General features: G+C 72.4%; 51 protein-coding genes (1 of these 51 only partly in view). 21 read left to right on the top strand and 30 right to left on the bottom strand.

The annotated features are described in order from the left end of the window. From folB to dacB, 8 genes are all read right to left on the bottom strand, one after another. Nucleotides 1-304, bottom strand: the 5' portion of a protein-coding gene (folB, locus tag BV907_RS03505; RefSeq protein WP_077488274.1) for a dihydroneopterin aldolase. Its footprint begins 92 nt before the window's first position; 304 of the gene's 396 nt are visible here — the first part of the coding sequence; its start codon is at nt 302-304; its stop codon lies beyond the left edge, outside the window. A gap of 9 nt (nt 305-313) precedes the next feature. Next, a complete protein-coding gene (gene folP / locus BV907_RS03500; protein WP_077488411.1) occupies nt 314-1,219 on the bottom strand; it encodes a dihydropteroate synthase in 906 nt (301 codons plus the stop codon). Nucleotides 1,220-1,227: 8 nt separating this feature from the next. Next, entirely contained in the window at nt 1,228-1,842 is a 615-nt protein-coding gene (folE, locus tag BV907_RS03495; RefSeq protein WP_077488273.1) for a GTP cyclohydrolase I FolE, read from the bottom strand. A 44-nt stretch (nt 1,843-1,886) separates the two neighbouring features. Next, nucleotides 1,887-3,923, bottom strand: coding sequence for an ATP-dependent zinc metalloprotease FtsH (gene ftsH / locus BV907_RS03490; protein WP_077488272.1), 2,037 nt, complete (start codon nt 3,921-3,923; stop codon nt 1,887-1,889). A 146-nt stretch (nt 3,924-4,069) separates the two neighbouring features. After that, a complete protein-coding gene (gene hpt / locus BV907_RS03485; RefSeq protein WP_077488270.1) occupies nt 4,070-4,621 on the bottom strand; it encodes a hypoxanthine phosphoribosyltransferase in 552 nt (183 codons plus the stop codon). A gap of 47 nt (nt 4,622-4,668) precedes the next feature. Beyond that, nucleotides 4,669-5,808, bottom strand: coding sequence for a tRNA lysidine(34) synthetase TilS (tilS, locus tag BV907_RS03480; protein WP_077488410.1), 1,140 nt, complete (start codon nt 5,806-5,808; stop codon nt 4,669-4,671). A gap of 50 nt (nt 5,809-5,858) precedes the next feature. Beyond that, a complete protein-coding gene (locus BV907_RS03475; RefSeq protein ID WP_139346582.1) occupies nt 5,859-6,965 on the bottom strand; it encodes a zinc-dependent metalloprotease in 1,107 nt (368 codons plus the stop codon). 39 nt (nt 6,966-7,004) lie between these two features. Further along, nucleotides 7,005-8,615 carry a D-alanyl-D-alanine carboxypeptidase/D-alanyl-D-alanine endopeptidase gene (dacB, locus tag BV907_RS03470; RefSeq protein WP_077488268.1) on the bottom strand — a complete coding sequence of 537 codons (1,611 nt, stop codon included), beginning with the start codon at nt 8,613-8,615 and terminating at the stop codon, nt 7,005-7,007. A gap of 137 nt (nt 8,616-8,752) precedes the next feature. On the opposite strand from dacB, the gene BV907_RS03465 reads away from it, so the two are divergent. Both BV907_RS03465 and BV907_RS03460 read left to right on the top strand, forming a co-directional pair. Beyond that, entirely contained in the window at nt 8,753-9,241 is a 489-nt protein-coding gene (locus tag BV907_RS03465; protein ID WP_077488267.1) for an inorganic diphosphatase, read from the top strand. Nucleotides 9,242-9,391: 150 nt separating this feature from the next. Beyond that, nucleotides 9,392-10,006, top strand: coding sequence for a hypothetical protein (locus BV907_RS03460; RefSeq protein WP_077488265.1), 615 nt, complete (start codon nt 9,392-9,394; stop codon nt 10,004-10,006). Between the two features lie 57 nt (nt 10,007-10,063). Here the strand turns inward: BV907_RS03460 and BV907_RS03455 are convergent, their stop codons facing one another. The 3 genes from BV907_RS03455 to serS form a co-directional block, all read right to left on the bottom strand. After that, nucleotides 10,064-10,900 (bottom strand): HAD family hydrolase, encoded by an 837-nt coding sequence (locus BV907_RS03455; protein WP_077488263.1) that lies wholly within the window; start codon nt 10,898-10,900, stop codon nt 10,064-10,066. Between the two features lie 221 nt (nt 10,901-11,121). After that, nucleotides 11,122-12,159 carry a hypothetical protein gene (locus tag BV907_RS03450; RefSeq protein WP_077488262.1) on the bottom strand — a complete coding sequence of 346 codons (1,038 nt, stop codon included), beginning with the start codon at nt 12,157-12,159 and terminating at the stop codon, nt 11,122-11,124. Nucleotides 12,160-12,347: 188 nt separating this feature from the next. Continuing rightward, on the bottom strand, nt 12,348-13,634 hold the full coding sequence (gene serS, locus BV907_RS03445; protein WP_077488260.1) for a serine--tRNA ligase: 1,287 nt from the start codon (nt 13,632-13,634) through the stop codon (nt 12,348-12,350). A 46-nt stretch (nt 13,635-13,680) separates the two neighbouring features. Here serS and BV907_RS03440 point away from each other — a divergent pair, with 46 nt between their 5' ends. Next, nucleotides 13,681-14,730 carry a diacylglycerol kinase family protein gene (locus BV907_RS03440; protein ID WP_077488259.1) on the top strand — a complete coding sequence of 350 codons (1,050 nt, stop codon included), beginning with the start codon at nt 13,681-13,683 and terminating at the stop codon, nt 14,728-14,730. Nucleotides 14,731-14,745: 15 nt separating this feature from the next. Here the strand turns inward: BV907_RS03440 and pheA are convergent, their stop codons facing one another. Both pheA and BV907_RS03430 read right to left on the bottom strand, forming a co-directional pair. Continuing rightward, on the bottom strand, nt 14,746-15,699 hold the full coding sequence (gene pheA / locus BV907_RS03435) for a prephenate dehydratase (protein WP_077488258.1): 954 nt from the start codon (nt 15,697-15,699) through the stop codon (nt 14,746-14,748). A gap of 1 nt (nt 15,700) precedes the next feature. After that, nucleotides 15,701-16,027 (bottom strand): rhodanese-like domain-containing protein, encoded by a 327-nt coding sequence (locus tag BV907_RS03430; RefSeq protein WP_077488256.1) that lies wholly within the window; start codon nt 16,025-16,027, stop codon nt 15,701-15,703. Nucleotides 16,028-16,071: 44 nt separating this feature from the next. On the opposite strand from BV907_RS03430, the gene BV907_RS03425 reads away from it, so the two are divergent. Continuing rightward, nucleotides 16,072-17,610 (top strand): amidase, encoded by a 1,539-nt coding sequence (locus tag BV907_RS03425; protein WP_077488254.1) that lies wholly within the window; start codon nt 16,072-16,074, stop codon nt 17,608-17,610. On the opposite strand, the gene BV907_RS03420 is transcribed toward BV907_RS03425, so the two are convergent. Further along, complete coding sequence (locus BV907_RS03420; RefSeq protein ID WP_245827768.1) at nt 17,591-18,583, bottom strand: DUF4190 domain-containing protein; 993 nt, start codon at nt 18,581-18,583, stop codon at nt 17,591-17,593. The two genes, BV907_RS03425 and BV907_RS03420, sit on opposite strands and share 20 nt — an antisense overlap. Before the next feature lie 232 nt (nt 18,584-18,815). Between BV907_RS03420 and BV907_RS03415 the strand changes: the two genes are divergently transcribed. The 6 genes from BV907_RS03415 (at nt 18,816) to BV907_RS03390 (ending at nt 25,032) form a co-directional block, all read left to right on the top strand. Beyond that, on the top strand, nt 18,816-19,721 hold the full coding sequence (locus BV907_RS03415) for a DNA/RNA non-specific endonuclease (RefSeq protein ID WP_077488253.1): 906 nt from the start codon (nt 18,816-18,818) through the stop codon (nt 19,719-19,721). After that, nucleotides 19,708-20,967, top strand: a complete 1,260-nt coding sequence (locus BV907_RS03410) for a M4 family metallopeptidase (protein ID WP_245827767.1) — start codon at nt 19,708-19,710, stop codon at nt 20,965-20,967. The genes BV907_RS03415 and BV907_RS03410 overlap by 14 nt, the downstream gene beginning before the upstream one ends. A gap of 14 nt (nt 20,968-20,981) precedes the next feature. Next, complete coding sequence (locus BV907_RS03405) at nt 20,982-21,299, top strand: protealysin inhibitor emfourin (protein WP_077488252.1); 318 nt, start codon at nt 20,982-20,984, stop codon at nt 21,297-21,299. 82 nt (nt 21,300-21,381) lie between these two features. Then, nucleotides 21,382-23,037, top strand: coding sequence for a phosphoglucomutase (alpha-D-glucose-1,6-bisphosphate-dependent) (gene pgm, locus BV907_RS03400; protein ID WP_077488250.1), 1,656 nt, complete (start codon nt 21,382-21,384; stop codon nt 23,035-23,037). A gap of 169 nt (nt 23,038-23,206) precedes the next feature. Then, on the top strand, nt 23,207-23,662 hold the full coding sequence (locus BV907_RS03395; protein ID WP_077488248.1) for a MarR family winged helix-turn-helix transcriptional regulator: 456 nt from the start codon (nt 23,207-23,209) through the stop codon (nt 23,660-23,662). Further along, a complete protein-coding gene (locus BV907_RS03390; RefSeq protein WP_077488246.1) occupies nt 23,659-25,032 on the top strand; it encodes an MFS transporter in 1,374 nt (457 codons plus the stop codon). Before BV907_RS03395 ends, BV907_RS03390 begins: the two co-directional genes overlap by 4 nt. On the opposite strand, the gene BV907_RS03385 is transcribed toward BV907_RS03390, so the two are convergent. Next, nucleotides 25,005-25,610, bottom strand: coding sequence for a malonic semialdehyde reductase (locus BV907_RS03385; RefSeq protein ID WP_077488245.1), 606 nt, complete (start codon nt 25,608-25,610; stop codon nt 25,005-25,007). The two genes, BV907_RS03390 and BV907_RS03385, sit on opposite strands and share 28 nt — an antisense overlap. A 238-nt stretch (nt 25,611-25,848) precedes the next feature. Between BV907_RS03385 and BV907_RS03380 the strand changes: the two genes are divergently transcribed. Both BV907_RS03380 and idi read left to right on the top strand, forming a co-directional pair. Then, on the top strand, nt 25,849-27,162 hold the full coding sequence (locus BV907_RS03380) for a uracil-xanthine permease family protein (protein ID WP_077488244.1): 1,314 nt from the start codon (nt 25,849-25,851) through the stop codon (nt 27,160-27,162). 89 nt (nt 27,163-27,251) lie between these two features. Next, nucleotides 27,252-27,782, top strand: a complete 531-nt coding sequence (gene idi, locus BV907_RS03375; RefSeq protein ID WP_077488243.1) for an isopentenyl-diphosphate Delta-isomerase — start codon at nt 27,252-27,254, stop codon at nt 27,780-27,782. Between the two features lie 379 nt (nt 27,783-28,161). Here idi and BV907_RS03370 read toward each other — a convergent pair whose 3' ends face one another. Together BV907_RS03370 and BV907_RS03365 are read right to left on the bottom strand one after the other, a co-directional pair. Further along, on the bottom strand, nt 28,162-29,277 hold the full coding sequence (locus BV907_RS03370) for a glycerate kinase (RefSeq protein WP_077488241.1): 1,116 nt from the start codon (nt 29,275-29,277) through the stop codon (nt 28,162-28,164). Between the two features lie 52 nt (nt 29,278-29,329). Next, a complete protein-coding gene (locus tag BV907_RS03365) occupies nt 29,330-30,073 on the bottom strand; it encodes a glycerophosphodiester phosphodiesterase family protein (RefSeq protein ID WP_077488406.1) in 744 nt (247 codons plus the stop codon). A gap of 56 nt (nt 30,074-30,129) precedes the next feature. Here BV907_RS03365 and BV907_RS03360 point away from each other — a divergent pair, with 56 nt between their 5' ends. Beyond that, complete coding sequence (locus BV907_RS03360) at nt 30,130-30,615, top strand: NUDIX domain-containing protein (protein ID WP_077488240.1); 486 nt, start codon at nt 30,130-30,132, stop codon at nt 30,613-30,615. 23 nt (nt 30,616-30,638) lie between these two features. Here the strand turns inward: BV907_RS03360 and BV907_RS03355 are convergent, their stop codons facing one another. Together BV907_RS03355 and BV907_RS03350 are read right to left on the bottom strand one after the other, a co-directional pair. Beyond that, a complete protein-coding gene (locus BV907_RS03355) occupies nt 30,639-31,886 on the bottom strand; it encodes an amidohydrolase family protein (protein ID WP_077488239.1) in 1,248 nt (415 codons plus the stop codon). Nucleotides 31,887-31,974: 88 nt separating this feature from the next. Next, the gene (locus BV907_RS03350) at nt 31,975-33,459 is read right to left on the bottom strand and encodes a DUF3100 domain-containing protein (RefSeq protein ID WP_245827766.1); all 1,485 of its coding nucleotides are present in this window, start codon (nt 33,457-33,459) and stop codon (nt 31,975-31,977) included. Nucleotides 33,460-33,678: 219 nt separating this feature from the next. Between BV907_RS03350 and BV907_RS03345 the strand changes: the two genes are divergently transcribed. Together BV907_RS03345 and BV907_RS03340 are read left to right on the top strand one after the other, a co-directional pair. Then, nucleotides 33,679-35,160 carry a chlorohydrolase family protein gene (locus BV907_RS03345; RefSeq protein WP_077488238.1) on the top strand — a complete coding sequence of 494 codons (1,482 nt, stop codon included), beginning with the start codon at nt 33,679-33,681 and terminating at the stop codon, nt 35,158-35,160. Nucleotides 35,161-35,214: 54 nt separating this feature from the next. Further along, on the top strand, nt 35,215-36,498 hold the full coding sequence (locus BV907_RS03340) for an MFS transporter (protein WP_139346581.1): 1,284 nt from the start codon (nt 35,215-35,217) through the stop codon (nt 36,496-36,498). Nucleotides 36,499-36,698: 200 nt separating this feature from the next. On the opposite strand, the gene BV907_RS03335 is transcribed toward BV907_RS03340, so the two are convergent. The 3 genes from BV907_RS03335 to BV907_RS03325 form a co-directional block, all read right to left on the bottom strand. Beyond that, nucleotides 36,699-37,325, bottom strand: coding sequence for a hypothetical protein (locus BV907_RS03335; protein ID WP_077488235.1), 627 nt, complete (start codon nt 37,323-37,325; stop codon nt 36,699-36,701). 76 nt (nt 37,326-37,401) lie between these two features. Then, on the bottom strand, nt 37,402-38,058 hold the full coding sequence (locus tag BV907_RS03330; RefSeq protein ID WP_139346580.1) for a hypothetical protein: 657 nt from the start codon (nt 38,056-38,058) through the stop codon (nt 37,402-37,404). A gap of 219 nt (nt 38,059-38,277) precedes the next feature. Further along, on the bottom strand, nt 38,278-39,177 hold the full coding sequence (locus BV907_RS03325) for a hypothetical protein (protein ID WP_175637349.1): 900 nt from the start codon (nt 39,175-39,177) through the stop codon (nt 38,278-38,280). A gap of 256 nt (nt 39,178-39,433) precedes the next feature. Between BV907_RS03325 and BV907_RS18675 the strand changes: the two genes are divergently transcribed. Next, entirely contained in the window at nt 39,434-39,583 is a 150-nt protein-coding gene (locus tag BV907_RS18675; RefSeq protein ID WP_175637348.1) for a hypothetical protein, read from the top strand. Nucleotides 39,584-39,721: 138 nt separating this feature from the next. On the opposite strand, the gene BV907_RS03320 is transcribed toward BV907_RS18675, so the two are convergent. Genes BV907_RS03320 through BV907_RS03305 form a run of 4 tightly spaced genes read right to left on the bottom strand, consistent with a single transcriptional unit; the run spans nt 39,722 to nt 43,222 of the window. After that, complete coding sequence (locus BV907_RS03320) at nt 39,722-40,555, bottom strand: HAD family hydrolase (RefSeq protein ID WP_077488404.1); 834 nt, start codon at nt 40,553-40,555, stop codon at nt 39,722-39,724. Nucleotides 40,556-40,592: 37 nt separating this feature from the next. Next, nucleotides 40,593-41,120: a YbhB/YbcL family Raf kinase inhibitor-like protein gene (locus tag BV907_RS03315; protein ID WP_077488233.1), complete on the bottom strand. Its 528-nt coding sequence runs from the start codon at nt 41,118-41,120 to the stop codon at nt 40,593-40,595. After that, on the bottom strand, nt 41,117-42,109 hold the full coding sequence (locus BV907_RS03310; RefSeq protein ID WP_077488232.1) for a carbohydrate kinase family protein: 993 nt from the start codon (nt 42,107-42,109) through the stop codon (nt 41,117-41,119). The genes BV907_RS03315 and BV907_RS03310 overlap by 4 nt, the downstream gene beginning before the upstream one ends. Before the next feature lie 51 nt (nt 42,110-42,160). Beyond that, nucleotides 42,161-43,222: a LacI family DNA-binding transcriptional regulator gene (locus BV907_RS03305; RefSeq protein ID WP_077488230.1), complete on the bottom strand. Its 1,062-nt coding sequence runs from the start codon at nt 43,220-43,222 to the stop codon at nt 42,161-42,163. Nucleotides 43,223-43,360: 138 nt separating this feature from the next. Between BV907_RS03305 and BV907_RS03300 the strand changes: the two genes are divergently transcribed. Further along, nucleotides 43,361-44,806 carry a sugar porter family MFS transporter gene (locus BV907_RS03300; protein ID WP_077488228.1) on the top strand — a complete coding sequence of 482 codons (1,446 nt, stop codon included), beginning with the start codon at nt 43,361-43,363 and terminating at the stop codon, nt 44,804-44,806. 139 nt (nt 44,807-44,945) lie between these two features. Further along, nucleotides 44,946-45,533 carry a dihydrofolate reductase family protein gene (locus BV907_RS03295; protein ID WP_077488227.1) on the top strand — a complete coding sequence of 196 codons (588 nt, stop codon included), beginning with the start codon at nt 44,946-44,948 and terminating at the stop codon, nt 45,531-45,533. A gap of 46 nt (nt 45,534-45,579) precedes the next feature. On the opposite strand, the gene BV907_RS18670 is transcribed toward BV907_RS03295, so the two are convergent. Further along, complete coding sequence (locus BV907_RS18670) at nt 45,580-46,173, bottom strand: META domain-containing protein (protein ID WP_175637347.1); 594 nt, start codon at nt 46,171-46,173, stop codon at nt 45,580-45,582. Nucleotides 46,174-46,289: 116 nt separating this feature from the next. Further along, a complete protein-coding gene (locus tag BV907_RS03285) occupies nt 46,290-47,207 on the bottom strand; it encodes a S1C family serine protease (RefSeq protein WP_077488223.1) in 918 nt (305 codons plus the stop codon). Nucleotides 47,208-47,318: 111 nt separating this feature from the next. Between BV907_RS03285 and BV907_RS03280 the strand changes: the two genes are divergently transcribed. Further along, a complete protein-coding gene (locus BV907_RS03280; RefSeq protein ID WP_077488222.1) occupies nt 47,319-48,419 on the top strand; it encodes a GTP pyrophosphokinase in 1,101 nt (366 codons plus the stop codon). Between the two features lie 82 nt (nt 48,420-48,501). Further along, on the top strand, nt 48,502-48,960 hold the full coding sequence (locus BV907_RS03275) for a Dps family protein (RefSeq protein WP_077488221.1): 459 nt from the start codon (nt 48,502-48,504) through the stop codon (nt 48,958-48,960). A 148-nt stretch (nt 48,961-49,108) separates the two neighbouring features. Here BV907_RS03275 and putP read toward each other — a convergent pair whose 3' ends face one another. Next, nucleotides 49,109-50,632 carry a sodium/proline symporter PutP gene (gene putP / locus BV907_RS03270; RefSeq protein WP_077488220.1) on the bottom strand — a complete coding sequence of 508 codons (1,524 nt, stop codon included), beginning with the start codon at nt 50,630-50,632 and terminating at the stop codon, nt 49,109-49,111. Nucleotides 50,633-50,792: 160 nt separating this feature from the next. Beyond that, nucleotides 50,793-51,713: a LysR family transcriptional regulator gene (locus BV907_RS03265; RefSeq protein WP_077488218.1), complete on the bottom strand. Its 921-nt coding sequence runs from the start codon at nt 51,711-51,713 to the stop codon at nt 50,793-50,795. A 165-nt stretch (nt 51,714-51,878) separates the two neighbouring features. Between BV907_RS03265 and BV907_RS03260 the strand changes: the two genes are divergently transcribed. Then, a complete protein-coding gene (locus tag BV907_RS03260; RefSeq protein WP_077488216.1) occupies nt 51,879-55,736 on the top strand; it encodes a proline dehydrogenase family protein in 3,858 nt (1,285 codons plus the stop codon). Nucleotides 55,737-55,884 lie beyond the last annotated feature (148 nt).

Raw genomic sequence — 55,884 nt, 5'->3', positions numbered from 1 at the left:
CGACGGCCTCGACCGGGAACTCCGCGAGGACGGACTCGGCGAGGCGCACGGCGAGGGTCTCGATGAGGTCCACGGGCTCGCCGCTGACGATCTCGACGATCCGCTCGGCAACCTCCGCGTAGCTCGCGGTGCTGCCGATGTCGTCGGTGCCGGCCGCCGCGGAGAAGTCGGAGTGGAGGACGGCGTCGACGACGAACGGCTGGCCGTCGCGGCGCTCGAAGTCCAGCACCCCGTGGTGCCCGACGGCGCTCACGCCCGTGAGCGTGATGAGGTCCGGGCGCCGTCCCGGCGAACCGCTGCCCACCCGCGCTCCCTAGGCCTTCGCCCTGGCGGCGACCTTGACGGCGTCGAGGTTCGAGGCGACGTCGTGCACGCGCACGCCCCACGCGCCCGCGGCGGCGGCGAGAGCGCTGATCGCGGCGGTGGCGGCGTCGCGCTGCTGCGGCGGGGCGGCCTTGCCGCCCGAGGTCAGGAGCTCGCCGAGGAAGCGCTTGCGGGAGGCCCCGACGAGCACGCGGTGGCCCTGGGCTGTGAAGCGGCCGAGCCCGCGCAGGAGCGCCCAGTTGTGCTCGCCGTCCTTCGCGAAGCCGAGCCCCGGGTCGAGGATGACCTTCTCGTCCGCGACGCCGCCCGCCCGGAGGCGGTCGCGCACGGCGAGGGTCTCGGCGAGGACATCCTCGACGACGTCGCCGTACTCGGCGAGCGAGCCCATCGTCTTGGAGTCCCCGCGGTTGTGCATGAGGACGTAGTACGCGCCGCGCTCCGCGAGGACGCGGATCATCTCGTCCGACAGGAGGTTGCCGGAGACGTCGTTGATGACCGTGGCTCCTGCGTCCAGGGCCTTCTCGGCGGTGGAGGCGCGGCGCGTGTCCACCGAGACGAGGGCCCCGGCCTTGACGAGGGCCTCGACGACCGGCAGGATCCGGCGCTGCTCCTCGTCCTCGGGCACCTCGTCGGAGCCCGGCCGGGTGGACTCGCCGCCCACGTCGATGATGTCCGCCCCGGAGTAGAACATCCGCAGGCCGGCCGCGATGGCCGTGTCCGCGGTGACGTGGGCGCCGCCATCGCTGAACGAGTCCGGCGTGACGTTGAGGATCCCCATGACGACGGCGCGGTCGCTGGGGAGGCCCTCGAAGGTCGCCCGGGCGCGCGGCTTGCGCAGGACGGGGAGGGGAGACGTATTGGGCCCGGTTCCGGGCGCTGCTGCAAGAGAGTCCATCATCGTAGTCACCTTCCGAGAATGAGGCTCATGGCTTCGGCGCGGGTTGCTGGGTCGTGGAGTTGGCCGCGGACGGCACTCGTGACCGTGTGCGCACCCGGCTTGCGGACACCGCGCATGGACATGCACATGTGCTCGCAGCTGATGACGACGATCACGCCGCGCGGCTTGAGGTGGTGGACGAGGGCGTCCGCCACCTGGGTGGTGAGTCGTTCCTGGACCTGGGGGCGGCGGGCAAAGATGTCCACGAGACGCGCGAGCTTGCTCAGGCCCGTCACCCGCCCGTCATGGGAGGGGATGTAGCCAACGTGCGCGACCCCGTGGAACGGCACGAGGTGGTGCTCGCAGGTCGAGTAGAACGGGATGTCCTTCACGAGCACGAGTTCCTCGTGCTCGAGGTCGAAGGTCACCCCGAGCACGTCCTCCGGGTCCTGGTGGAGGCCCGAGAAGGTCTCCGCGTACGCCTTGGCCACGCGCTTGGGCGTGTCCACGAGCCCGCTGCGGTCGGGGTCCTCCCCCACCGCGAAAAGGATCTCCCGCACGGCAGCCTCGATGCGTTCAAGGTCGACGCCCGCAGCCTCTGGGGGCAGCTCGAGCACATCGTCGTCGTCAATATGGGTCACAGATCGATCCTAGCTGGGGGATGGGACAGGGCTCGTTGCCCGCGTCACACGTCCCCCGGCTCTTGGACGTACTCCTGCTCCCCGTGCGGGTGGTGTGCCTGGCCGACGTCGAGCGGCTCCTCGCGGCGGGCGTTCGCCGCCTCCTCCTGGGTCTCACGCGCCTTGCGCTCGGCCTCGGTCTCCACCGGGGGGAGGTCCTGGACCGGGCGGGACTCCTTGGAGAGCCACACCTCGCGGAAGTCGCGCCGGCGGATGTCGGCGAAGATCTCCGCGATCTCCCTCTGGTTCAGGGTCTCCTGATCGAGCAGGGCGAGGGCCAGCCGGTCGAGGACGTCCCGGTTCTCCGTGAGGATCGCGTACGCCTCGTCGTGGGCCTGGTCCATGAGGCGGCGCACCTCTTCGTCGACGACGTAGGCCACCTGGTCCGAGTAGTTCCGCTCGTGCGCGGCGTCGCGGCCGAGGAACGGCTCCCCGCCGCCCTGGCCGAGCTTCACGGCGCCCACGCGCTCGCTCATGCCGTACTGCGTGACCATCTTCCGCGCCGTCGAGGTGGCCTTCTCGATGTCGTTCGAGGCGCCCGTGGACGGGTCGTGGAAGACGATCTCCTCCGCGACGCGCCCGCCCATCGCGTAGGCGAGCTGGTCGAGGAGCTCGTTGCGGGTCACTGAGTACTTGTCCTCCTCCGGCACCACCATCGTGTAGCCGAGGGCGCGGCCGCGCGGGAGGATCGTGATCTTCGTGACCGGGGCGGAGTTGCGCAGGGCCGCGGCGACGAGCGCGTGCCCGCCCTCGTGATAGGCGGTGATCTTGCGCTCGAGGTCCTTCATGACGCGGCTGCGCTTCTGCGGGCCGGCCATGACGCGGTCGATCGCCTCGTCGAGGGCGCGGTCGTCGATGAGCTGCGCGTTCGAGCGGGCCGTGAGGAGGGCGGCCTCGTTGAGGACGTTCGCGAGGTCGGCGCCCGTGTAGCCGGGGGTCTTCTTCGCCACGGCCTTGAGGTCCACGTTCCCTGCCATGGGCTTGCCCTGGGCATGGACGGACAGGATCTGCTCGCGGCCCACGAGGTCCGGGGCCTCGACGGGGATCTGGCGGTCGAAGCGGCCGGGGCGCAGGAGGGCCGGGTCGAGGACGTCCGGCCGGTTAGTGGCCGCGATGAGAATGACGTTCGTCTTCGGGTCGAAACCGTCCATCTCGACGAGGAGCTGGTTGAGGGTCTGCTCGCGCTCGTCGTTGCCGCCGCCGATGCCGGCGCCGCGGTGGCGCCCGACGGCGTCGATCTCGTCGACGAAGACGATCGCCGGGGCGTTGGACTTGGCCTGCTCGAAGAGGTCGCGCACGCGGGACGCGCCGACACCGACGAACATCTCGACGAAGTCCGAGCCGGAGATCGAGAAGAATGGCACCCCGGCCTCGCCCGCGACGGCGCGCGCGAGCAGCGTCTTGCCGGTGCCGGGGGGGCCGTAGAGCAGGACGCCTTTGGGGATCTTCGCCCCCACCGCCTGGAACTTGCCCGGCTCCTGGAGGAACTCCTTGATCTCCTGCAGTTCCTCGACGGCCTCCTCGGCGCCCGCGACGTCGACGAAGGTCACCTGCGGCATGTCCTTCGTGATCATCTTGGCCCGGGACTTGCCGAACTTCATGACCTGGCTGCCGCCGCCCTGCATGCGCGAGAGGAGGAACCAGAACACGGCGCCCAGGAGCAGGACGGGGACGAGGAGCGAGAGGATCGAGCCGAACCAGTTGCTCTCGACGGGCTGGTCCGTGTAGCCCTTCGGGAGGTTCGCGTCGTTCACCGCGCTGATGACGTCGTCACCCCGCTGGGTGATGAAGTAGAACTGGACGTTCTTGCCCTTGCTCTGCCCGTCTTGGACGTAGTCCTCCTTGAGGACGAGGTCCACGCGCTCCTCACCGTTGAAGATCTTGGCCTGGTCGACCTTGTCGTCCTTGAGGAGCTGCATGCCCACCGAGGTGTCCACGCGCGCGCTTCCGCCCGGCGCCAGCGTCCCGAAGGCGAGCAGCAGCAGGACGATCACGACGACGATCCAGATCCCCGGACCCTTGACGAAGCTCTTGACTTTCATGAATTCGGGGCCGAACCCCGTCCCTTCTCTCCAGCGCCGGTTCACGCACGCACTGGGCGTGTGCCTTCACAGCATGCCACCGTTCGGAGCGTTCACGCACAGATGGACAGAAAAGTTCCCGAGGATCGAGTGCGGGCCCGCTCGGCCTACTCGTAGACGTGCGGCGCGAGGGTGCCCACGAAGTCGAGGTTGCGGTACTTCTCGGCGTAGTCGAGGCCATAGCCCACGACGAACTCGTTGGGGATGTCGAAGCCCACGTACTTGACATCGATCTGCACCTTGGCGGCCTCCGGCTTGCGGAAGGCCGTGCAGATCTCGACCGACGCCGTGCCACGGGACTCGAGGTTGGTCTTGAGCCACGAGAGGGTCAGGCCCGAATCGATGATGTCCTCGACGATGAGGACGTGCTTGCCCATGAGGTCGGAGTCGAGGTCCTTGAGGATCCGCACGACGCCCGAGGACTGGGTGCCCGAGCCGTACGAGGACACGGCCATCCAGTCCATCGTCACGTGGCTGTGCAGGGCGCGGGCCAAGTCCGCCATGACCATGACGGCGCCCTTGAGCACGCCGACGATCAGGAGGTCGCGGCCCGCGTAGTCCCGGTCGATCTCCGCCGCCAGCTCGGCGATGCGGTTCTGGATCTGGTCCCTCGTGTAGAGGACGTGCTTGAGGTCAGCCTGGACATCGGTCGATTCCACCTGCGGCTCCTGTGTTTCGTCGAGCGGGTGAGGACTGGGGTGCTGGATCAGCGGTGCGTCTCCAAGACTAGCGCCCCATAGGGGGTCCCCGGCGGGGCTCCCTTGCGGCGAGGCTGCCGCCATGCGCGCACGTGCCCGGGCAGCTCGACCGGGCCCGCCGAGCCGCGGCGGTCCAGGAGCCCCTCGAGCGCCGCGAGCCGCTCGAAGGTGGGCGTTCCGCCGAGCTCCGTGAGGGCCAGCGCGAGGACCCTCCCGCGGAGGGCCGGCGGGAGCTCCCGCAGGGCGGGGCCGGGGAGAACGATGGTGCGCACCCCCTCCCGCTCCGGGGTCACCTCCCCAGGATGCGGGGTCACCTCCCCGAGATGCGGGGTCACCTCCCTGCGATGCGGGGTCACCTCCCTGCGATGCGGGGTCACCTCGGCGCCGCCGGACCCGACCTCGGCGAGGGCGGCGTAGGCCTCCTGCGCCTGGGCGTCGAGGCAGTCGGCGTCGGCGGCCAGGAGCGTCGCGGTGCGGGCGAGCCCCTCGGCGACGCCGGGGCCGAGCTCGGCCTCGAGGAACGGCATGACGCCGACCCGCACGCGCGAGCGCATGAAAGCCGGGTCCTCGTTCGTCGGGTCGAACCAGGGGTCGAGCCCCTCGGCCGCGCAAACGTCGAGGGTGTCCTCGCGCCGGAGGCCCAGGAACGGCCGCACCAGGAGCCCCCGAACGCGCCGCATGCCCGCAAGGGACCGCGGGCCGGAGCCCCGTGCCAAGCCGAGGAGCACCTGCTCGGCCTGGTCGTCGAGCGTGTGGCCGAGCAGGACCGCGCCGGCCCCCCACGCCGCGGCCTCGGCCTCGAGGGCGGCGTGCCGCGCGGCGCGGGCGGCCGCCTCGGGCCCCTCCCCGGTGCGCTGGACCTCGACGGCGACCACGCGCACCGGTGCGAGACCCAGCTCGGCGAGCACGCCCGCCGTCGTGCTCGCGACCTCGCCGGAGCCGCGCTGGAGGCCGTGGTCGACGACGACGGCGCCCGCCTCGAGCGGGTGTCCGCCGGCGGCGCCGCGCCGGGCGAAGTGCGCGACGGCGGCGGCGAGGGCGAGCGAGTCGGGCCCGCCCGAGCAGGCGACGAGGACGCGCGGCGGCCAGCCGGCCTCCGCGAGCGCCGCGGTGACGGCCTTGCGGGCCCGGCCGACGGCGGGGTGCAGCCGCCGCCGCGCGGGCGACGCCTTGTCGCGGGGGTTGCCGGCCGGCCCGGTCACAGCCCCATCCGCGCGGTCCACTGCTCGGGGGCGTGGATCTCCTCTTCGGTGGGCAGGTTCTCGGCCCGCTCCCACACGCGGTTGAAGCCGGCCATCCCGGCCCTCTCGACGACGGCCGTGACGAACTTGGCCCCGTCGGTGTACTGCCGCATCTTGGCCTCGAGCCCGAGGACTCGGCGGAGGAACGTCTCGACCGGCCCGCGGTTCTGCGTCCGGGCCGTGTAGCGCTGGCGGATGGTCTTGACGGTCGGGACCACCGAGGCGTCCACGGCGTCCATGACGACGGACGCGTGCCCCTCGAGGAGGCTCATGACCGCGGTGATGTGCGAGATCGCGGCCTTCTCGACCGGGTCCTGGAGGAGGTCGATGATCGCGCCCCGGCTCGGGACCTGCACGGCCCCGCCCGAACGGTCCCGCAGCGACTTGGCCACGGCCGTGGCCCGCTCCATGAGGGAATCCATGTTGGCCACGAGGCTCTCGGACAGCAGCGCGATCTGCTCGAGGAGGTGGTCGCGCAGCCACGGCGCGGCGGCGAACTGGACGCGGTGCGTCTGCTCGTGCAGGCAGACCCACATCCGGAAGTCCTCGGGGTCGACCACGAGCTCGCGCTCGATCTGGACGATGTTCGGGGCGACGAGCAGGAGCCGCCCCGCGGGCGGGATGCCGGAGCCCGGGGCCAGCGCGGCGTACGGCTCGTACTGGCCGAGTACTTTGTTGGACAGGAACGCGAGGATCGCCCCGAGCTGGGCGCCCGTGATCGCCCCGCCCACGCGGGCCGCGGCGGGCGTGAGTTCGCTCGCGCGCTTCGCGACAAGCTGGGTCAGGATCGGATCCATCATGACGGCGAAGCCGCGCGTGTTGGCCCGCGCCCATGAGGCACGGTCGACGACGAGGACCTCGGAGTCGCGCAGATCCTCGGCGACCGCGAGCTCGGTGATGCGGTGGACGTGGGGCACCGACGCATCTGCGAGGCGGCGCAGGCTCGCGACGGCCTCCTCCGCCTCGGCGAAGGAGAGCGCCGGCCCGGGCGGGGAGAGACGGGCCGCCGTGGCCGCAGCAAGGTCCCAGTTGATCAGTTGGCTGGCCATCTGCGAGGCATCCATGCCTCCATCAGACCACATGCCGCCGACACGCATGCAGGCTCAGCGGCAGCCGCACCCCGCGAGGCGCGCCGCGGCGCCGTCGATCGCCGCGAGCGCCGCCTCGCGCGTGTCAGCGGTGAGACCGTTCGCAACGAACGAGAACACGAGGAGCCGCCCGTCGGCGTCGACCGTGTACCCCGTGAGGCCCGCGACGGCGAGGAGCGTCCCGGTCTTGGCGCGCACGACGCCGGCGCCCGCCGCCGTCGTTCCCGGCCCGAACCGCCCGCCGAGGGTCCCGGTGAGGCCAGCGATGGGCAGCCCGTCGAGGGCTGGCCGCAGCCTCGCGTCCCGTCCCACGGCCATCTCGCGCACGATGCCCGCGAGCGTCTCGGGTGCCACGCGGTTCCCCGCGGCCAGGCCCGAGGCGTCCTCGAGCACGAGCCCCTCGGCCGAGCCGAGCACGCGCTCCGCCGCGTCCCGCAGCGCCCTGACCGCGCCCGCGGTGCTCGTGGGGCCGCCGGAGGCCGCGGAGGCGAGGCGCGCGAGGGCCTCGGCCGTGTAGTTGTCCGACTCGAGGAGCATGTAGCCGACCTGGTCCGCGACGGGCGCGCTCTCGACGGCGGCGAGCGCCGTTCCGGGCCGGGACGGGGTCGGCGCATGGGCCCGCTCGACGCCCGCCGCGACGCGGATCCCGTACGGCGCGAGGGCCTTCTCGAGCGCGGCCCGGAACGCTGCGGCGGCGTCGAGTCCGGCGTCGGCGGGGCGGGGCGCCGGGGCGTTGGGGGCGGTGCGGCCAGCGTTGAGCGCGAGCGCGTGCAGCGGAGCCATCTCCCCGGCCTCGATGTCCTCGTGGGCCCATGCGGGGTTCAGGGCCGGGCCGGTGAAGAGGGAGTCGTCGAGCCGGACGGTGACCGTCGCCCCCGCGGGAAGGGCAGCGGCGGGCTCATCGGCCGACGGCGCGCTCCCGCCGTCGTCCGGGCCGTCGGGGCCGTCCGGGGCGTCGGGGCCGTCCGCACCCGCCGTGCTTCCGGTGAGTGCCCGGGCGGTCGCGGCGGCGAGCGTCGCGAGGCCGGCCCGGCCGAGGACCTCGCCCGGCTGCGACTCCCCCGCGCCGAGGAGCACGTCCCCGCCTGCCACGAGGATGACCGTGCCCGGCTCCTCGCCGCGCACGGCGCGAGTGCGCAGGACGGCGTCGGGGCCGAGCGTCGTGAGCACGGCGGCGGCGGTGAGCAGCTTGAGGTTCGAGGCCGGGACGCGGGGGACGGACCCCTCCCGGCCATGGAGGGTCCCGCCGGTCGCCCCGTCGAGCACGACCGCGCCGAGGGACCCACCGCCCGGGGCACGGAATGGAGCGAGGATGGGCGCGAGCTGCGCCGCGAGCACGGCGGGGTCCGGCGCGGGCGCTGAGGCGGCGAGGGGCGCGGCCCCGGCGAGCGTGGGGGCGGAGGACGGCGGCGCGAGCCACGCCGGCGTCGTCCCGGTGGGCATCGGGGCCGGCTGGAGGACGGCGCGGGCCCCGGCCGCGAGGCCCGTCGCGGTCAGGGCGGCGGCGACGCCGAGGGCGAGGACGAGGGAGACGGCGACGACGAGGAGTCCATGCATCGACAGGAACCGGCCGCCGGCACTGGCGCGCGGGGCATCCGCGCCGGGGCGGCCGTCATCGATCGTCATGTCATCCTCGGGGGTCGGGGAGGCCCCGACAGGGGCCAGATGCCCCGGGGCAGATATCCTTCATGGTAGTCGCCGCAGCCGTCTGCCCTCGCGGGCCCGGATGCGGCCTGCCATCACGCTGCCAGTCAAGGAGCACCATGAAGCACGATGTCACCATCGAGATCCCCAAGGGCTCGCGGGTCAAGTACGAGGTCGACCACGAGACCGGCCGCGTCCGCCTGGACCGCGTGCTCTTCACCGCGATGCAGTACCCGACGCACTACGGGTACTTCGAGAACACCCTCGGCGAGGACGGCGACCCGCTCGACGCACTGGTCCTCCTGCAGGACTTCGACCTCCACCCGGGCGTCATCGTCGAGGCCCGCCCGATCGGCGTCTTCAACATGACCGACGACGGCGGCGGGGACGCCAAGGTCCTCTGCGTCCCGGCGGACCCGCGCTTCGACCACATCCAGGAGGTCTCGGACGTGAACGAGTTCCTCATCAAGGAGATCGAGCACTTCTTCACCCGCTACAAGGACCTCGAGCCGGGCAAGTGGGTCAAGGCCGAGGGCTGGGCCGACCGCGCCGCGGCCGAGGCCGAGCTCGAGGCGTCCATCAAGCGCTTCGAGGCCCAGGGGCACTAGGGGCCACTCAACTGCCGAGAGGTGGCCACTCAACCCATCATGGTGAGTGGCCACCTCTCGCGCGTTGAGTGGCCACCTCTCGCGCGTTCAGTGGCCACCTCTCGCGCGTTGAGCGGCCGATCGGCGCGCCCGCGCCGCTAGGCTCTGCCCATGTACACGGTCACGATCAACCAGCGCGACCGCGGCGGCGGGGACCGGGTGGCCGAGCTGCTCAGGGGACTCGCCCGGGCAAAGCCCGAGGTGCCGTTCGCCAGGACCGTGGGCGACGAGGTCCAGGCCGTCTTCGCCGCGCCCGGGCCGGCGGTCGACGCCGCCCTGGCCGCCCTCCGCCCCGACGCGTGCGGCGGGGTGCGCTGGAACGTCGGCATCGGCGTCGGGCCGCTCGACACTCCGCTGCCAGAGGCCATCGATGCCGTCCGCGGGCAGGGGCTCGTGTACGCCCGCCGCGCCGTCGAGCGCGCCCAGGCCTCCCACGAGGAGGCGGCGATCGCCGTCGACGGCCCGGACGCCGCCCTCGCCTCAGAGGCCGAGGGGGTGCTTCGGCTGCTCGGGCTCGAGGTCGCACGGCGCACGACGGCGGAGTGGCGGGTCCTCGAACTGCTCACCCCGGGCGTGCGCGGCCAGCAGAAGGCCGTCGCCGAGGCACTCGGGATCACGGCGCAGGCCGTGTCGAAGGCTATCTCGCGGGCGCACTGGCACGAGGAGCTCGCGGCCCGGCCCGCCGCCGCCCGGCTTCTGGGGATGCTTGAGGCCGCCGGGGCGTGACCGGCCCAAGCGGACACGCGCCGTCGTGCGCGGGGGCCTGACCCGCCCGCCGGCGGGCTAGAGGAGCGAGCGGAGGATCGCGGCGGCGCCATCCTCCTCGACGGTGGTGGTGATCTCGTCGGCGGCGGCCTTGACCTCGTCGGGGGCCTGGCCCATCGCGACGCCGCGGCCGGCCCACTGGAGCATCTCGATGTCGTTGCGGCCGTCGCCGATCGTGAGGGTGTCCTCGATCGCGACGCCGAGCTGGGCGCGCAGCACCTCGAGCCCGCTCGCCTTCGTGACGCCCTGGGCGGCGATGTCGAGCCACGCCGTCCAGCCGACGGAGTAAGTGACACCATGCAGGCCGATTGACTCTACGGCGTCGCCGAACTCCTCGGCCGTGGAGTCGGTGGAGAAGACGACGAGACGGACGGCGGTCGCGTCGAGGAGCTCCTCGAAGGTCACGCCCGTGGCCTCGACGCCGAAGCTCGCATCCTGGAAGCGCTCGGTCGAGAGGAAGTTCCCGCCGATGTCCTCGAGCGCGTACTTCGCGTTGGGCAGGCGGTGGCGGAGGGCCTTGAGGGCAGGCGCGGGGTTGAAGGAGCGGCGGTCGATGACCTCGTAGCCGCCGTTGGAGCCCGCGTTGATGCGCACGGTGACGCCGCCGTTGCTGCAGACGGCGTACCCTCGCTCGATCCCGAGCAGCTCCACGATGGGCAGGGTCGCGCCCAACGAGCGACCCGTGGCCACGACCACCTCGTGGCCAGCGGCGACGACGGCGTTGCCGACCTCGCGGATGGCGGGCGACATGTGGCCGTAGTGGTCGACGAGGGTGCCGTCCACGTCGAGGCCGATGAGCTTGCGGTTTGTCATCTTGAGCTGGTCTTCGATGCCAGCATTCAGCGTTGTAGTCATAGGCAATAGTAGAACACCGGTTACCGGAGGTCCTGAAGGACCCCAGCCACACGGCCCGTGAACACGGAGTGAATACTCACAGCCCTGCCCACAGTGTGGGTATTCACTCGGGGCGAGATCCGCATGAAGATGCCCCGAGTTTCGGAGAATGCCCCGTCCCCCAGCGGAGGGCATTTTCCGAAACACGGGGCAGAAGCGGTGGTCGCTCGTCACTGCACGCGTCACTGCCGATGAGGCACTCCCGCCCGATGAAGGATCGCGGCGAACCGCTCCGGCTCGAGGAGGTCGGCCCACACCCAACGGACCATGCCGTATCCGCACGCACGCACCTCGTCCTCACGCCGCTTCTCCTCGACGACGACCTCGGCCGCTGCCTTCCCGCTCAGCTCCTGGGACCTCAGGTACTTCACGAGGCCGTCGAACTCGCCGGTGAGCCGGATCCTGGGCCACACGTAGTCCACCCGGGCGATGCGCCGGCCATCGCGGGTCACCCAGAACTGGAGCTCGGGCATCTCGAATCCCAGCTTCCACATGAGGGCCCGGCTGAAGGACTCTCCGACGGATTCAGAGGCGCCGTCCGCGAAACTGAGAACGAAGGCCGTACGGGCGCGGGCGCTAGCGTTGGTCATCGCATCGCAAAGGGACTGGAGCTGCTCGCGTGTCCGACGCACTTTCGGCCCGGCCCTGCCGGCCACGAGCGCGTCCGCGATGACGACTGCCTCCGTGAAAGGGAGCCGGTGGAGCGTGTCCGCGAAGACAGCATCGAAGGGCTCGAGGGGGAGGGTGAGGCCGAGATGCGGCAGCAGCAGTTCCGTGGAGGACCCCGGCTCCCAATGGTGCTTCGCGTCGGGGAAGCCCGTCGGGAGTGCCCCGGACGCCTTCCGGGGTGACTTGAGCCAGGTCTCACGGGCCGCCGCCTCGTTGCCATAGATCCTTCGCGGCGGAATGGCTCCGACCTCGGGGCGCCTGGCGGTGCGGTAGCGGACGTGCGTCGGGATCCGTGCGAGCTCGATGCCCCACGCCATGAGTGCCGTCTCCCGGCAGAGAACGGGCGCCTTCCCGCTCACGGCCAGCGACGCCGTCGTGATCGCATACCGGTCCGCGCCGGTGCCGGAGAGCCACTCCTCAGCCTCCAGGTAGACCCCGCGCCTCAGGCGGACCAGCCGTCCGGCAGCGTAGTCCTGGCTGAGCTGGCGCGGCGTTCTGGCCGTGCGGTACTCCGCCGCGGAGCTGAGGAACGTCACCCGGGGGAACTTCATGAGTGCAAGCCAAGCGCGTGGCCACTCGGCCTGCTACTGCGATCCGCTCATCTGTGCATAACTCTCGCAAGGGGGACGATGGTGCCCCGTGTTTCGGAAGATGCCCCGTCCCGAAGCGGGGGGAATTGTCCGAAACACGGGGCATTTTCGACAGCCCGGTGAACGAGCGGGCGACGGCGCCGGGAGCGCTAGAGGACCGGGAGGACCTCCTGGCCGCCGAGGTACGGGCGCAGGGCTGCGGGGACGGTCACGGAGCCGTCGGCGTTCTGGTGGTGCTCGAGGATCGCCACGATCCAGCGCGTCGTCGCGAGGGTCCCGTTGAGGGTCGCGACGGTGCGGGTCCCCTTCGGCGACCCCTCGGCGTCGAACACGCGCTCGCGCACGTTGAGCCGGCGGGCCTGGAAGCCCGTGCAGTTCGAGGTCGAGGTCAGCTCGCGGTACCGGCCCTGGGTCGGGACCCACGCCTCGCAGTCGAACTTCCGGGCCGCGCTCATGCCGAGGTCGCCGGCGGCCGTGTCGATCACGCGGTACGGCAGCTCGACCTTCGCGAGCATCTCCTCCTCCCACGCGAGCAGCCGGGCGTGCTCGGCCTCGGCCTCCTCCATGGGCACGTAGGAGAACATCTCGACCTTGTTGAACTGGTGCACGCGGATGATCCCGCGCGTGTCCTTGCCGTGCGAGCCGGCCTCGCGTCGATAGCACGAGGACCAGCCGGCGTAGCGCACCGGCCCGTCGGCGAGGTCCATGATCTCGTCGGCGTGGTATCCGGCGAGGGCCACTTCGGAGGTCCCCACGAGGTAGAGGTCGTCCTCGGCGAGGCGGTAGATCTCGGCGTCGTGCGAGACGTCGAAGCCGGTCCCCTGCATCGTCTCGGGCCGCACGAGCGTCGGCGTGATCATCGGGATGAAGCCGGCCCGGACGGCCTGGTCCATGGCCATCTGCAGGAGGGCGATCTCGAGCCGGGCGCCCGCGCCCTTGAGGAAGTAGAACCGCGAGCCGGAGACCTTGGCGCCCCGCTCCATGTCGATCGCGCCGATGAGCTCGCCGATCTCAAGGTGGTCGCGCGGCTCGAAGCCCTCCACGGAGAAGTCCCGCGGGACCCCGACAGTCTTGACGACGACGTAGTCGTCCTCCCCGCCAGCCGGAACCCCCTCGATGATGAGGTTCGGGACGGTCCGCATGAGCTCGTCCATCTCGACCTGCGCCTCGTCGGCAGAGGCCTGGGCCTTCTTGACCCGCGCGGCGAGGTCCTTGACCTCGGCGAGCAGGGCCTGCTTCTCCTCGCCCTTCGCGGCCGCGACCTTCTTGCCGAACGCGTTCTGCTCAGCGCGCAGCGTCTCGTACTCAATCAGGGACGCACGACGGCGGGAATCGGCGGAGATGATCCGGTCCACCAGCGCTTCGTCCGCCCCGCGGGCGCGCTGGCTGGTTCGGTACTTCTCGGGGTTCTCGGTGAGGTCCTTGACGTCGATCACGAGTCCAAGACTAGCCGGAGCCGCGCGGCGCTAAAGTGAGAACACCATGCGCAACCTCATCATTGCGAGCGTCCTCCTTGTGGCCGGCGGCTTCGCCGTGGCCAGCTGGTGGGGCGTGCGCCGGCTCGCCGAGCAGCATGCACGCTCGGCGGTCGCGGAGCCGGCCACGGCGCCCGCGCCGGGGCCGCAGCAGATTGCGGTCGTCCTCAACCCCGTCAAGGACCGCGCGCAGGAGGCGCGGGTCCTCGTCGAAGCCGCGTGCCGGGGCGCGGGCTGGCCCGCTCCCCTCGTCTTCGAGACGATCGCCACGGACCCGGGGCACTCGATGGTGCGGGACGCGATCGCGGCGGGCGCCGACGTCGTCATCGCCTGCGGCGGCGACGGCACCGTGCGGGTCGTCGCCGAGGGCCTCGCGGGCACGGACGTGCCCATGGGGCTCGTCCCCCTGGGCACGGGCAACCTGCTCGCGCGCAACCTCGACCTCGACGTCACGCGGCTGGCCCACTGCGTGCACACCGCCGTGTTCGGGCGGCAGCGGCGCATCGACACGGCCTCGATGCGGCTCGCGAACTCCGAGACCGGTGAGGTGTCGACCCACACGTTCCTCGTCATCGCCGGCGTCGGGATGGACGCAGAGGTGCTCGGCGACATGAACGAGGACCTCAAGAAGGCCGTCGGCTGGATCGCGTACACCGAGGCGGGCATCCGGCACATGCCGGGCAGGGCGCGCAAGCGCGTGGAGATCGCGCTCGACGGCGCCGACTTCCAGGCGCGCCGCGTCCGCGCGGTGCTCTTCGCGAACTGCAGCAAGCTCCCAGGCGGGGTGGACTTCATCCCCGAGGCGTACATCGACGACGGCGTGCTCGACGTCGTCGTCATGAGCCCGCGCAGCCTCATCGGCTGGGTCTCGATGTACGTCAAGGTGCTCGTCCAGCACAAGCGCCAGCTCGCCGTCATGGCCTCCTACGGCGCGCGGGAGGTCACCATCCGCAGCGCCGAGCCGATCCAGACCCAGGTCGACGGCGACGTCACGGGCGCTGCGACCGAGATCCGCGTCGAGGTGCACCCGGCGAACCTCCTCGTGCGGGTCGCGTAGGGGCTTCGGCGCCCCTCATCCGCCCGGCGCAGCCCGTTCAGGCGCCAGGATCCCCTCGACCCACGAGCGGGCGGCGGCGAACGCGCCGTCGGACACGTGCGCTGCGACGTGCGGCTCGGCGCCGTCGGTGCGCGGGTACGAGCCGAGGAAGCGGGTCTCGGGGCTGATCCGGTGCAGGCCCGCGAGCGCGTCCGCCACGCGCGCGTCCTGGGCGTGGCCGTCGACGTCGATGCTGAAGAAGTAGTGCCCGAGGTACTGGCCCGTAGGCCGTGACTCGATGCGGGACAGGTTGACTCCGCGGGCGGCGAACTGCTCGAGGATCTCCATGAGCGCGCCGGGACGGTCCTCCGGCAGGGGCACGGCGACGGTCGTCTTGTCCGCTCCCGTGCGTGGCGGGAGCGGCCCCGGCCGCGAGACGAGGATGAACCGCGTGACGGCGCCGGGGTTGTCCCCGATGTCCGTCGCGAGGACCGCGAGTTCGGGGTGCTCCTCGGCGACGATGGGCGCGCAGATCGCCGCATCCCCGGGCCGGGAGGCGGGCTCGAGGAGCGCGAGGGCACCGGCCGCCGTCGAGCTCGAGGCGAGGTGCACGGCGTCGGGCGCGTTGGCCGCCGCCCAGCCGCGGCACTGTGCCCAGGCGTGCCCGTGCGTCGCGATCCGGCGCACGTCCGCTGTCCGCGTCCCGGGGCGGGCCACGAGCACGAAGGTGATCGGCACGACCTCCTCGCGCACGATCCGCAGCTCGGGGCCCGTGGAGATCGCGTCGAGGGTCGCGGTGACGCCGCCCTCGACGGAGTTCTCGATCGGCACCATGGCGGCGTCGGCCTCGCCCGAGCGGACGGCGTCGAGCGCCGCGTTGACGTTGGGGGCGGGGATGCGCCGGGCGTCGCGGGAGCCCGGGACCTTGAGCAGGGCCGCCTCGGTGAAGGTGCCCTCGGGGCCGAGGAAGGTGTAGGTCAGGTCCGCCACGTCAGATGACCGCGGGCGTCTGGCCGTTCTCGGACACGATCGGCCTCCCCGCCGTGAGCCACGCATCCATGCCGCCGGCGACATTCATGGCCGAGTAGCCGTGCGCGACGAGCCAGTGCGCGACGCGCGCGGACCGGCCGCCCGTGCGGCAGATGACGAACAGGTCCTCGTCCGGGTCGAGCTCGTCGAGCCGGGCGGGGATCTGGTCCATGGGGATGTGCACCGCGTTCTCGGCGTGGCCCGCCTCCCACTCGTAGTCCTCGCGGACGTCGAGCAGGGTCACCGTCCCCGGCAGCGCGTCGACGCTGACGGTCTCGAAATCAGCCATGGTTGCCTCCTAACACCGTGCTGACTCCAGCCTATAGTGGCCCGGTGACAGACGACGCCGGCCGCCTCCCGTGCGCGGACCCCGCCGGGGATGCGTGGCCGGGGTCCGCGCTCGCGCTGCGGGACGCGCTGCGTTCCGGGGAAGTCTCGGCGCGCGAGGCCGCAGCGCACTTCCTGGCCCGGATCGAGGACCGCAACCGACTCCTCGGCGCATTCGTCAGGGTCACGGCCGAACGCGCGCTCGACGACGCCGCGGCGGCCGACGCGCTGCACGCGCGCCTCGCGCGGGACGGCCGCCTCGACGAGCTCCCGCCCCTGCACGGGGTGCCGACGGCGCACAAGGACCTCGCCGACGTCGAGGGCGTCCCCACGACGCACGGCAGCGCGGCCATCGACGCCCGCCCCGCCCCTGCTGACTCGGCGCTCGTCGCGCTCCTCCGCGCGGCGGGGGCAGTGAGCCTGGGCAAGACGCAGGTGCCGGAGTTCGGGCTCACGGCGTACTCGGAGAACCGGATCGCACCGCCCTCGCGCAACCCGCACGGGCTCGCGCTGAGCTCCGGCGGGTCCTCGGGCGGCTCGGCAGCGGCGGTCGCCGCCGGGCTCGTGCCGTTCGCGGCGGGCAGCGACGGCGGGGGGTCGATCCGCATCCCGGCCGCGGCGTGCGGGATCGTGGGGCTCAAGCTCGGGCGCGGGCTCGTCCCGGCCGGGCAGGCCGCGGGCGAATCGGGGGCGTCCCGGTTCGTCGTGACCGGCCCGCTCGCCGCGAGCGCCGAGGACGCGGCCCTGCTGCTCGACGTGCTCACGGGCGCGGCGCCCTCGGGCGCCGTGGGCGCGGCGGCCGGGTCCGCCGGCCCGCTCGCGGCCTTGGGCGGCAACCGCGCACTCGCTGCACGCCACGCCGGGACGTACGCAGACGCCGTCGTGCGCGAGCCCCGGCGGCTGCGGATCGCCGTGAGCCTCACGAGCCCGTGGGACGGGCGGTACCCCGTCGAGCCCGACGCCGACGCGCACGAGGCGCTCCGCCGCGCCGTCGTGCGCCTCGAGGACGCCGGGCACCTCGTCGCCGAGGCGGACCTGCGGTTCGACAACCGCTACCCCGACGCGTTCACCGCGGCGTGGACGGCGGGCGTCGGGACGGCGCGCATCCCGCCGACGCGGGAGCCGCTCCTGACCCCGCTCACGCGCGCGTTCCGGCGCCGGGCCCAGCAGCGCAGCCGCGCGAAGCTCGAGGAGTCGCTCGTCTTCCTGCACGGGTTCGAGCGGGACATGGTCGCGCAGCTCTCGGGCTGGGACGCCGTCCTCTCCCCCGCGCTCGCGCAGTCGCCGCGGCCCGTGGGCTGGTTCTCCGGCGGCCCCGACTGGCGCGCGACGGCGGACGATGACTATCGCCGGCAGTGCGAGTTCGCGCCGTGGTCCTCGTGGGTCAACGTGTGCGGGCTGCCCGCAGTCGTCGCGACGACGCACTGGGACGCCGCCGGCCTGCCGGCGGGGGTGCAGCTCGTGGGGCATGGCGGCTCGGAGGCGATCCTCCTCCGGCTCGCCCGGCTGCTGCACGTGCCGAGGGTCAGTACGGGGACTGGTTGAGGCTCGAGGCGAAGACGACGAAGAAGGCCAGGAAGGCGAGGGTCAGCGCGATGCCGATGTAGCCCATGACGAGCCCGGCGATCGCGAAGCCCCGGCCGCCGGGCTCGCGCGCTAGCCCCATGTGGCCCAGGACGACCGCCGCGATCTGCGGCAGGATGAGGAACCCGAAGCCGGCGTAGACCGCGATCCCGCAGATCATCGCCGCGATGCTCAGGCCCTTGGGCTCCGCCATCGGGGCATAGTAGAGGGGCTGGCCGTAGGCCTGCGCCGGCGGGTAGCCCGGGTAGCCCTGGGCGTACGGCTGCTGCGGGTAGCCCTGCGGCAGGTAGGGCTGGCCCGAGTACGGCTGGGCGGCGCCGGGGAACTGGGCCGCACTGGGGTGCTGGCCGGGATGGCCGGGATGTTGCTGGCCGAGATAGCCGGGGTGCTGCTGGGCCGGGGGGCCCGGGTGCTGCTGGCCAGGCGGCTGGGGCTGACCCGCGTAGCCGGTGGGCCGGCCCGGCGTCGACCCGGCCGGATAGCCCGGATAGCCGTGGGGCTGGGGCGGGCCCGGTTGGGGCTGAGGGAGCTGGGGCGGACCCGGCGTCGCCGACTGCGGGCTCGAGGCGGAGGCTGCCCCACGGGCCTGCTGGGCGGACTCCTGCTGGCCCTGCCCCGCCCCCGGCCCCGCCCTCCCCGGGAGGGGTGGCGCGCCCGGCGGGAGGTCGCGCGGGATGGGCCTCGTGGGGTAGCTCGGGATCGGCTCCGTGGCGTTGGCGTCCTTGTCCGCCTCCACGGGAGGGACGTACGACGGCGGGTTGTACCTCGGCCGCTCGGGCGCGGCCGGGTGCCCTGCTGCGGACGTGTTCTCGGGCCCGGCCGTACCTCCGGACCCCGGGCCGCCGACCGGCATCTGGGACGACCCGGCGTCGTTGCCGTCCGCGTGCCCGTTACCGCGCTGCCCGGCACGGTCCTGCTCCGGCTCCTGCGACATGAACTGCCCCTCCTGCCTTCTGCGCACGCGGCGCCCGGGTGCCTAGCGTGTCTCAGCCTACTCGCTGGTTCGCCGGAGCGGATGGCAGCAGTCCACGAGCCCCGGCATCCCACGCGCCCCGTAGCCGCTTTCGACTGTCAGAGGCTGGTGCGATGCTGGTGGCACGCACCGGCCGGGGCCCCGCACAGGCCTCGGCACAGGAGGATCGCACCGAGCCGAAGCGAGGGAAGCCATGTCCCAGCCAGAGACCACCCCCACGCCGACCACGCCCGCCCAGACCCAGCCACCCGCCGTCGAACCCCAGCGTGGCAGGCCGGGCGGCGACGGCTATGACCCCGAGTTCCTCGGCACGCCCCAGGACGTTCCCATGCCCTCGGGGCCGGGCCTCCTCGAGCTGGACTACACGCACTTCACCATCCACCAAGACCCCGAACGCCGCATGCCGGCCTCGACGGCCGTGAACATCGACGGCGCGAGCCTCGTGGCGATCACGCGCGGAGGCGAGACGTGGAATCTCGACCCCCGCATCCACCCCGACCAGCAGTGGGGGAACGAGCTCTACAAGGACAACCGCTTCGACCGCGGGCACCTCGTGCGCCGCCAGGACCCCATCTGGGGCGACCGGGCCACCGCGGAGCGGGCGAATCTGGACACCTTCCACTACACCGTCTGCGCGCCGCAGGCAGACTTCTTCAACCAGGGCCGCGAGCTGTGGCTCGGTCTGGAGGACTACATCCTCGAGCACGCCGATACCCACCGGCAGCGCCTGAGCGTCTTCTCGGGCCCCGTCTTCGATGTCGGCGACCCCCAGTACCGTGGCGCCATGATTCCCCGGAAGTTCTTCAAGATCGGGGCCTGGAACTCCGGGCCCGGCGACGACGGCGGCCGGCTCGCCTGCACGGGCTACATCCTCGACCAGAGCAATGGGCTCGAGCAGGTGCTCCGGCCAGGGGTGCGCGAGGCCCCCGCCCTCGGCGCGTACCGGACCTTCCAGGTCCCGGTCGAGGACATCGGGCAGCTCACGGGCCTCGATGTCGGTCCGCTCGCCGCCGCCGACCGCTACTCCGTGCCACGAGGCGCCCGCGGCGTCGCCCAGCGCTGGCACGAGATCACGGGGTTTGCCGATGTCGCACTCTGACCAGATGCCGCGCCTCGAGCGCACACCGCGCCCCGCGCCGCCGTCGTCCGCACTGGCGTCGCGCCGCCACCACGGGGCCATCCCGCCATACCTGCTCGAGCGGCTCGCCCGGAGCGCCACGGCGCGCCCGACGGCGATCCCCGGCCCCGCGGCCGAACCCGACGAGGGAGAGTGGGGCACGGGGGCGCCGGGCCTCGACGTCGTCGCCGAGCTCGCGCGCCGCACGCTCTTGGCGGACGAGCGCATGCGCCACCGGCGCGAGGCGCCCGCCCGGCGGCACACGGGCATGCTCGCCGAGCCCGGCACGCTGCGCCGGGAGATCAGCGACGCCGAGAACACCGAGCGGCTGCCGGGGCGGCTCGTGCGGAAGGAAGGGCAGGACCCGGTCGCCGACGCCGACGTCAACCGCGCCTACGACGGGCTCGGGAGCACCTACCGCTTCCTCGAGCAGATCCTCGAGCAGTCAAGCATCGACGGCGCGGGGCTCGCCCTCGAGGGCACGGTCCACTTCGGGGTCGGGTACGACAACGCCTTCTGGGACGGCGAGCGCATGGTCTTCGGCGACGGCGACGGGAAGGTCTTCAACTCCTTCACCGTCTCGCTGAGCATCATCGCGCACGAGCTCGGCCACGGGCTCCTCCAGCACACGACCGATCTGGCGTACCGCGGGCAGTCCGGGGCGCTCAACGAGTCCTTCGCGGACGTGTTCGGGGTCCTCGTCGAGCAGTTCGAGCGCGGGCACACCGTCGAGGAGGCGAGCTGGATCGTCGGCGAGGGGATCTTCGCGCAGGGCATCCAGGGCCGGGGGGTCCGCTCCCTCGAAGCCCCCGGGACCGCCTACGACGACCCGGTTCTGGGCAAGGACCCCCAGCCGGCGCACATGGACGCGTACGTCCGCACACGCGAGGACAACGGCGGCGTCCACGTGAACTCGGGCATCCCCAACCGCGCGTTCTACCTCACGGCCGAGGCGCTCGGCGGGCACGCGTGGGAGAAGGCCGGGAAGATCTGGTTCCAGACCGTGGCGCTGCGCGAGCTTCCGGTGGACGTGGACTTCCGCGGCTTCGCGCGCGAGACTGTGCGGGTCGCCCGATCCCTGTATGGGCGCGAGTCCGCCGAGGAGCAGGCCGTGCGTGCGGCGTGGCGCGGGGTCGGGCTCACGGTGCGGCTCACTGAGTCGAACGGGAAGAACGCGAAGAACGGCAAGAACGGGAACGGAAAGGGCGGCGGTTCCGGGGGGCGCTAGGAGGCGCGCGTGCGATGAGGATCCAAGTCACCCGCTCGGGCGGCGTCGCGGGAATCTCCCGGACAGGCGCCGTGGAGTTCCGGCTGCGCTCGGACGGCCCCGATGCCGAATGGGCGGCACTCTACCGCGCCGCCCGGGATGAGGGCGAGCAGCTCTCCTCGGAGGATGGGGCGGCTCCGGCCGGCGGCCTCGGCGGCGCGCCCTCGCGCGCGCGGGACGCGTTCCAGTGGACGCTCCGCCTGGGCTCGCGGCGTCTCGAGATCCCCGACAGTTACCTGTCCGGGGCCCTACGGGAGCTTGCGGAGAAGGTCCTGGCCGAGGGGCAGGGCTGAGGGCCGCGTCTCACTGCTGCACATTCGGGGAATCTTCACCGTGCGGCCACCTGTTCGATGCCTTCTCTGCAAAGCTAGGTCCATGGCGAACCGAGCAGGCACTGTTGCCCTTCCCAGCGACCTCGTGGACATCACCGCGCTCCTCGACGCGTACTACGACGTGTCCCCGGATCTGAGCGACCCGGGCCAGCGTGTGGCGTTCGGCACCTCGGGCCACCGCGGCTCGAGCCTCAAGGCCTCGTTCAACGAGAAGCACATTGCCGCGATCACGCAGGCCATCGTCGAGTACCGCGCCGGGCAGGGCATCCGCGGCCCCCTGTTCCTTGCCAGGGACACCCACGCGCTCTCCGAGCCGGCCACGAACACAGCCCTCGAGGTCCTCGCGGCCCACGGTGTCCAGGTCCTCGTCGACGCCCGGCACGGCTATACCCCCACGCCCTCGGCGAGCCACGCGATCCTGAAGTACAACGCGGGCCGGCCCGAGGACGACCCGGCCCGCGCGGACGGTATCGTCGTCACCCCGAGCCACAATCCGCCGTCGGACGGCGGCTTCAAGTACAACCCGCCGCACGGCGGCCCGGCAGACACCGACGCGACCGGATGGATCGCGAACCGCGCCAACGAGCTCCTCGAGGCGGACCTCAGCGGGGTCAAGCGCATCCAGCTCGCCGACGCCCTCGCCGCGGACACGACGGGCCAGTACGACTACCTCTCGTCCTACGTCGACGACCTCCCCCAGGTCCTCGACATCGCCGCGATCCGGGACGCGGGCGTGCGCATCGGCGCCGACCCGATGGGCGGGGCGTCCGTGGACTACTGGGGCGAGATCGGCGAGCGCCACCACCTCAACCTGACCGTGGTCAACCCGACCGTGGATCCCCAGTGGGCATTCATGACCCTGGACTGGGACGAGAAGATCCGCATGGACTGCTCGTCGCCGTCCGCGATGGCCTCGCTCATCCAGAAGGTGGCCTCCGGGGACGCGAGCTACGACATCGCGACCGGCAACGACGCCGATGCCGACCGGCACGGCATCGTGACCCCCGACGGCGGGCTCATGAACCCCAACCACTACCTCGCGGTCGCGATCGACTACCTCTACCGCCACCGCACGGGCTGGCGTCCGGACACCGTCGTCGGCAAGACGCTCGTGAGCTCGTCGATGATCGACCGCGTCGCGGCGGGGCTGGGCAAGCCGCTCGTCGAGGTCCCGGTCGGGTTCAAGTGGTTCGTGCCCGGGCTGCTCTCCGGTCAGGGGGCCTTCGGCGGCGAGGAGAGCGCCGGGGCGAGCTTCGTCAAGCTCGACGGCGGGGTGTGGACGACCGACAAGGACGGCATCCTCCTGTGCCTGCTCGCCTCCGAGATCAAGGCCGTCACCGGGAAGTCGCCGAGCGAGCTCTACGGCGAGCTGGCCGCGCAGTACGGCTCGCCGTCGTACGCCCGCATCGACGCCGCGGCGAGCCGGGAGCAGAAGGCCAAGCTCGGCAAGCTCTCCGCCGCCGACGTCACGGCGACCGAGCTCGCGGGCGAGCCGATCACGGCCAAGCTCACCGAGGCGCCGGGCAACGGGGCCAAGATCGGCGGGCTCAAGGTCACGACCGAGAACGCGTGGTTCGCGGCCCGGCCGTCTGGGACCGAGGACGTCTACAAGATCTACGCCGAGTCGTTCAAGGGAGACGAGCACCTCGCCCAGGTCCAGGCCGAGGCGAAGGCGCTCGTCGACTCGGTCATCGCCTAGGGAACTGACCCCGCAAGCAAGGGAGCTGGCCCCGCATCCGATCCTGGATGCGGGGTCACCTCTCAGCGATGCGGGGTCAGGTCCCTGCGATGCGGGGTCACTTGTCTCTCCTTATCAGGGTGACCCGGGCCATATCCTTAGCAAAGGTAATGAGCTAGGCTAAGTATCGATGGCCTTCCCAGACGCTCCCTCGCAACCCCCCGCACCGGACACCCTCGAACTCGCCGCCGAACTCCGGGCGGCCCTCATGCGCACCTCCCGGATCCTGCGCACCGAGGCGAGCAGCGACGTCGTGAGCCCGGGCCAGAACACGGTCCTGGCGCTCCTGAACGCGCGCGGCCCGCTCACGATGCGCCAGCTCGCGGACCTCGAGCACGTCCAGGCGCCGAGCATGACCCGCACGGTGAACCACCTCTGTGAGCGCGGCCTCGCGAGGCGGGGAGAGCACCCGACGGACGGGCGGCAGGTCGTCGTGAGCGTCACGGACGAGGGGCGGCAGGTCCTCGAAGAGTCCCGCCGGCTGCGCGCCGCATGGCTCGCGGGCCGCATCGAGGGCCTGCCGCAGCGAGACCGCGCCGCCCTGCAGCGGGCTGCCGAGCTCCTGCTGGAGATGACCGCCCGATGAGCCGCATGTTCCAGGCCCTCGGCCACCCGAACTACCGCCTGTGGGCCACGGGTGCCCTCGTCTCGAACGTTGGGACCTGGATGCAGCGCGTCGCCCAGGACTGGCTGGTCCTCACGGCCCTGACCGACCACGACGGCGCCGCCGTCGGCCTCACGACCGGCCTGCAGTTCGCGCCCATCCTCGTGTTCGGGCCCTACGCCGGCGTCCTGAGCGACCGGCTCGACAAGCGCCGCATCCTCCTCGCGACCCAGTCCGCGCTCGGGCTCCTCGGCCTCGTCCAAGGCCTCCTTGTCCTCACGGGAACCGTTGAGCTGTGGCACGTCTACGCGATTGCCCTGGGCCTCGGCGTCGCGAGCGCGATCGACGCCCCGGCGCGGCAGTCATTCACGTCCGAGCTGGTCAGCTCCGCGGACCTGCCCAACGCCGTCGCGCTCAACAGCACGTCCTTCAACCTCGCGCGCCTCGCTGGCCCCGGCGCCGCTGGGCTGCTCATCGGCGCCGTCGGGACTGGCTGGGCGTTCCTGTTCAATGCCGCGAGCTTCGCCGCCGTCCTCGTCTCCCTCCTGCGGCTGCGCCCCGAGCTGCTGCACCGCTCGGCGCCTGCACCGCGCGGGCGGCACCAGGTGCGCGAGGGCATCGCCTACGTCCGGAGCAGGCCGCGCGTTCTCCTGATCCTCGTGATGGCCGGGATCGTGGGCACGTTCACGATGAACTTCCAGATCACGAACGCGATCATGGCGGCCCAGGTCTTCGCCGTCGGGCCCGACGGCTTCGGCCTGCTCGGCTCCGTCATGGCCGTCGGGACCCTCGCCGGGGCGCTCCTCGCGGCGCGGCGGCGGTCGCTCCGGATGGCCCTCGTGCTCGCGGCCGCCTTCGCGTTGGGTCTCGCCGCGATCGGCTCGGCGCTCGCGCCCGGATACGCGTGGTTCGCCGTCTCGCTGGTCCTCGTCGGGGTCACGGCGATCACGTTCCTCAACGGGTGCAATACGCTCATCCAGCTCTCGATCGACGCACAGTACCGCGGGCGCGTCATGGCGCTGTACATGGCGGTGATCCAGGGCGGGTCGTTCCTCGGCGCGCCGCTCGTGGGCTGGCTCGCGGGCGCGGCGGGGCCGCGCTGGGCCCTGCTTGCGAGCGGGACCGCAGCCCTCGTCGCGGGTGCCGTCGGCGTCGTCGTACTGGTGCGCTGGGGAGAGGGTTCGCTTCGCGAGCAGCTGCGCGCCGTCTGGGCCGCCCGGCGGCGGGCCGCCCGCGCGGGAAGTGACCCCGCAACGCTGGGAGGTGACCCCGCGTTGCTGGGACGCGGCCCCGGGACGGCGAGCCGCGACCCGGGGGGCGCCGCTCAGACGGTCTCGACGACGTCCTCGTAGTCGAGCTTGGCCTTCGCCGGGCCCCACGCGTCGTCGCCCGGCTTGCCGATGTTGACCACGAGGAAGCTCTTCCGGTCGCCGCCGGGGAAGAATTCGGCGTCGATCGCGGCGAAGTCGGCCCCGGTCATCGGGCCCGCCGCGAGGCCGAGCGAGCGCACGGCGAGGATGAAGTAGCCGGCCTGCAGGTGCGCGTTGTCCCGGCCAGTGGCGGCGCGAAGCTGCTCGTCGGCGTCGTACCGGGCCTTGCCGCGGATCGCCGCGGGCAGGAAGGTGTCCCAGCGCTCGTGCCACTCGGCGTCGACGCTCAGCAGCGCGACGAGCGGGGCGAGGCGCGTCTTCTCCTGATTTCCCCGGGACAGGTGCTGCACGAGCCGCTCGCGCGCCTCGGCGGTGCGCACGTACGTGATGCGCAGCGGCTGGGAGTTGAAGGCCGTCGGGCCGTACTTGGCGAGCTCGTAGATGGCCCGGGCCTGGGCGTCGGTCACCTCGCCGGTGAACGCATTGGCCGTGCGGGCCTGCGCGAACAGGGCGTCGACCGCCACCTCCTCGAGGACAGATTCGTCGTGCGCGATGCTCATGCTTTCTCCTCCCGGCGGCGCCCTCGGCCGCCCTCTCCATCGTGGCAACCGGCGCGCGCCCGGCGTGAATCCCGTGAGGGCCGGTGACGTTCGCCACAGCGCCGCACGACGGCGTCGTCCGCCCCCCGCGCGAGGCGCACCTGCAGCTCGGGCCGGCACCCGGACGGGACGTGACCCGCCGGTAGGATGTGCACCGGGAGTCCCCTCCCCCTCCCCACCACCGCTCGGAAGGCGCCCCATGAGCCTGCTCGGAACCCGATGGACAGTTCACGGCGACGGCAGGTCCGTGCGCCCCGGCGAGGTCGTCGCGCCGCAGGAGCGGCTCGCGTGGCCGCTCACGATCGGCGTGGGCCTCCAGCACGTCGTGGCGATGTTCGGCGCGACGTTCCTCGTGCCGATCCTGACCCACATGCCCCCGGCCACGACGCTCTTCTTCTCGGGCGTCGGCACGCTGCTGTTCCTCGTCCTGACGCGCGGGCGCGTGCCCTCGTACCTCGGGTCATCGTTCGCGTTCATCGCCCCGATCCTGGCGTCACAGCAGCAGTTCGGCGTCGCCGGCGCGCTCGGCGGCGTGGTGGTGGCCGGCGTCGTGCTCGCGGCGGTCGGCGGGATCGTGCAGGCGTTCGGCGCACATTGGATCAACATCGTCATGCCGCCCGTCGTGACCGGGGCGATCGTGGCGCTCATCGGGCTCAACCTCGCGCCCGCGGCGAAGGCGAACGTCGACGCCGCGCCCGTCACGGCGCTCGTGACGCTGCTCGCGATCATCCTCGTCTCCGTCCTGTTCCGCGGGATCCTCGGGCGGCTCAGCATCCTGGTCGGTGTCGTCATCGGGTACGGCGTCGCGGTGGCGCGCGGCGAGGTGGACTTCTCGAAGGTCGACGCCGCCGCGTGGATCGGCCTCCCGCACTTCCAGACGCCCGAGTTCCACGTCGGCGTACTCGGGCTCTTCGTGCCGGTCGTCCTCGTGCTCGCCGCCGAGAACATCGGGCACGTCAAGAGCGTCGCCGCGATGACGGGGCAGGACCTCGACGACATGGCCGGCCGCGCGCTCATGGCCGACGGCGCCGCGACCGTCCTCGCCGGCGTCGGCGGCGGCTCCGGCACGACGACGTACGCCGAGAACATCGGCGTCATGGCCGCGACCAAGGTCTACTCGACGGCGGCGTACTGGATCGCAGGCGGCACGGCGCTCGCGCTGAGCTTTTCGCCCAAGTTCGGCGAGCTCATCGCGACCGTCCCGGCCGGCGTCCTCGGCGGCGCCGCGACGATGCTGTACGGCATGATCGGCGTGCTCGGGGTCAAGATCTGGGTGCAGAACCGGGTCAGCTTCTCGAACCAGATCAACTTGACGACGGCGGCGGTCGCGCTCGTTGTCGGCATCGCCGACTACACGTGGAACCTCGGTGAGCTCTCCTTCGCGGGCATCGCGCTCGGCTCGGCCGCGGCCCTGCTCGTCTTCCACGGCATGACGGCGGTCGCGCGGTGGCGGGGCACCCTTGCCGAACCGGCGACCGAGCCCGCCGCCGTCGAGGAGGGGCCCTCGCACTGAGGCTCGGGCGCACGACGGCGGGCGCGGACGGCGGCGCGGGCGTGGCCCGAGGCGCGGGCGTGGTCGGCGGCGGCTGGGAGAATGGGGGGATGGACGCACCCGTGGAGCTCGTGCAGCTCGTTGACGACGACGGCCGCCCCCTCGGCACGGCCCCCAAGGCGAGCGTCCACACGGCGGAGACTCCCCTGCACCTGGCCTTCTCGTGCCACGTCTACGGCCCAGACGGGCGGATCCTCGTGACCCGGCGTGCCCTCTCGAAGGCCACGTGGCCCGGCGTGTGGAGCAACGCGTTCTGCGGGCACCCGGCTCCCGGGGAGCCGTTCGAGGAGGCGATCCGCCGGCGGGGGCGACAGGAGCTCGGGCTCGAACTCACGGGCATCGAGCCCGTCCTGCCCGACTTCCGCTACCGGGCTGTGGACGCCTCGGGCATCGTCGAAAACGAGATCTGCCCGGTCTACTGCGCCGTTGCGACCACCGACCCCGAGCCCGTTCCCGACGAGGTGGCCGAGTGGGTCTGGGCCGAACCCGAAGGCTTCCGGACCGCCGTGGCTGCCGCGCCCTACGCCTTCAGCCCGTGGCTCGTGCTCCAGCTCGACGCCCTTGCAGCTCTGGGGCGCTAGCAGCACCTCGGGCCTAGCCTGAAATGCGGGGTCACCTCCCAAGGATCCGGGGTCAGCTCTCAGCGTTGCGGGGTCACCTCCCAAGGATCCCGGGTCACGTCCCTGCAATGCGGGGTCATAGCGGCCTCAAGTCTCGGGCTTCCAGCTCGCGAAGCGTCTCACACGGAACGGTCCGGGCGAGCCCAACCGGCCGGCCGCGCGCGAATCTCGGGCCGGGTGAATCATTGGCCTGGGATCTCAGTGACTCCGCATTCTTGGGACGTGACCCCGGATCCTTGGGAGGTGACCCCGCAACGCTGGGACTTGACCCCTCATCCTTGGGACGTGACCCCTCATCGGAGGGAGGTGACCCCGCATCTGGGGGTTGGTGTGGGGTGGGTCAGGCTCCTTCCAGGAGCTCCGCGACCGCCCGGCGGACGTACTGGGCGCCCTCGGCGATGGCCTCGGCCGGGCTCGGGGCCAGGTCCACGAGGGCCCCGGCTGTCTCGATGCCGTGCTCGGCGAGCTGCTCAGGCGTCGCGAGGAGCCGGCCCGCGACGGCCACGACCGGGATGCCGCGGTCCCGGGCGCGGTCGGCTAGGGCGATCGGGGCCTTGCCCGTGAGGGACTGCCCGTCGAGCGAGCCCTCGCCCGTGATGACGAGGTCCGCGAGTGCGAGCCGCGCGTCCAGCCCCACGAGCTCGGCGACGAGGTCGAAGCCGCTCTCGAGCCGGGCGTCCGTGTAGGCAAGGAACGCCGCGGGGAAGCCGCCCGCTGCGCCGGCTCCCGGGACGTCGACGTTGCGCCCCGTCGCCTCGGCGAGGAGGCGCGCCCACGTGCGCAGGCCGGCGTCGAGCGCCTCGACGAGCTCGGGGTCCGCGCCCTTCTGCGGTCCGAAGATGTGGGCCGCGCCCTCGGGGCCCGTGAGCGGGTTGCGGACGTCGACGGCGATGCGCAGCGTCGCGCCGGCGAGCCGGGGGTCGAGGGCGGAGGCGTCCACCGAGGCGACGTCCTTCAGGTGCGCCCCGCCGAGCGGCACGACGTTGCCCGACGCGTCCAGGGGCCGCAGGCCGAGGGCCCGGAGGGCGCCGGAGCCGCCGTCGGTCATGGCCGAGCCGCCGAGGCCGAGGATGATCTCGGTGGCCCCCGCGTCGAGGGCGGCGGCGATGAGCTGGCCCGCGCCGTACGAGTGGGCGCGGCCGGCGGTCTCGGCGTCGGGCTCCTGGCCGAGGGCAGCGAGCCCGGAGGCCTGCGCGGTCTCGATCACGGCGGTCGTGCCGCTGATGGCCCACGCGGCTCCCACGGGCTTGATGAGCGGGCCGGTCACGGCGCGGATGCGCTCATCGAAACCCGCGGCGACGGCGGCCTCGAGGGTGCCCTCGCCGCCGTCGGCGATCGGGACCCGGAGGATCTCGGCCTCGGGGTAGACGCCGAGGGCGCCCTCGGCCATCGCCTCGGCGGCTTCGGCGGCGGTCAGGGAGCCCTTGAACTTGTCCGGGGCGATGAGAATGCGCATGGGCCCCATCATGCCATCCCGGCATTGTCGGAATGTGTTTTCCGCCACTCGGTTACCGCCCCGGCGGCCAGGCCCCCCGCGCCTCGAGCACCCCGCGCAGCACGTCGGCCCGGTCGGTCACGAGCCCGTCCACGCCGGCGTCGAGGAGCCGCGCCATGTCGGCGGGATCGTTGACCACCCACACGTGAAGCTGCAGTCCGAGGCGGTGCGCCCGGGCGACGGTCCGCGGGGTGACGACCCGCAGCCGGCCGGCGCGCTCGGGCACCTGGAGGCAGTCGACGTCGTGCAGGACCCTCCGCAGGGCTCGGTCCGCGAGCGAGGAGCCGAGCAGCCGGAACGCCGCCGAGCCGCGCAGTCCCGCCGAGGACGCCACACGCCGGGACAGCAGCGCGAGCACGCCCCGCCGGCGCACGTCGGAGAACGAGGTCACGAGGATGCGGTCGTGGAGCCGGAGCCCCTCGATGACCCCGGCGAGGGGCACGACGGCGTCGGCGGACTTCACGTCGACATTGAACAGGGCGTCCGGGAACTCCTCGGCGAGCTCCTCGAAGCGCGGAATCCGCTCGATGCCGCCGATCCTCGTGGCCGAGACCGATGCCCACGTGAGCCCGCGCAGCGGGCCGCTCCGGTCCGTGACGCGGTCGAGGCGCTCATCGTGGAAGGCGACCAGCACGCCGTCGGCCGTGGCCCGCACGTCAGTCTCGAGGTGCGTGAAGCCGAGCTCTCTGGCGGCCCGGAACGCCGTGAGCGTGTTCTCGAGCCCCTCCGGCGAGAATCCCCGGTGGGCGAACGCCATGGGGGCTCGGGTCAGGAACGCCACACGCACACGGTACCGCGGGTAGGCTCGATTCCATGGAAGAGCTGAGCCCCGTGAGCCGGGAGTACTTCCGCACGCTCCCCCGCCGCCGCCTCGCGGCCGGCCTCGTGATCCGCGACGGGCACGGCGCCGTGCTCGCGGTCAAGCCCAACTACAAGGACGGCTGGCTCCTCCCCGGCGGCACCGTGGACCCCGGCGAGGCGCCCCGCAACGCCGCCCGCCGCGAGGGCCGCGAGGAGCTGGGCCTGGACATCGAGCCGGGAGCGCTCCTGCTCATCGCCCACTCGGCCTTCCCGGACCCGATCGGGGACGGGCTGAGCTTCCTGTACGACGGCGGGAGCCTCCCCGACGGCGCGCGGGTCACCCTCCAGCAGGAGGAGCTCACGGAGTGGAAGTTCATCGGGCCGGACGAGTTCGACGACCACTTCGGCGCGCACGGCGCGGTGCACGTGGCCGCCGCTCTGACCGGCCTCGCCGAGGCACGCACGCTCGAGCTCGAGGACGGCATCGAGATCGTCTGAGCCGCCCGGCCCGAAGAGCCCCTCTACCCGGCCGCGCCGGGCAGGACGGCCAGCCCGTCGGCCACGACCCTGCCGTCGTGGAGGACGGTGCGGTCGGTGCCGCGGTCCATGACGGCGCTCGTGACGGTCTCGCCGTCGACCAGGACGATGTCCGCGCGATCGCCGGGCGCCAGGCCCGGCCTGTCGTCCGGGCTCGCGAGCCGCGGCGCGCTCCGGTCCATGATCGACGCGCCGCCGATGGTGGCGATGGCCGCGCAGTGCTCGATGAGCCGGTCCTTGCGCAGGCGGTGGGTGAAGGCCAGCTGCCAGGTGCGGTCGAGCATGTCGCAGTTGCCGTACGGGCTCCAGTAGTCGCGCTGGCCGTCCTCGCCGAGGCCCACGCGGATTCCCGCCTCCGTCATCCGGGCCAGGTCGAACTGGGTCCCTCCGGTGGCAGGGGCGACGGTGGCCCACGCGATGTCGAGCTCGGCCATCTCCTCCACGAGCCGCGCGGTCACCTCGGGGTGGACGTTGGCCAGGTCATAGGCGTGGGAGAGGGAAACGCGGCCCTGCATCCCGAGCGCGCGCGTGCGCTCGAAGACGAGCTCGGCGCTGAAGACCCCCAGGTGGCCGGGCTCGTGCAGGTGGAGGTCGACGTCGACCCCGTACTTCTCGGCGAGCCCGAAGACGATGTCGAGGTGCCGGACCGGATCGCGGTCCAGCTGGCAGGGGTCGATGCCCCCGACCGTCGTCGCGCCGCCGCGGAGGGCCTCCTCGAGGAGCGGCACGGTGCCCTCCTCGAGAAGGAGGCCTGCCTGCGGGAAGGCCATGACCTCGACGTCGGCGGCCTGGGCGAAGCGCCCCTTCGCGGCCATGACTGCCTCGAAGCGCTCGAGTTTGCAGTCGACGTCGATCTGGGCGTAGGACCGCACGCGCGTCGTCCCGCGGGCGATCATCCGCTCGAGCGTCCCGGCGACGACGTCGGGGTACGGGACGGGCGTGTCGCGCCAGTGGGCGCGGTCGTTGCTCATCATGTTCCACACGCCGGGTGCGCCGGTGTGCTCGCGGAAGGGCAGCCCGATGCGGGTCGAGTCGAGGTGGACGTGGACGTCGGAGAACGCGGGCAGGGCGAGGCGGCCCCGTCCGTCGACGACGTCGGGCGCGGGCCGCGCGTCGTCGGCATGCGTCCGCTCGGCCCCGTGCCCGCGCGGGTGGATCGCCGCGATCCGCCCGTCGCGCACCTCGAGGTCGACGGCGTCGCCTCCCCAGGGGCGGACATCGGTGATGAGCATCGTTCGGGCCTTTCTGTCGGTGAGGGCTGGACGGGCGGAGGCGGGGGCCGCCGCGTGGCCGGCCCCCGCCCTCGGTGCTGACAGCGGGTCAGAAGCGGAGCGCGGCCTCGGCGATGGCGGCCGCGGCGACGAAGCTCGCCGTGAACGTCATGAGGGCGACGATGACGATCTTCCAGCTCAGGGAGCGCAGCGCCTTGACGTCCCGCCCGAGCGACATGCCGACGAGGGCGATCATGGGCAGGCCAGCGTACAGGACGTTGATGTTGTGGGTCACGGACGCGACGAAGGGCCCGGTGGGCAGGAACGTCGCGGAGGCGATGGTGGCCAGGGCGAGGACCCAGATGCTCGAGGGGACCGCGGGGACGAGCTTCGCGAGCACGAGTGCGATCGCCGTGAGCGCGAGGAGGACAAGCACGCCGACGGAGTCCTCGGGCCGCAGGGAGCCGGTGCCGAGGGCGTTGAGAAGGAGGCCCGCGCCGCCGGCGGCCGCGAAGGAGACGATCCAGGTCAGCGGCGTGCGCTTCAGCACGGGGTCGGTCTCGATGCCGTGGATGTCGACAGCATCGAGGGGACTGCCAGCCTGGTTGCCCGAGGTACCGCGCTGGCGGTCGCGCCCGCCGTCGTGCACAGTGCCCTCGCCCACGGCGCCCTCGCGCTTGGCCAGCACCGTGGCCGCGGCAGCGCCGGGGCCGCGGCGAACCCGGCGGCCGAGGTCGTCCCGCCCGAACAGGCGCGACCAGAGCTTGTAGAGCTTCTGGCACATCGGCAGGGCGATGAAGACTCCGGCATAGAAGCCGACGATGTTCGTCACGAGGTTGGACAGCGCGGCGAGCGCCGCGATCTCCCCCGCCATCTCGGGATAGAGGATCGAGAGGGCGCCGACGCCGCCGAGCATCATCGAGCCGGAGCCGAGGCCCAGGCCCAGGGCGAGGGCCCGGGGGTCGAAGAAGTCCAGCCCGCCGAGGAGGCCGGCCAGGATCGAGATGAACACGGCGCCGAAGACGCTGCCCAGGACCCAGACGGCGAAGACGCCGCGGTACTCCGGGGAGCGGACGCCGAAGCGCTGGATGGCGAAGGCGAGGTAGGACTCGCGGTCGATCGACCACGTCGCGCCGATCGCGGCGCGCCCCATGCCCAGGGCGACTGCGACGGGGAGGGCAAGGATCACGGTGCCGACGACGTGCCCGACCTCCTGCAGGAGGATCGCGGGGCCGAGGTTCGTGAACTTCATGAGGGAGGGCCCGATCTGGGTCCCGAGCCCGGCCAGGAAGAAGACGATCGAGACGTCCTGGAGATGGGTGGACACGGCTCGGGCCCGGCCGCCGATCGGCTTCCACTTCTGGACGCCGAGGAAACCGCCGATGAGCACGGTCCACAGGATGGGCATGAGGACGATCGCCGCGTGGCCGATCTGGAACTTGTGGGTGCCGATGCTGATGGCGACGGCGCAGACGGCCGTGGAGACCCCGATCATGGCGAGCCACAGGGCGGGGCGGGCCCGGAAGGAGGGGGACGCTGGGGCGTCGACGACGGCGAGGTCGGAGCCGGCTGCGGTCTTCGCATCATTGCGCATGACGCTGGCCTTTCGGTGGGGGAGGCTTTGGCATACCATCTTGGTATTCCAATTCGACTGTAAACCTGCGCACCATGAGAGGCAAGTCACTTTCGCGATCAATCTGGCACTCCGGACAGAGGCCCCGAGCCCTGACGCGGGAGTCGACCCTTCCTGATCACACTCGATATCAAGCCCCGCGCGGCTCGGCACCGGGGGCTCCCGTGCAAGGAGGTACATTTGTATACCAAGATCACAGCGCGATACGTCCTCGGCTCTGACGGAGGCCAGCACGCCCTGATCGAGGACGGCGAGGTCGTCGTCAAGGGAGACACGATCGTGTTCGTGGGCCGCGGCTACGACGGGCCAGTGGACGAGGAGCGGGACTACGGGCAGAGCCTCGTCATGCCCGGCCTCATCGACCTCGACGCTCTCGCGGACATCGACCACCTGATCCTCGACTCGTGGCCCTCCCCCGACGTCGCGCCCGGCCACCTCTGGTCCGAGGACTACTTCGACCACCGCCGCCGCGACGTCTTCACCCGGGCCGAGCGCGCCACCGTCCGGGAGTTCGCGCTCGCGCAGCTCGCCCTGCATGGCGTCACGACCTACATGCCCATTGCCTCGGAGATCCACAGCTCCTGGGCCGAGGGCTTCGACGAGCTCGCCGACATGGCCGAGACGGGCCGGCGCCTCGGGCTGCGCGGCTACCTCGGGCCCGCCTACCGCGCCGGCGTGCACGTCACGACGGCCGACGGCGGGCGGACGGTCCGCTTCGACGAGGCCGGGGGCCTCGCGGGCCTGCGCGACGCCGAGCGCTTCCTCGACTATGCCGCCGACCTCGCGGACCCCCTCGTCACGGGCGTCCTGCTGCCCTGCCGGATCGAGACCATCACCGAGGAGCTCATGCGCGAGACCGCCCGGGTCGCGAGGGAGCGGGACGCGCTCGTCCGGCTGCACTGCCTCCAGTCCGCGCTCGAGGAGGGGCTCCTCCAGCGCGCGACGGGCCAGGGCGTCATCGAGCTGCTCGAATCCACCGGGCTCCTCGGCGCCCGCCTCCTCATCCCCCACGGCGTCGAGATCGACGCCCGCGACCCGCGGGCGACGGCGCCCGGCGGGCCGCTCGAGACCCTAGCCCGGCACGGCGTGAGCATCGTCCACTGCCCGCTCACGTCCTTCCGCTACGGCAAGCAGCTCGTCTCCTTCGACCGATTCCGCGCCGCGGGGGTCAACGTGTGCCTCGGCACGGACTCGTTCCCGCCGGACCTCGTGCGGGGCATCGACGTCGGCGCGCACCTCGCCCGGATGGTCGAGGGGAGGCCCGACGCCGGCAGGCTCGCCGACTACCTCGACGCCGCGACCCTCGGCGGCGCACGCGCCCTCGGCCGCGACGACCTGGGCCGGCTCGCCCCGGGCGCGCAGGCCGACCTCACGGTCTTCGCCCTGGACCAGTTCGCCGACGGCGTCGTCGAGGACCCCGTACGCACCCTCGTCCTCAACGGGACGGCGCGCAACGTGACGGACACCTTCGTGGCGGGGCGGCCCGTCGTCGTCAACGGCACCCTGCCCGGCGTCGACCTCGAGTCGCTCCGCGCCGAGGCGCAGCGGCTCTTCGGCCTCATGCGCGCGGCGTACTCGGAGCGTGACCTCGAGCGTCGCGGCCCCGACGAGCTGTTCCCGCCCGTGTACCCGGGCGCGGCCGTCCCTGCATCCGTCATGTAGCCCGGGGTTCCCCGCCCTTCCGGCTCATGTCCGGCCCATCACCAGGAGGTCCTTGTGGCGCTGTCCCCAACCGACGCCCCGCCACCGGCAGCGCTACTCCCGGCGGCGCCGCCCCCGGCGGCCGTAGCGCCGCCGCCCACGGCCGCGCGCGCCGTCGTGCGCCCCACGTGGCCGGTGGTGATCGCGGCGGTCCTCGTCGCGCTCAACCTCCGCCCAGCGGTCACGAGCATCGCCGCGGCGTTCCCGGAGCTCGGGGCCGCCTTTGGGCCGGCCTTCTCGGCCGGCACGCCGTGGCTGCTCGCGCTCGGCTCCGCCCCCGTGCTGGCCTTCGGCCTGTCCGCAGGCCTCGGCCCGTGGCTGGCAGCGCGTTGCGGCCTCGCCCGCACGCTCACCGGGGCGATGCTCGCCCTCGCCGCGGCGCTCGTCCTGCGGGTGGCCGCACCCGAGCTGCTGCTGGCCGGCAGCGCCGCGGCCGGCATCGCGATCATGGTCGGGAGCGTGCTCGTCCCGCAGCTCGTCAAGGCGCACGGCGGAGCGGCATGGTTCTCGGGCCTCGCGACGATGGGCATGGGCGGCGGCGCAGCGATCGGCGCGGCGCTCCTCACCCCCTCGGCAGCCGCCGTCGGCCTCCCGGCGGCGCTGGCCACGTGGGCGGCGCCGGCGGCCGCCGCGGCGCTCGTCGTCGCGCTCTCCCTGGGCAGCCGCCGTCGGGCCGCGCAGGGGGCCGGGCCGTTCCGAGCCGCCGCCCCCGCACCCGACGCCGGCCGGCCCCTCCTGAAGCACCCGACGGCGGTCGCGATCGCCGCCTACTTCGGGGTGCAGGCGACGCTCTACTTCGCCCTCACGTCCTGGCTGCCGAGCTTCCTCGTGTCGCGCGGCGCCGAGGCCGCCGAGGCGTCAGCGCTGCTCGCCTGGTTCAGTGTCGCCGGGCTGCCGGCCACGCTCGTCGTGCCGATGCTGCTGGGGCGCCGCCGCTGGCGCGGGGCGCTGGGGCCCGGGATCGGCGTCGTCCTCGCGGCCTCGATCCTCTGGGTGCTCGTCGCGCCCCTGCCCCTCATGCCGCTCGCCATCGCCGTTCTCGGGCTCGCGCAGAGCGGGGCGCTCGGCTACGCGCTGGCCATGGTGGTCGTGCGAGCGTCCGGCGCAGCGGTCGCCGGGAGGCTGTCTGCCCTGAGCCAGGGGGCCGGGTTCACGCTCGCCGCGGCGGGCCCCCCTGCGGCGGGGGCGGCGGTACAGCTGACCGGGGGCTGGACCGCGCCGTTCGCGGGCATGGCCGCCCTGGCGCTGGCCCTGGTCTGGCTGGGCGTCGTCGCTCACCGGGGCCGGGAGGTCTCCTAGCCGCGCCGAGCCACGGCACAGGTGAGGGGCCGCGGCCTGACGGCCACGGCCCCTCACGGTGTTCCTCTCGGGCGGCTCACGGCGGCCCTGCACCGCCGCCGCAGTCGCCGCCGCGGTCCAACCGGATGGCGCGAAGCTGTGGGCGATCGGGGGATCTCGCCCTGGCCCCACGCCATCCGGCGCTCGAGCGCGGGCAGCCGCTAGGCGTGCTGTCCGCGGGTCCGGTGCGCGTAGAGCGTGAGCAGGACCCAGACGATGAGCAGCGCGCCCGACCCGAAGAGCGCGGCGGAGACCACGTAGTCGGCGCCCTCGTCCGCGGCCGCGGTGTCAGCCGCGGTGTCAGCGGCGATGCTGACCTCCTGCGGGGGTGCAGCCTTGGCGGCGCCCAGAGGCGCTGCCACCGCCGCGCCGCTCGGCTCGACTGGGGTCGTCGGCTGGACTGGAGTCGTCGGCACCCCGGGAGTCGTCGGCGGAGGCGAAGTCACGACGGTCACGACGCACCCGGCGTTGAAGGTGGCCTGGCCCTGGGCATCCCAGTTCTGGCCGGGGAAGCTCTGCCCGTTCCAGTCGAAGGGCGGGATGATGTCCTCGGCGTCCTGGTGCCCGGCGCCCTCGTGGCCCTTCACGACGCCGGCCTTGGCCGGGGTGATCACGACGAAGGGGTTGGTTGTGGAGCCGGTGGCGTGACAGATGGTCACCCGATGGTCCGGGGGTGTGTCTCCGGCAGCGAAGGACGGGCTAGTCACGAGGCCCCCCGCCATCAGAGCGCAGGCCGCAAGGGTGAAGATCCCCGCGGAGTGCTTCTTGAAGTGAGAGAACAGCTGCATGCTGCTCGACTCCTTTCATATAGTGTGAGCCCCGCGTCCCAGTACGCGGCAAAGGCGGCTGCCATCCAATGCAGGATTATCCGCAGCGGAAGGTAACCAAAGTGATTTCGTCGTGGGGCCGCTCGAGATTGCACGAGAAGACCACGACATGATGCGGATCATTCGGGAATGAGAATTGCGTTGATTTGTCGACGATCCTCCGATCTTCGAGGCTGCACGGAATAGTCTGCCCATTCGCATCAGAAATTGATGCGGATTGCCCCTTTTCCCATCCGGGGAAACTCAGACGGTTGAACGGGAACGTGGCGGGATTGCACAGCGGGTCTGCGCCGTAGCACGTGTGCGCGGCCAGGACCACGGGCTGGTGTTCCTCTGTCTCGCCCGTGCCGACGAGCCAGTGCGCCACGGGGTCGAATCCGTTCGCGTCCAGGTCCGGGTTCACGGTCTCGCCCGGCGTCCACGGCATCGGCACGACGCCCACCGAGAGCCCGGCCGCCGGCCACGAGAAGCCGGTGGGAGGGAGGGACAGGCGCGGCAGCGAGACAGGTTGAGGTTCCGCGGGAGCGGACGACGGCGCCGGTTCGGGCTCGGCGGGCGGTGCGGGCTCCGTCACGGCGGGCTCCGCGGGCGGCACCGAGGCAGCAGCCCTTGCCGACGCCTCGGCGAGGAGCCGGGCTGCCTGCGCTCGGCGGTCCTGGGTGGCATCGATCTGGGCCTGCTGCACGGCGGCCACGCCAAGGAGGCCGATGGAGCAGGCCAGGACCGCAGCCCTGACCCACGCCCAGCGAGCAGCGACCGTCATTTTCCCACGCATGACGTCCCCCGACATCACTTCCGCGAATTCCGGCTGAATTCACCTGCTGCCTGGCCCCGGATTTCTCACCGGAGCTGGGTACTGTTTCAGTTGATCATTGCCGGGAGAGCGGCTTCCAGCACCACGGGATGTGCGCTTCTAGAAGACCTCCGACGAATTACCTCCGGCATCGGAGGGAATTCTCATGCTGTGGCCGATGCGCTCATTGGCGGATTCCGCGAGCGTGAGCCCGTCGCCGTCGTCCACGAGGGAGGAGAGCAGGGCCAGCGCGGCCGTGCCGAGCAGCGAGGTCCCGCGGGTCCGGTTCACGAGCGGCTCCTCCACGCCCGCGAGGACGCGCAGCCCGAGCCCCTCGGCGAGGGACTGGAGGATGATGTTGACCTCCTGGGCCCGCACGCCGGCACGCAGCCGCAGCCCGAAGCGCTCGACCACCTGCCGGTAGAGGCCGAACCACGCCGCCGTCATCGAGGCGTAGAGCTGCCGCAGCGCCTCGGCGGCGATGGGATCCGCCTCGGCGGAGGCCGTGAGGAGGAGCTGGAGCCTGTAGGCGGGCTGGTCGGCGATGAAGGACATGCCCTCGAAGGCCACGCGGTGGATTGCCGAGGCGAAGTCCCCGCCCGAGCACGCAAGCTCGTCCGCCCAGGCGTCGATCGCCCGGCGGAGGTAGCCCTCGCGGGCCTTGAGGGCGTAGGCCACGAAGTCGGAGAGGAAGTCCTGCTGCCCGGCCCAGCGGTCCCGGAACTTGGCCTCGGTGGGCACCAGCTCGGGGTACGCCTCGCGGGCGCGGCCCACGATCCGGGGGCGCGAGAGGTAGGCGAGGGACTGGCGCGCGACCTCGGCGGAATCCTCGCCGCCCGGGCCGAGGAGATGGTCCGTGAGGCTCAGCGCCGCGTTGAGGAACGCCCGGGTGAGATCGGAATTGGCGAGCCTGGCGCGATTCTTTGATTTCACGCGGCTCAGGTTCGTCACGGTCTCCGAGAGGTCGACGGCGTCGATATCGAAAGCCGCGAGCCCGGATGTTCCGTTGTCAGTGCCCATCGCTGCCCTCGGCCAAGGGGCGTGCATACGCCCACTCATTCATTCCCGAGACCGCAACGGCTATCTCCCCGTGGAGAATTATGATACAGAGTGTTCAAATAACGGAAGAGGTGAAGAGAGTTTTCTCCCGGAGTGTTGGCTTCGACTCCCCTCAACCACCGGATTCTTCCCGGCCGAGCACCGCGACGGCCGTAGCCATGGGGCGGCCAGGCGCGGACAATATGGGCATCCGGTGGTCATCGGGAAGGAGTTCGTGATGATTCTGCTCGTCTCGGGCATCGCTGCCCTCGCCTTCTGGGTCCTCGGGATACTCGGGGGCTTCGGCCCAGGCGTCCACATGTTCCTCGTCATCGGAACCATCTGCGTCACGATCGGCCTGACGCAGGCGGCGCACCGGCACTCGTAGCCCCCACCCCCGTCTCGGGTACGTATCTCGACGCCGAAATGGCGTTTCGGGTACGCAGGCTCGTACCCGGAAGGCCGCTTTCCCGTCGAGATACGTACCCGAGACGTGGGGGGCGGGGACGGGGAGCGAGCGAGCCGCCTACCCGGCGGCGCGGTCTGGCATGCGCCCGGCCGGCGCCTCGGCGAGCTTCCGCTCGAGGACCTGCGCGACGCCGTCGTCCTCGAGCCCGGGCGCGTGCAGCACCGTCGCCGCGAGCGCGAGCGGGTGCCCCGAGGACATCGCGTAGCCCTCGCCCGCCCACGAAAGCATCTCGACGTCGTTCGGCATGTCCCCGAACGCGACGACCTCTTCGGGCCGGATCCCCAGCGCGTGCGCGTACTCGGCGAGCGTCACGGCCTTGTTGACCCCCAGAGCGGCCATCTCGAGCATCGTCATGTCCACGGCCGAATGCGTCACGGCCACGAGGTGCGCGATGTGCGGGGCGACGCCGTCGAGATATTCCTCCGCGGAGATCCCCTCGATCTTGGCCATGAACTTGACCACCTCGTCCTCGCCCACGAGCTCGGCGAGGTCGCCGTGGCGCACCTGGTCGAGCAGGGCCCGATGCCGCGGCTCGGCGAACGCGGTCTCCATGACGAACTCCGCCGTCGTCTCGGCCGCGAAGGCCGTCTCGGGGAACAGCCCGCGGATGATGTCGCGGACCTCGAGCAGCGTGTCCCGGCGGATCGCCTCGGCGCTGACCACGGACATCGTCTCGAGGTCGAAGACGAGCGCGCCGTTCGAGCAGATCACGGTCCCGGAGTGGCCGAGCTGGTCGACGAGCGGCGTGAGCCAGCGCGCGGGGCGGCCCGTGACGAAGACGAGCTCGACCCCCGCGGCCTCGCACGCGTGCAGGGCCCGCACGGTCCGCGGCGTGATCCGTCCGTCGCTGCCGAGGATCGTCCCATCGATGTCGCTCGCCACGAGGCGCATGCGCAGCTGGCCCGTCGCCTGACCCATCGCGCCGCCCTCAGCGCGTCTCGGGGTGTTCGTAGTGCGTCGTGAAGCCCGCCCGGGCCAGCTCATGCGCGGCGATGTCATCGAGCGTGCGCGCGCCGTGGGTGCGCGGGGTGGCCGGCAGGCTCCCGACGTCGAGGGCGTGCACGGTCACGACGTAGCGGTGCCGCGCGCCCGGCGGCGGCCCGGCGCCCACGAAGCCGGAGTATCCAGCATCGTTCACGAGCTCGACCGAGCCGAGGGGCAGGCCCGCCACGTCCCCGGACGGCCCCATGCCATCCGGTGCGCCGCCTGCGCCCTCGGGCAGCTGGTCGACCTCGGCGGGGATGTTCACGACGGCCCAGTGGCAGAACCCGCCGGGCCGGGGCGCGTCCGGGTCCACGACCGTCACGGCGTAGCTGCGGGTCCCCTCGGGCGCCCCGCTCCACGCCAGCTGCGGCGAGAGGTCCTGCCCGCCCGGGATACCGAAGTGCGCGCTCGCCTGCGCGGCGGGCAGCTCGCCGCCCTCGACGAGGTCCTGGCTCGTCACCTCGAAGCTCATGCCGCACCTCCGCGGGTGCTCGCCGCAGGCGCTGACGGTGCGCCTGACGACGGCGCGGGGGCGCCCGCGCGGACCTCGGCCCGGGTCGGCGGATTGGCGCCGCGGCGGGAGACGGTCACGGCGGCGGCGCGCGCGGCGAAGTCCATGATCCGCCGCAGCTCGGCGGCGTCGAGGCGGCGCAGCTCGGGGCGGCGCTGCGCGCCGTCGAGCTCGCGGTCCACGATCCCCGAGAGCAGGGCGGCCATGAACGAGTCGCCGGCCCCGACGGTGTCCGCGACGCGCACGGCGGGCGGGGAGAGCTGCTCCTCGCCGTCGGCGCACACGCCCCAGGCCCCCCGGGAGCCGCGCGTGACCACGACGAGGGCCGGCCCCTCGGGCGCGCCGAGCCGGAGCCAGCGGCGCGCGGAGTCGAGCGGGTCGACGCCGGGGTAAAGCCAGGCGAGGTCCTCGTCCGAGGCCTTGACGACGTCGGCGAGCGCGACGAAGCGCTCGACCCGGCCGCGCACGGCCTCGGGGTCGGTGGTGATCGTGGGACGGCAGTTCGGGTCGAAGCCGATGGTCGCGCGGGGCCGGGCGCGCTCGACGACGGCCATGACCTGGTCTGCCCCGGGCTCGAGGACGGTCGCGATCGAGCCCGTGTGCAGGAGCGTCGTGGCGCCGAGGAGGCCCGAGAGCCGCTCGCGCAGGTCGGGCAGGTGCCAGTCGAGGTCGAAGTGGTAGGTCGCCGCGCCGCGGTGGTCGAGCTCGGCGGTCGCGACGGAGGTCGGCGTGCCGTCCGGCGGGAGGGGAACCAGGACGCCGGAGGCCCGGAGGTGCTCCGTGAGCATCCGCCCGTGGGGGTCGTCGCCGTAGCGGCCGATGAACTGCACGGGGTGGTCCAGCCGGGCCAGGCCGATCGCGACGTTGAGCGGGCTCCCGCCGGGGTGCGACTCCGTCCCGGACGGGCGGCGGACGACGTCGATGAGGCCCTCGCCGATCACAGTGAGCATGCGCTTTACGGTAGCAGTCCGGGCTGAGGCGCGGCTCACATGAAGGCCGGCTCAGGAGTCCGAGGAGGAACGTCCCGGCGGGGCCGTCGAACCGCGCACGACGAGCCGGGGCAGACTGCACTCGTCCACGGCCGGCGCGTTGGGGTACGCGAGCCGGTTGAGGGCGGCCATCCCCGCGGCGACCCCGAGGGCGTGCGCGCCCAGGTCCACCGAGGTCAGGCCGATCCCGGCCAGGCCCGCGGTCCTCGAGTCGTCGTAGCCCGTGAGCGAAAGGTCCTCGGGCACACGCAGCCCGAGGCCGAGGGCGACCTCGCGTACGCCGAGCGCGAGCTGGTCGTTGTGCGCGACGACCGCGGTGGGCCGCTCCGGCCCGGCGAGCAGCGCCCGCGCCGCCTCCTCCCCGGCGGCGAGCGAGTGCCCCGGCGCGGCGACGACGCGCGGCGGCAGGCCGGCGTCGTGCATCGCGGCGTCGAAGGCCCGCCGGCGCGCGTGCATGCCCTCGTGGTACGGCCCCGTGATGTGGGCGATCCGGGTGTGGCCGAGCGCGAGGAGGTGCTCGGTCGCGGCGCGGGAGCCGGCGGCGTCGTCGGAGTAGACGCTGTCCACGCCCTCGACCCGGCGCGCGACGCTCACGATCGGCACGTCGAGGGCGAGCTCGCGAACGCGCTCGTCCGGGTCGATGAGGGTCGCGGCGATGACGACGCCGACGCGCGCCTCGATGAGCGGGCCGAGGTCCGCCTCGTCGCCGCCGGTCCCGCCGTGTTCTCCGCCGCGTCCTCCGACGCCGTCGGAAGAGCGCGCGACGCCGAGGATGATGCGGTGCGCGGTGGGGGCGAGCGCCTCGCGTACGCCCGCGAAGATGTCGGCGTAGACCTCGTTGCGCAGGTCGAGGAGGTGGAGGCCGACGGCGGAGGCGCGCTTGCGCGCGAGGTCCGCGGCGGCGACGTTGGGCCGGTACCCGAGGCGCTTGGCCGCCTCGAGGATCGCCCGCCGGGTCTCCTCGCTCACGCCCGGGGCGCCGCGGAAGGCGAAGGAGACGAGGGTGCGGGAGACGCCGACCGCGCGCGCGACGTCGGACTGGGTGGCCGGGCGGCGGGGATCGGCGGTGGTCATGGACCCCATCCTGCCACCGGCCCGCCGGACAACTTTTTTGAAAAGATGTCGCTATGTCCTTACATATAGCTCTTTCGCGCGTTAGTCTTGGATGAGATTCGGGTCACAGGCCCGTGGTCCACCGACAAAGGAGTCCCGATGTCCGCCACGATCACCCCACCAACAGGGAACAGTAAGCTGCCGCCCCTCACGAGCGGCCCGCACACCCGGCGCCTCGGCGTCGTCGCCCTCATCGCCACCTTCGGCGGCCTCCTCTTCGGCTACGACACCGGCGTGATCAACGGCGCGCTGAGCCCGATGGCCGCGGAGCTCGGGCTGACCGCGTTCACCGAGGGCGTCGTCACGAGCTCGCTCGTCTTCGCCGCCGCGATCGGCGCGATGTTCTGCGGGCGCCTCTCGGACGGTTGGGGCCGCCGCAAGACGATCATCCTCCTCGCCGTCCTCTTCTTCGTCGGCACCCTCGCGGTCGTGCTCACGCCGAACTTCGCCATCCTGGTCGTCGGCCGCATCCTCCTCGGCCTCGCCGTCGGCGGCGCCTCGACCGTCGTGCCCGTGTTCCTCGCCGAGCTCGCCCCCTACGAGATCCGTGGATCGCTCGCGGGCCGCAACGAGCTCGCGATCGTGGTCGGCCAGCTCGCGGCCTTCGTCGTCAACGCGATCCTCGGCAGCACGCTCGGCCACATCGAGGGCGTGTGGCGCATCATGTTCGCGGTCTGCGCCGTGCCGGCCATCGCGCTGTTCTTCGGCATGCTGCGGATGCCCGAGTCCCCCCGCTGGCTCGTGGAGAAGGGCCGCCACGAGGAGGCCCTCGCCGTCCTGCGCACCGTCCGGTCCGAGGACCGAGCGGTCGCGGAGCTCGGTGACGTCGAGCACGTCGCCCAAGAGGAGCTCGAGAGCCACCAGATCGGCTGGCGCGCGATCTTCTCCAACAAGAACCTGCTGCGCATCCTGCTCATCGGCATCGGCCTGGGCGTCGCCCAGCAGCTGACCGGCATCAACTCGATCATGTACTACGGCCAGACCGTGCTCGTCGAGTCGGGCTTCGACAAGAGCGGGGCGCTCATCGCGAACATCGCCCCCGGCGTGATCGCCGTGGTCGGCGGCATCATCGGGCTCTCGCTCATGGACCGCCTCGATCGCCGCAAAACGTTCATCACCGGCCTGGCGCTGACCACGACCTGCCACGTCCTCATCGGCGTCGCCTCGATGGCGCTGCCCGTGGGCAACCCCATCCGTCCCTTCGTGATCCTCTTCCTCGTCGTCGCGTTCGTCGGCTCGATGCAGACCTTCCTCAACATCGCCGTGTGGGTCTACCTCTCGGAGGTCTTCCCACTGCACATGCGCGGTTTCGGCACCGGGGTCTCGATCTTCATGCTCTGGATCGTGAACGGGTTCCTCTCGCTCTACTTCCCCTCGCTCGTGCAGGCCACCGGCATCACCGGGACCTTCTTCCTCTTCGCCGTCGTCGGCGCCCTCGCGCTGCTCTTCGTCATCACGCAGGTCCCCGAGACCCGAGGCCGCACGCTCGAGGCGCTCGAGGAGGACGTCACGACCGGCGCCATCTACCTCGTGAACAAGGGCTAATCGCTTCAGGAGCGCCTCCGCGGGAGTACGCCGCGAAGAGTACGCCGCCCGGGGGCCCGCCGCTGTTTCGCGGCGGGCCCCCGGCGTGTTCCCGCCCCGCCCCTTACGCGTGCGGCGCCACCGGCCTACCCTCGGAAGGGTGCCTGACCTGACAGTGGACTTCATCATCTCCCTCGACGGGTATGCCTCCGCCGAGGGCTGGCCGGGGTTCTGGGGCGTCGAGGCGCCCGAGTACCTGGCCTGGCTCGACCAGTCGCCCGAGCGCGGGCACACGACCCTCATGGGCGCGAAGACCTACCGGCTCATGTCCGGCTTCGCCGAGCAGTTCCCGGACGATCCGAGCATGACGATGCTCGCCGAGATGCCCAAGGTCGTGTTCTCCTCGACCCTGAAGGAGCCGCTGACCTGGGCCAACGCGCGGCTCGTGGACACCGACGCCGTCGAGGCCGTCCGCGCCATGAAGGAGGACGCCCCGACCCCGCTGCGCACCCTCGGCAGCGTGAGCCTCTGCCGCTCGCTCCTCGCCGCCGGGCTCGTGGACCGATTCCGGGTCGTCGTGTTCCCCGTCATCACCGGCCGGACGGGCAGCGAGCGCATCTTCGACGGCTACCCCGACGTCATGCTCGACATGGTCGCGAGCCGGACCTTCGACGGCAAGCTCCAGCTGCTCGAGTACGCGCCCACGCTGCTCACCGAGCCCCCACCCGGCGGGCCCATGGGGCCGTGAGGCAGCGCTGCGTGAGGCAGCGCTGACCGGGCTGGCGCCGGAACCCCTACCGCCGGAACACCACCGTCCCGCGCGGGTTGGACCACGTGAGCGTCGTGCCGTCGTAGGCATACGAGACCGGCTCGGCGATGAGGTTCCACGTCCACCTCTCGTAGTCCGCCTGGGGGCCGAGGCAGGCGATGAGGGTCTGGGCGAACTGCGAGTGGTCGACCGTCAGGGTCGCCCCGTCAAGCTCGGCCGGGCCACCGCCGCCGTTGCAGGGCGTGCCGATGCCCACCGTGACCCGGCCGTTCACAGTGCGGACCGAGAACGAGACCGGGTCCGTGCCGAGCCACGGGAGCGGGCCGGAGGGATCGGAGCCGGAGACGGACGTGAAGGTCACGCAGCCCGGCAGGCCGCCCACGTCGGAGCAGTCCTCGCTCGGCGTCGGGTCGGGCGTGCGGGGCGCGGACGACGGCGCGTCCCCGGCGCCGTCGGGCGGCGTGGGCTGGGCGGGTCCGCCCGGGGTGGATCCCGGGGCGGTCGCCCCCGGCGAGGTCGCCGCCGGGCCCGGGGGCTTGGCGCCGAGGCCGTCCCCGCAGCCGGTCACGAGCGCGGCCGCCGCCATCGCGGCGGCGAGCATCGCCGTCGTGCGCCACATGAAACGAAGGCTCCCCCACCGCGCCGCCATGGCTCCACCGTACGCCGGGGCCGCAGGCGCCGGAACCCGCGAGGCGAGCCTTCCGGGGCCGGGCGCCGTGCGCCGCGCCGGCCGGGTCAGTCGACGAGCTCGGTGGGCTCGGTGATGACGTCGACCATGGCCTCGCCGCGCAGCACCGTGATCTCGGTCCGGCGGCCGATCGCGTCCTCGAACATGTGCCGCTGGAGGGACTGCGCGTCGGCGAGCGCGGCGCCGTTGATGGCCAGGAGAAGGTCGCCGGGCCGCAGGCCGCTCACCGCGGCGGGGCTCCCCGGGATGACCTCGGCGACCCGCAGGGCGCGGCGCCGGCCGGTCCGTGCGGTCCAGCGCTCGTCGAGCGGCGTCGGGACGCTCACGAGCCCGAGGTAGGCGCGGCGGACGCGGCCGTCCTCGCGCAGGGCGCTCAGGATGCGGCGGGTCGTGGCGTTGATCGGGACGGCGAGGCCGAGCCCGATCCCCGCGACCGCCGTGTTGATCCCCACGACGCGCCCGCGCGAGTCCGCGAGCGCGCCGCCGGAGTTCCCGGGGTTGAGCGCGGCGTCGGTCTGGATGACGTCCTCGATGAGCCGCGACGCCGTCCTCCCCCGCGCGGGCATCGACCGGCCGAGGGCGCTGACCACCCCTGCCGTGACGCTGCCCTCGAGGCCCAGCGGGCTCCCGACCGCGACGACGAGCGAGCCGACGAGCAGCCGGTCCGCGTCGCCGAACTCGGGCGGCTCGGGGACCTGGATGCCCGTGCGCAGGACGGCGAGGTCGGAGAGCGGGTCGCGGCCGATCACCGCGAACGGCCCGGACGCGCCGTCGGCGAGCGCGACCTCACCGCGCGCCAGCCGCCCGACGACGTGCGCGTTCGTCACGAGGTGCCCCTCGTCGCTGAGCACGACGGCGGAGCCCGAGCCCCGCTCGGTGCGCACCGAGGCCACCCGGGGCCTCAGGTGGCGGGCCACGGACGTGACGGTCTGCGAATAGGCGTCCAGCGCCTCCTCATCGCCCACGCACAGGCCAACGCCCCGCGCGGCGCGGCGATTCCCGCCGTCGTGCGCGGATCGCCGCAGGCGAACACCCAGCCGGGCTACCGTGTCGGAACCGATTGCTACGGTGATTGCATGACCAGCAACTACGGCCGGCTCGACGCCGGCCAGCGCGCGATCGTGGACGCCTCGGTGCAGACGTACGAGCGCGTGCGCCCGGCGCTGAAGAACGTCACGCGGGACGTGCTGTACACGCTGCGCGACATCTTCGCCGACGCCGAGGTGACGCCCCTGTTCATCACAGGGCGGACCAAGACCGTGGAGTCGTTCAGGGAGAAGATCTCCCGGCTCGACCCGCCGTCCGAGCCCGGCGGCGCCCCGACGCTCAAGTTCCCCGACCCGTTCCGGACGCTCAACGACATGGTCGGGGTGCGGGTCATCACGAAGCTGCCGAGCGAGAACGCCATGGTCGCGAACCTCATCAAGCGCCAGCGCCAGATCTACGACTGCCGCGGGGACCGCGAGAAGGCCATCGGCTCGATCGAGTCCGGCACCTACGGCTACTCGAGCCGCCACCTGATCCTGCGCACGATCCAGAACGATGCCGTGCGCGCCTACCAGGCCGAGTTCAACCCGGAGCTGCCGGCCAACGGCAACTACTTCTTCGAGTGCCAGGTCCGCACGATCTTCGCGCACGCGTGGAGCGAGATCGAGCACGACATCCGGTTCAAGAGCCAGGACCCGAGGGCGTGGAGCCCCCAGTTCGACCGGCAGTTCACGGCGACGGCGGCCATGCTCGAGGTCGTGGAGAAGGAGTTCGCCGAGCTGCACGAGCGCTACGAGACGGTGCGCAGCTTCTGGGATCCTGCTGGCGAGGGCGGCGAGCCGCTCAGCCCGGACCGCATCCGGGACGTCTGGCAGACGCTCCTGCCGCACGTGGACCGCAAGGTCGACGACGACTGGGGCTGGGCGAACGAGCTCGTCCAGGCGCACGGCTTCACCGAGACCCGCCAGCTCGTGGCGCTGCTCGACGCCGAGCGGATCACCGAGGTCCGCAAGGCCCTCGACCACCGCTACTCCCCCGGCCCCGACCGGCTGCTCGACGACCTCCTCCTGTGGCGGTTCGGGCGTGAGCACATCGAGCTGACGGCCGAGCCGGCGGGCACCGAGCCGCACCCGCGGCGCGACTCGCTCCTGCGCAGGCTCAGGCAGATCGAGCGCTACCGGCTCACGTGAGGCGGTTCACTTTTGGCTCCCCCGTGCTCGGGTAGGGATTGGGGTAGGGGTACAGCACACCACCGAGGGAAAGGACTGACCCATGAAGGCATCCGAGGAACTCGCCAGGGGCCTGCAGGCCGTGCTCGTGGACCTCATCGAGCTCACGCTCCAGGGCAAGCAGGCGCACTGGAACATCGTGGGGCCCAACTTCCGCGACCTGCACCTGCAGCTCGACGAGATCGTCGCGGCCGCCCGCCTGCACACCGATGTCATCGCCGAGCGGATGCGCGCCCTGCACGTCGTGCCCGACGGCCGCAGCGCGACGGTCGCCAAGACGACCTCTCTCGACGAGGCCCATGAGGGGATCGTCTCGACGAGCCAGGCGATCGACGCCACCGTCAAGGCCCTCGAGAACACGGTGGCCACGGTGCGCGGGATCTACAGCGCGGTCGAGGAGCACGATCCGGCCACGACCGACCAGCTCAACGAGATCATCCTGAAGCTCGAGCAGTTCGCGTGGATGGTCGGCGCCGAGAAGATGAAGACGACGACGCCGTAGCCAGCGGCCTCGCCGCTCGCCCGCCCGAGCGGCGCGCACGACGGCGGCCCGGTCACCTCGCACCGGTGACCGGGCCGCCGTCGTGCTTGCGGGCCGCCGTCGTGCTTGCGGGCTGCCGTGCTGCGCAGGGAGGCCCGCGGCGGGATGGCTACCGCGTGGCGGCGGCCTCCGCGGCGGCCTCCTCGCCGACCTGACGCTCCATCTCCTCGAACTCGGCGTCGATGTCCTCGTGGCGGTTCGTCGCACGGGAGACGAGGACGGCGACGAGGACGTTGAGGAGGAAGCCCGGCACGATCTCGTACATGGCTGAGTGCAGGGCCGGGATGTTGCCCCAGACGAACACCGTCACGGCGCCCGTGAGGAGGCCCGCGAGGGCGCCGGCGGCCGTGAGCTGGCGCCAGTAGAGGCTCAGGATCACGATCGGGCCGAAGGCCGCGCCGAAACCGGCCCACGCGAAGGAGACGAGGTCGAGGATCTTCGAGTCCGAGTCGAGGGCGAGCACCGCCGCCACGACCGCGATGACGAGGACTCCGAGGCGGCCGAGCGTGAGCTGGGCCTTCTGCGAGGCCTTCTTGCCGACGATGTTGTAGAGGTCCTCCACGAGGGCCGAGGAGCACACGATGAGCTGGCTCGACATGGTCGACATGATCGCGGCGAGCACGGCCGCGAGGACGAGTCCGCCCACGAACGGGTGGAAGAAGATCTGGCTCAGGAGCAGGAACACCGTCTCGGGGTCCTCGAGCTGGCGGGCGGGCGAGCCGGCGAAGTAGGCGATGCCGATGAGCGCCGTGCCGATCGCGCCGGCCGCGGTCATGATCATCCAGGTCGTGCTCACGCGGCGGCCGGCCTTGGCCTCGGCCGGGGTGCGCAGCGCCATGAACCGGACGATGATGTGCGGCTGGCCGAAGTAGCCCAGGCCCCACGCGGCGGTCGAGAAGATCGCGAGGCCCCACAGCAGCGCGCCCTTGTCCTCGAGGCCGGCGAAGAGGTTGAGGACCTCCGGGTTGACGGACTGCATCGTGGCGGCCGCGCCGCCGAGGTCGCCGAGCTGGAGGACGACGACGATCGGCACCGCGATGAGCGCGGCGAACATGAGCAGGCCCTGGGCGACGTCGGTGAGCGTGGCCCCGAGGAACCCGCCGAAGAGCGTGTACAGGAGCGTGATGACGGCGACGAGGAGCATGCCCGACAGGTACGGCCAGCCGAACGAGCTCACGAAGAACTTGCCCGCGGCGACCATGCCGGAGGAGACATAGAACGTGAAGAACACGAGGATCACGAGGGCGGCCGCGATGCGGAGCAGGTGGCTGTGGTCCTTCAGGCGCTTCTCGAAGAAGCTCGGGATGGTGATCGCGTTGTCCGAGATCTCGGTGTAGGCGCGAAGCCGCGGGGCCACGAACTTCCAGTTGAGCCACGCGCCGATGGTGAGGCCGATCGCGATCCAGGCCTCGATGAGCCCGGACGCGTAGATGGCACCCGGGAGGCCCATGAGCAACCAGCCCGACATGTCTGCGGCGTTCGCGGAGAGTGCTGCGACGGACGGGCGGAGGCCTCGCTCTGCGAGCATGTAGCCGTCGATGCTCGTTGTGCGCCGGTAGGCGTAGTACCCAATGCCCAGCATCGCCGCGAGGTATACCGCAATGGCGATGAGCTGGAAGGTCTGCTCGGTCATGCTTGTGTCTTCCTCGGAATCATGAGTGCCTGCGCAGGGGGATCCCGGCGCGTCAGGGGGTGATCGCTCCAGTGTGGCAGCGCCCACACGGGCGCAACGGGCCGTTACCGTTCCGTGATATGGGTTTCTGGCCGTTCGGCGCCGTTCATCCGGCCGCCGCTCATCCCGCGGCCGGGCCCACGAGCTGGCGGGCCGTCTCTTCGAGCACGCGCCGCACCGCGAGCATCACGGGATGCTGGGCGCTCGAGGACCGCATGGACGTGAACACGGTGCGCTGCGGCGTCCCCTCGAGCATCACGAGCCGCGCGGCAGGCACGCGCCCCACCCAGACGAGATCCGGGAGGAGGGCCACGGCGTTGCCCGACTCGACGAGCCGGACGTGGGCCTGGAGGTCCGCCGTCTCGTAGCGGACGTCCGGATCGAAGCCCGCGGAACGGCAGGCCTGCTCGGCCCAGTGCCGAGAGGCTGCGCCGCGCGGCTCCATGACCCACGGGACGCGTCCGGCGTCGGCAAGCCGCCTGACGCCGTCGAACTCGGCGCCCGAGCCGCGGGGCGGAAGGGCGAGGCGGATCGTGTCCCGCGTGAGCCCCTGCCGGTCGAGGCCCGAGTAGTGCGGCGCGGCGTGGTGCGGGTACTGCTCGGCGACGACGAGGTCGAAGTCCCGCGCCCAGGTCTCGTGCAGGGCGGTCTCGGGCTCGTGCTGGACCATCTCGACGCGCAGCTGCGGGTGCCGCTGGCGGAGGGTCTTGAGGGCGGCGGGCAGGAGGGCGAGCGCCGCGGTCTGGAACACGGCGAGCCGCACGGTGCCGCGGACCTCGCTCTGGCTCGCGGCGAGCGCGGCCTCGGTGCGCTCGAGCGAGTCGAGCAGCTCCGAGGTGTGGGCGACGAGGACCTGCGCCTGCGGCGTGAGAAGCACGCGGCGGCCGGACTTGCGCAGCAGCTGGACGCCCGTCTCCTTCTCGAGGAGGGCGAGCTGCTGCGACACGGAGGAGGGGCTGTACTGGAGCGCGTCGGCGACCTCGGCGAGGGTGCCCCGGATGCTGAGCTCCCTCAGGAGGCGGAGGCGGCGGATCTCGAGCAACGGCGGCCCTTTCGCAATAGTGCCAGTGGGTTCCTGACCGATCGGTTTGACTCACCATTATGCATCACTAAAGATCACTTCTGCTTCTTGAACGGAGGGCGCGCATACCGACGGCCGATCCCGCAGGCGCATGATGAGACCATCGCGCGGGAAGGAGCAGCCAGCATGGGCCAGCACACACCGGCGCCGGCGTCCGGCGATCAGCAGCCCACGAGCGCGGCCGCGGACGGCGCGGCTGTCCGCCCGCAGGACCTCGCCGACGCCGCCGTGGCACAGGTCCGGGCGTGGCTCGACGCCGCGGCCGCGTTCCCCGTGGATCCCGCGGCGGCCCGGCTCGCCGCCGTGCTCAAGGACCCGGGAGGCCTCGCGTTCGCCGTCGGCTTCGTCGACGGCGTCGTCCGGCCCGAGGACCTCGGCGTCGCCGCACGCAACCTCCGCTCCCTCGCGCGGACGTCCCCGGACTTCCTGCCCTGGCCCCTGCGCCGGGCCGTGGCTTTCGGAGGTGCCCTCGCCCCGGCGCTGCCGCACGTCGTCGTCCCCCTCGCGCGCCGCATGCTGCGCGGGATGGTCGGCCACCTCATCGTCGACGCCTCGGACGAGAGGCTCGGACCCGCCATCGCGAGGATTCGCCGGCCGGGGGTGCGGCTCAACCTCAACCTCCTCGGCGAGGCGATCCTCGGCGAGCGTGAGGCGGCCCGGCGGCTCGAGGGCACGCGCCGGCTCCTCGAGCGCGACGACGTCGACTACGTCTCGATCAAGGTCTCCGCGACCGTCGCGCCCCACAGCCACTGGGCCTTCGACGAGGCCGTCGAGCACATCGCCGACACGCTCGCCCCGCTCTACCGTCTCGCGGCGGCCGGCGGCCCGTCGGGGACGCCGAAGTTCATCAACCTGGACATGGAGGAGTACAAGGACCTTGGCCTGACCATCGCCGTGTTCACACGGCTGCTCGGGCGTGAGGAGTTCCGCGGCCTCGAGGGCGGGATCGCGCTGCAGGCATACCTCCCCGACGCCCTCGGGGCGATGATGCGCCTCCAGGAATGGGCCGCGGGGCGCGTCGCGGCCGGGGGCGCGCCGATCAAGATCCGCGTGGTCAAGGGCGCGAATCGGCCCATGGAGCGCGTCGACGCCGAGGTCCACGGCTGGCCGCTCGCGACGTGGCACACCAAGCAGGAGACGGATACCTCATACAAGGCGGTCCTCGACTACGCGCTCACGCCCGAGCGGCTCGCCCATGTGCGCGTGGGCATCGCGGGGCACAACCTGTTCGACGTCGCCCTCGCGTGGCTGCTCGCGAAGGCCCGCGGGGTCGACCGTGGGATCACTGTGGGCGGGCTGGGCGGGCAGACAGCCCAGGTCGAGTTCGAGATGCTCCTGGGCATGGCCCCGGCGCAGGCGCAGGCCGTCCTGGCGGACGTCGGGCACCTCCTCCTCTACACCCCTGTCGTCCACCCCGGGGAGTTCGACGTCGCGATCGCCTACCTCGTCCGCCGGCTCGAGGAGGGCGCGAGCCCGGAGAACTTCATGTCCGCCGTGTTTGGCCTCGGGTCGGACCCGGCCCTTTTCGAGCGCGAGAAGCGGCGCTTCCTCGCCTCGCTGTCCGCCCTCGACGCCCCGCCCTTCGCCGACGCCGACGGCCGGCGGACGGTCCCTGCTCCGCACCGCACCCAAGACCGCCGCCAATCCGGGGTCACCTCCCTGCGACCCGGGGTCACCTCCCAAGAATCCGGGGTCACCTCCCAAGAATCCGGGGTCACCTCCCAAGAATCCGGGGTCAATCCGCAGACATTGACCACGGATCACAGGGATCTGACCTCGCAAGCTAGGGATCTGACCCCGCAAGCCTGGGAGGTGACCCCTCATCGCAGGGAGGTGACCCCTCATCGCAGGGAGGTGACCCCTCATCGTGTGGAGGGGTTCGCCAACACTCCCGACACCGATCCGGACCTCCCAGGCAACCGGGAGTGGGGCCGCGCCATCATCGCCCGCTCTGCATCGTCCCGGATCGGCGTCGACACGGCGGACGCCGCGGAGATCGGCGCCGAGGGCGGGCTCGACGCCGTCGTGCTCGCCGCGGCGGCCGCAGGCGGGCGGTGGGGCGCCCTCACCGGTGCCCAGCGCGCCGTCGTGCTCGACGCCGCTGGGCGCGCGCTGGAGGCCCGCCGGGCCGAGCTCCTCGAGGCGATGGCGAGCGAGTGCGGCAAGACGCTCGACCAGGGCGACCCCGAGGTCTCCGAGGCCGCGGACTTCGCGCGCTACTACGCGACGCTCGCCCGCGAGCTCGACACCGTCGACGGGGCCGAGTTCGTGCCGTCCCGCCTGACCGTCGTGACGCCGCCATGGAACTTCCCGGTCTCGATCCCGGCCGGCTCGACCCTGGCCGCGCTCGCCGCGGGCTCCGGCGTCGTCCTCAAGCCCGCGAAACAGGCCCGGCGCTCTGGCGCGGTCATGGTCGAGGCGCTGTGGGAGGCGTTCGACGCGACCGCGGCCGAGACGGGCGTGGGCCGCGACGTGCTCCAGCTCGTGCAGTTCCCGGCCGGCGAGCCTGGCCGGACCCTCGGCCGGGCGCTCATCGCGCACCCGGGCGTGGACCGCGTGATCCTCACGGGCGGGTACGAGACCGCGCGGCTGTTCCGCTCCTTCCGCAAGGATCTGCCGCTGCTGGCCGAGACCTCGGGCAAGAACGCGATCATCGTGACCCCGAGCGCTGACCTCGACCTCGCCGCGCGGGACGTCGCGGCCTCGGCCTTCGGGCACGCGGGCCAGAAGTGCTCGGCCGCGTCGCTCGTGGTCCTCGTCGGCTCGGTCGCGACCTCACGCCGGTTCCGCAACCAGCTCCTCGACGCGGTCCAGTCGCTGCACATCGGCTACCCGTGGGACGCCCGGTCGCAGATGGGCCCGGTCATCGAGCCGCCCCAGGGCAAACTGCTGCGCGGCCTCACGGCCCTCGGCGAGGGCGAGGCCTGGGTGCTCGAGCCGCGGCCCCTCGACGACACCGGCAAGCTCTGGAGTCCCGGCGTTCGCTCGGGCGTCCGGCCCGGCTCGGAGTACCACCGCATCGAGTACTTCGGCCCGATCCTCGGCGTCATGACGGCCGCGACGTTCGAGGAGGCCGTCGCCCTCGTGAACCAGGTCGACTATGGCCTCACGTCGGGCCTGCACTCGCTCGACGCCGACGAGATCGGCTACTGGGCGGAGCACCTTGAGGCCGGCAACCTGTACGTCAACCGCGGGATCACGGGCGCGATCGTCAGGCGGCAGCCCTTCGGGGGGTGGAAGAGGTCTGCCGTGGGGGCGGGTGCGAAGGCCGGCGGGCCAAACTACCTCGTGGGCCTCGGTTCGTGGCGGGACGCCCCGGTGCGCGAGCCCGGCACCCCGGCGGGTGGGCGCGGTCTGCACCACGCCGCCGTCGAGCTCCTCGGCGCCGCGCGGGCAGCCGTCGGCGCCGGCCTCTCCGCGGACGACGCCGCGTGGCTGGCTTCGGCGGTCGGCTCGGACGCCGCGGCCTGGGCCGCGGAGTTCGGCGCCGCCCAGGACGTCACGGGCCTGACGTGCGAGCGCAACGTGTTCCGCTACCGCCCTGTGCCGATGACGGTCCGCTTCGAGGCCGGGACGTCGGGCCACGGCGTGGCCGAGCTGCTCCGGATCGCTGCTGCCGCCCTCAGGGCGGGGTCGCGGCTCTCGGTGAGCAGCGCCGTCGTACTTCCCGGGCGCACGGGGGAGGTGCTGCGCCAGCACGGCGCGGGCGTGGAGGTCGAGGACTCGGCGGCCTGGCTCGTGCGGGCCGCGCGACTCGGCGCGGGGCGCGTCCGCCTCATCGCCGGGGATGCGGAGGCATCGGGCGCCGCCGTCCGGGCGCTCGCCGAGGCCGTGGACGGGATGCCGGACGTCGCGCTGTACGCGCATCCCGTGGTCTCCGCGGGGCGGGTTGAGCTCCTGCCGTTCCTGCGCGAGCAGGCCGTCTCGATCACAGCGCACCGCTTCGGCAACCCGAGCCCGGTGGCGCTCGCAGCCAGGCTTTAGTTGGCTGCGGATGTCAAGTCCCGAGAAATCAATTGACAACGTTTTTCTTTGGGATTTGCGAAATCTGTCACGCCCTGCGTGACAGCGCTGGAATGGGCTGCGCACGATGGACATGCAATCTCAGCGTGATGGGGGACTTGATCACGAC

The organism is Sinomonas mesophila, from assembly GCF_001999765.1.
Taxonomy (GTDB): domain Bacteria; phylum Actinomycetota; class Actinomycetes; order Actinomycetales; family Micrococcaceae; genus Sinomonas; species Sinomonas mesophila.
Note: the sequence above shows the minus strand (reverse complement) of the source record. Positions and strands in the feature narration are given on the sequence as shown.

Coding starts and splice junctions, on each gene's coding strand:
- folP (WP_077488411.1), bottom strand. CDS start 1,219: ATGGACTCTCTTGCAGCAGCGCCCGGAACCGGGCCCAATACGTCTCCC.
- ftsH (WP_077488272.1), bottom strand. CDS start 3,923: ATGAAAGTCAAGAGCTTCGTCAAGGGTCCGGGGATCTGGATCGTCGTC.
- BV907_RS03475 (WP_139346582.1), bottom strand. CDS start 6,965: ATGGATGCCTCGCAGATGGCCAGCCAACTGATCAACTGGGACCTTGCT.
- dacB (WP_077488268.1), bottom strand. CDS start 8,615: ATGACGATCGATGACGGCCGCCCCGGCGCGGATGCCCCGCGCGCCAGT.
- BV907_RS03465 (WP_077488267.1), top strand. CDS start 8,753: ATGAAGCACGATGTCACCATCGAGATCCCCAAGGGCTCGCGGGTCAAG.
- BV907_RS03460 (WP_077488265.1), top strand. CDS start 9,392: ATGTACACGGTCACGATCAACCAGCGCGACCGCGGCGGCGGGGACCGG.
- BV907_RS03455 (WP_077488263.1), bottom strand. CDS start 10,900: ATGACTACAACGCTGAATGCTGGCATCGAAGACCAGCTCAAGATGACA.
- BV907_RS03450 (WP_077488262.1), bottom strand. CDS start 12,159: ATGAAGTTCCCCCGGGTGACGTTCCTCAGCTCCGCGGCGGAGTACCGC.
- BV907_RS03440 (WP_077488259.1), top strand. CDS start 13,681: ATGCGCAACCTCATCATTGCGAGCGTCCTCCTTGTGGCCGGCGGCTTC.
- BV907_RS03430 (WP_077488256.1), bottom strand. CDS start 16,027: ATGGCTGATTTCGAGACCGTCAGCGTCGACGCGCTGCCGGGGACGGTG.
- BV907_RS03420 (WP_245827768.1), bottom strand. CDS start 18,583: ATGTCGCAGGAGCCGGAGCAGGACCGTGCCGGGCAGCGCGGTAACGGG.
- BV907_RS03415 (WP_077488253.1), top strand. CDS start 18,816: ATGTCCCAGCCAGAGACCACCCCCACGCCGACCACGCCCGCCCAGACC.
- BV907_RS03410 (WP_245827767.1), top strand. CDS start 19,708: ATGTCGCACTCTGACCAGATGCCGCGCCTCGAGCGCACACCGCGCCCC.
- BV907_RS03405 (WP_077488252.1), top strand. CDS start 20,982: ATGAGGATCCAAGTCACCCGCTCGGGCGGCGTCGCGGGAATCTCCCGG.
- pgm (WP_077488250.1), top strand. CDS start 21,382: ATGGCGAACCGAGCAGGCACTGTTGCCCTTCCCAGCGACCTCGTGGAC.
- BV907_RS03395 (WP_077488248.1), top strand. CDS start 23,207: ATGGCCTTCCCAGACGCTCCCTCGCAACCCCCCGCACCGGACACCCTC.
- BV907_RS03390 (WP_077488246.1), top strand. CDS start 23,659: ATGAGCCGCATGTTCCAGGCCCTCGGCCACCCGAACTACCGCCTGTGG.
- BV907_RS03385 (WP_077488245.1), bottom strand. CDS start 25,610: ATGAGCATCGCGCACGACGAATCTGTCCTCGAGGAGGTGGCGGTCGAC.
- BV907_RS03380 (WP_077488244.1), top strand. CDS start 25,849: ATGAGCCTGCTCGGAACCCGATGGACAGTTCACGGCGACGGCAGGTCC.
- idi (WP_077488243.1), top strand. CDS start 27,252: ATGGACGCACCCGTGGAGCTCGTGCAGCTCGTTGACGACGACGGCCGC.
- BV907_RS03370 (WP_077488241.1), bottom strand. CDS start 29,277: ATGCGCATTCTCATCGCCCCGGACAAGTTCAAGGGCTCCCTGACCGCC.
- BV907_RS03365 (WP_077488406.1), bottom strand. CDS start 30,073: ATGGCGTTCGCCCACCGGGGATTCTCGCCGGAGGGGCTCGAGAACACG.
- BV907_RS03360 (WP_077488240.1), top strand. CDS start 30,130: ATGGAAGAGCTGAGCCCCGTGAGCCGGGAGTACTTCCGCACGCTCCCC.
- BV907_RS03355 (WP_077488239.1), bottom strand. CDS start 31,886: ATGCTCATCACCGATGTCCGCCCCTGGGGAGGCGACGCCGTCGACCTC.
- BV907_RS03350 (WP_245827766.1), bottom strand. CDS start 33,459: ATGCGCAATGATGCGAAGACCGCAGCCGGCTCCGACCTCGCCGTCGTC.
- BV907_RS03335 (WP_077488235.1), bottom strand. CDS start 37,325: ATGCAGCTGTTCTCTCACTTCAAGAAGCACTCCGCGGGGATCTTCACC.
- BV907_RS03325 (WP_175637349.1), bottom strand. CDS start 39,177: ATGGGCACTGACAACGGAACATCCGGGCTCGCGGCTTTCGATATCGAC.
- BV907_RS18675 (WP_175637348.1), top strand. CDS start 39,434: ATGATTCTGCTCGTCTCGGGCATCGCTGCCCTCGCCTTCTGGGTCCTC.
- BV907_RS03320 (WP_077488404.1), bottom strand. CDS start 40,555: ATGCGCCTCGTGGCGAGCGACATCGATGGGACGATCCTCGGCAGCGAC.
- BV907_RS03315 (WP_077488233.1), bottom strand. CDS start 41,120: ATGAGCTTCGAGGTGACGAGCCAGGACCTCGTCGAGGGCGGCGAGCTG.
- BV907_RS03310 (WP_077488232.1), bottom strand. CDS start 42,109: ATGCTCACTGTGATCGGCGAGGGCCTCATCGACGTCGTCCGCCGCCCG.
- BV907_RS03305 (WP_077488230.1), bottom strand. CDS start 43,222: ATGACCACCGCCGATCCCCGCCGCCCGGCCACCCAGTCCGACGTCGCG.
- BV907_RS03300 (WP_077488228.1), top strand. CDS start 43,361: ATGTCCGCCACGATCACCCCACCAACAGGGAACAGTAAGCTGCCGCCC.
- BV907_RS18670 (WP_175637347.1), bottom strand. CDS start 46,173: ATGTGGCGCACGACGGCGATGCTCGCCGCCGCGATGGCGGCGGCCGCG.
- BV907_RS03280 (WP_077488222.1), top strand. CDS start 47,319: ATGACCAGCAACTACGGCCGGCTCGACGCCGGCCAGCGCGCGATCGTG.
- BV907_RS03275 (WP_077488221.1), top strand. CDS start 48,502: ATGAAGGCATCCGAGGAACTCGCCAGGGGCCTGCAGGCCGTGCTCGTG.
- putP (WP_077488220.1), bottom strand. CDS start 50,632: ATGACCGAGCAGACCTTCCAGCTCATCGCCATTGCGGTATACCTCGCG.
- BV907_RS03260 (WP_077488216.1), top strand. CDS start 51,879: ATGGGCCAGCACACACCGGCGCCGGCGTCCGGCGATCAGCAGCCCACG.